53 protein-coding genes, 2 tRNA genes and 2 pseudogenes (1 of these 57 running past the window's edge) are annotated in these 57671 nt (G+C 43.2%); 37 read left to right on the forward strand and 20 right to left on the reverse strand.

Features of this window, described 5'->3' with window-relative positions; all coding sequences use genetic code 11:
- Positions 1–250: 250 nt before the first annotated feature.
- The 6 genes from dnaA (at position 251) to MINF_RS00030 (ending at position 5494) form a co-directional block, all read left to right on the forward strand.
- On the forward strand, positions 251–1615 hold the full coding sequence (gene dnaA, locus MINF_RS00005) for a chromosomal replication initiator protein DnaA (RefSeq protein ID WP_012462343.1): 1365 nt from the start codon (positions 251–253) through the stop codon (positions 1613–1615).
- Between the two features lie 206 nt (positions 1616–1821).
- Positions 1822–2937 carry a DNA polymerase III subunit beta gene (gene dnaN, locus MINF_RS00010; protein ID WP_012462344.1) on the forward strand — a complete coding sequence of 372 codons (1116 nt, stop codon included), beginning with the start codon at positions 1822–1824 and terminating at the stop codon, positions 2935–2937.
- 12 nt (positions 2938–2949) lie between these two features.
- Positions 2950–3336 (forward strand): hypothetical protein, encoded by a 387-nt coding sequence (locus MINF_RS00015; protein WP_012462345.1) that lies wholly within the window; start codon positions 2950–2952, stop codon positions 3334–3336.
- Between the two features lie 84 nt (positions 3337–3420).
- Positions 3421–3906, forward strand: coding sequence for a signal peptidase II (gene lspA / locus MINF_RS00020; protein ID WP_079200392.1), 486 nt, complete (start codon positions 3421–3423; stop codon positions 3904–3906).
- 2 nt (positions 3907–3908) lie between these two features.
- Positions 3909–4850: a quinolinate synthase NadA gene (gene nadA / locus MINF_RS00025; protein ID WP_012462348.1), complete on the forward strand. Its 942-nt coding sequence runs from the start codon at positions 3909–3911 to the stop codon at positions 4848–4850.
- Between the two features lie 35 nt (positions 4851–4885).
- Positions 4886–5494, forward strand: coding sequence for an RNA ligase partner protein (locus MINF_RS00030; protein WP_012462349.1), 609 nt, complete (start codon positions 4886–4888; stop codon positions 5492–5494).
- Here the strand turns inward: MINF_RS00030 and MINF_RS00035 are convergent.
- Positions 5456–6556, reverse strand: a complete 1101-nt coding sequence (locus MINF_RS00035; protein ID WP_012462350.1) for an RNA ligase — start codon at positions 6554–6556, stop codon at positions 5456–5458. The two genes, MINF_RS00030 and MINF_RS00035, sit on opposite strands and share 39 nt — an antisense overlap.
- 297 nt (positions 6557–6853) lie before the next feature.
- Between MINF_RS00035 and MINF_RS00040 the strand changes: the two genes are divergently transcribed.
- The 11 genes from MINF_RS00040 (at position 6854) to MINF_RS00090 (ending at position 20968) form a co-directional block, all read left to right on the forward strand.
- Entirely contained in the window at positions 6854–8143 is a 1290-nt protein-coding gene (locus MINF_RS00040; RefSeq protein ID WP_012462352.1) for a UDP-glucose dehydrogenase family protein, read from the forward strand.
- An 11-nt stretch (positions 8144–8154) separates the two neighbouring features.
- Entirely contained in the window at positions 8155–9423 is a 1269-nt protein-coding gene (locus MINF_RS00045) for an adenylosuccinate synthase (RefSeq protein ID WP_012462353.1), read from the forward strand.
- A 182-nt stretch (positions 9424–9605) separates the two neighbouring features.
- A complete protein-coding gene (locus MINF_RS00050) occupies positions 9606–10388 on the forward strand; it encodes an isoprenyl transferase (RefSeq protein WP_012462355.1) in 783 nt (260 codons plus the stop codon).
- 51 nt (positions 10389–10439) lie between these two features.
- Entirely contained in the window at positions 10440–11330 is an 891-nt protein-coding gene (locus MINF_RS00055; RefSeq protein ID WP_012462356.1) for a phosphatidate cytidylyltransferase, read from the forward strand.
- A 27-nt stretch (positions 11331–11357) separates the two neighbouring features.
- Positions 11358–12005 carry a phosphatidylserine decarboxylase family protein gene (locus tag MINF_RS00060; protein WP_012462357.1) on the forward strand — a complete coding sequence of 216 codons (648 nt, stop codon included), beginning with the start codon at positions 11358–11360 and terminating at the stop codon, positions 12003–12005.
- Positions 12002–12886 carry a CDP-diacylglycerol--serine O-phosphatidyltransferase gene (pssA, locus tag MINF_RS00065; RefSeq protein WP_148205265.1) on the forward strand — a complete coding sequence of 295 codons (885 nt, stop codon included), beginning with the start codon at positions 12002–12004 and terminating at the stop codon, positions 12884–12886. Before MINF_RS00060 ends, pssA begins: the two co-directional genes overlap by 4 nt.
- 94 nt (positions 12887–12980) lie before the next feature.
- Positions 12981–13063 (forward strand) — tRNA-Tyr (locus MINF_RS00070).
- 82 nt (positions 13064–13145) lie between these two features.
- A complete protein-coding gene (locus MINF_RS00075) occupies positions 13146–14339 on the forward strand; it encodes a KamA family radical SAM protein (protein WP_012462359.1) in 1194 nt (397 codons plus the stop codon).
- Between the two features lie 20 nt (positions 14340–14359).
- On the forward strand, positions 14360–15559 hold the full coding sequence (locus MINF_RS00080) for a class I SAM-dependent rRNA methyltransferase (protein ID WP_012462360.1): 1200 nt from the start codon (positions 14360–14362) through the stop codon (positions 15557–15559).
- Positions 15560–15772: 213 nt separating this feature from the next.
- A complete protein-coding gene (gene ppsA / locus MINF_RS00085) occupies positions 15773–18223 on the forward strand; it encodes a phosphoenolpyruvate synthase (RefSeq protein WP_012462362.1) in 2451 nt (816 codons plus the stop codon).
- A 24-nt stretch (positions 18224–18247) separates the two neighbouring features.
- On the forward strand, positions 18248–20968 hold the full coding sequence (locus tag MINF_RS00090; protein WP_048809970.1) for a bifunctional acetate--CoA ligase family protein/GNAT family N-acetyltransferase: 2721 nt from the start codon (positions 18248–18250) through the stop codon (positions 20966–20968).
- A gap of 31 nt (positions 20969–20999) precedes the next feature.
- On the opposite strand, the gene MINF_RS00095 is transcribed toward MINF_RS00090, so the two are convergent.
- Positions 21000–21071 (reverse strand) — tRNA-Val (locus MINF_RS00095).
- Positions 21072–21225: 154 nt separating this feature from the next.
- Here MINF_RS00095 and MINF_RS00100 point away from each other — a divergent pair.
- Entirely contained in the window at positions 21226–22098 is an 873-nt protein-coding gene (locus MINF_RS00100) for a ParB/RepB/Spo0J family partition protein (RefSeq protein ID WP_048810401.1), read from the forward strand.
- Here MINF_RS00100 and MINF_RS00105 read toward each other — a convergent pair.
- Entirely contained in the window at positions 22043–22648 is a 606-nt protein-coding gene (locus tag MINF_RS00105; RefSeq protein ID WP_187146948.1) for a CAP domain-containing protein, read from the reverse strand. The two genes, MINF_RS00100 and MINF_RS00105, sit on opposite strands and share 56 nt — an antisense overlap.
- Positions 22649–22731: 83 nt before the next feature.
- On the opposite strand from MINF_RS00105, the gene mutL reads away from it, so the two are divergent.
- Entirely contained in the window at positions 22732–24519 is a 1788-nt protein-coding gene (gene mutL / locus MINF_RS00110; protein ID WP_012462366.1) for a DNA mismatch repair endonuclease MutL, read from the forward strand.
- 7 nt (positions 24520–24526) lie between these two features.
- Here mutL and ychF read toward each other — a convergent pair whose 3' ends face one another.
- The gene (gene ychF / locus MINF_RS00115; protein WP_048809972.1) at positions 24527–25627 is read right to left on the reverse strand and encodes a redox-regulated ATPase YchF; all 1101 of its coding nucleotides are present in this window, start codon (positions 25625–25627) and stop codon (positions 24527–24529) included.
- Between the two features lie 123 nt (positions 25628–25750).
- On the opposite strand from ychF, the gene MINF_RS00120 reads away from it, so the two are divergent.
- The 4 genes from MINF_RS00120 (at position 25751) to MINF_RS00135 (ending at position 31362) form a co-directional block, all read left to right on the forward strand.
- The gene (locus tag MINF_RS00120; RefSeq protein WP_012462368.1) at positions 25751–26308 is read left to right on the forward strand and encodes a transcriptional activator RfaH; all 558 of its coding nucleotides are present in this window, start codon (positions 25751–25753) and stop codon (positions 26306–26308) included.
- Between the two features lie 295 nt (positions 26309–26603).
- On the forward strand, positions 26604–27494 hold the full coding sequence (locus tag MINF_RS00125) for a sugar nucleotide-binding protein (protein WP_048809973.1): 891 nt from the start codon (positions 26604–26606) through the stop codon (positions 27492–27494).
- 96 nt (positions 27495–27590) lie between these two features.
- The gene (locus MINF_RS00130) at positions 27591–28775 is read left to right on the forward strand and encodes a DegT/DnrJ/EryC1/StrS family aminotransferase (RefSeq protein WP_012462372.1); all 1185 of its coding nucleotides are present in this window, start codon (positions 27591–27593) and stop codon (positions 28773–28775) included.
- 85 nt (positions 28776–28860) lie between these two features.
- Positions 28861–31362 (forward strand): organic solvent tolerance protein, encoded by a 2502-nt coding sequence (locus MINF_RS00135; protein WP_012462373.1) that lies wholly within the window; start codon positions 28861–28863, stop codon positions 31360–31362.
- Here MINF_RS00135 and MINF_RS00140 read toward each other — a convergent pair.
- The 6 genes from MINF_RS00140 to priA all read right to left on the reverse strand — a co-directional run bounded on the left by MINF_RS00140 (position 31328) and on the right by priA (position 38881).
- Positions 31328–31915 carry a pyridoxamine 5'-phosphate oxidase family protein gene (locus MINF_RS00140; RefSeq protein ID WP_012462374.1) on the reverse strand — a complete coding sequence of 196 codons (588 nt, stop codon included), beginning with the start codon at positions 31913–31915 and terminating at the stop codon, positions 31328–31330. The two genes, MINF_RS00135 and MINF_RS00140, sit on opposite strands and share 35 nt — an antisense overlap.
- Before the next feature lie 3 nt (positions 31916–31918).
- The gene (kdpC, locus tag MINF_RS00145) at positions 31919–32512 is read right to left on the reverse strand and encodes a K(+)-transporting ATPase subunit C (RefSeq protein WP_012462375.1); all 594 of its coding nucleotides are present in this window, start codon (positions 32510–32512) and stop codon (positions 31919–31921) included.
- Between the two features lie 9 nt (positions 32513–32521).
- Positions 32522–34567: a potassium-transporting ATPase subunit KdpB gene (gene kdpB / locus MINF_RS00150; protein ID WP_012462376.1), complete on the reverse strand. Its 2046-nt coding sequence runs from the start codon at positions 34565–34567 to the stop codon at positions 32522–32524.
- Between the two features lie 3 nt (positions 34568–34570).
- Positions 34571–36295 (reverse strand): potassium-transporting ATPase subunit KdpA, encoded by a 1725-nt coding sequence (gene kdpA / locus MINF_RS00155; protein ID WP_012462377.1) that lies wholly within the window; start codon positions 36293–36295, stop codon positions 34571–34573.
- A gap of 13 nt (positions 36296–36308) precedes the next feature.
- Positions 36309–36389 (reverse strand): K(+)-transporting ATPase subunit F, encoded by an 81-nt coding sequence (gene kdpF, locus MINF_RS11910; protein ID WP_079200393.1) that lies wholly within the window; start codon positions 36387–36389, stop codon positions 36309–36311.
- 191 nt (positions 36390–36580) lie between these two features.
- Positions 36581–38881: a replication restart helicase PriA gene (priA, locus tag MINF_RS00160; RefSeq protein ID WP_238523496.1), complete on the reverse strand. Its 2301-nt coding sequence runs from the start codon at positions 38879–38881 to the stop codon at positions 36581–36583.
- Between the two features lie 114 nt (positions 38882–38995).
- Between priA and MINF_RS00165 the strand changes: the two genes are divergently transcribed.
- The gene (locus tag MINF_RS00165) at positions 38996–39205 is read left to right on the forward strand and encodes a dodecin (RefSeq protein WP_048809974.1); all 210 of its coding nucleotides are present in this window, start codon (positions 38996–38998) and stop codon (positions 39203–39205) included.
- 45 nt (positions 39206–39250) lie between these two features.
- Here MINF_RS00165 and MINF_RS00170 read toward each other — a convergent pair whose 3' ends face one another.
- Positions 39251–39757 carry a nucleoside deaminase gene (locus MINF_RS00170; RefSeq protein ID WP_012462382.1) on the reverse strand — a complete coding sequence of 169 codons (507 nt, stop codon included), beginning with the start codon at positions 39755–39757 and terminating at the stop codon, positions 39251–39253.
- Positions 39758–40038: 281 nt separating this feature from the next.
- On the opposite strand from MINF_RS00170, the gene MINF_RS00175 reads away from it, so the two are divergent.
- The 4 genes from MINF_RS00175 (at position 40039) to MINF_RS00190 (ending at position 43146) form a co-directional block, all read left to right on the forward strand.
- Positions 40039–40713, forward strand: a complete 675-nt coding sequence (locus tag MINF_RS00175) for a c-type cytochrome (RefSeq protein WP_012462383.1) — start codon at positions 40039–40041, stop codon at positions 40711–40713.
- A gap of 13 nt (positions 40714–40726) precedes the next feature.
- Complete coding sequence (locus MINF_RS00180) at positions 40727–42142, forward strand: cbb3-type cytochrome c oxidase subunit I (protein WP_048809975.1); 1416 nt, start codon at positions 40727–40729, stop codon at positions 42140–42142.
- Positions 42139–42447, forward strand: a complete 309-nt coding sequence (locus MINF_RS00185; protein ID WP_238523497.1) for a hypothetical protein — start codon at positions 42139–42141, stop codon at positions 42445–42447. Before MINF_RS00180 ends, MINF_RS00185 begins: the two co-directional genes overlap by 4 nt.
- Positions 42448–42636: 189 nt before the next feature.
- Positions 42637–43146: a general stress protein gene (locus MINF_RS00190; RefSeq protein ID WP_048809976.1), complete on the forward strand. Its 510-nt coding sequence runs from the start codon at positions 42637–42639 to the stop codon at positions 43144–43146.
- A gap of 198 nt (positions 43147–43344) precedes the next feature.
- Here the strand turns inward: MINF_RS00190 and MINF_RS00195 are convergent, their stop codons facing one another.
- The 5 genes from MINF_RS00195 to MINF_RS00215 form a co-directional block, all read right to left on the reverse strand.
- Positions 43345–44145 (reverse strand): class I SAM-dependent methyltransferase, encoded by an 801-nt coding sequence (locus MINF_RS00195; protein ID WP_148205062.1) that lies wholly within the window; start codon positions 44143–44145, stop codon positions 43345–43347.
- Between the two features lie 99 nt (positions 44146–44244).
- Complete coding sequence (locus MINF_RS00200) at positions 44245–44877, reverse strand: superoxide dismutase (RefSeq protein ID WP_012462390.1); 633 nt, start codon at positions 44875–44877, stop codon at positions 44245–44247.
- Between the two features lie 85 nt (positions 44878–44962).
- Positions 44963–46642 carry a DNA repair protein RecN gene (gene recN, locus MINF_RS00205; RefSeq protein WP_012462391.1) on the reverse strand — a complete coding sequence of 560 codons (1680 nt, stop codon included), beginning with the start codon at positions 46640–46642 and terminating at the stop codon, positions 44963–44965.
- A 33-nt stretch (positions 46643–46675) separates the two neighbouring features.
- Positions 46676–47810 (reverse strand): peptide chain release factor 2 gene (gene prfB / locus MINF_RS00210; protein ID WP_148205063.1). Its coding sequence is split into 2 segments (ribosomal slippage): positions 46676–47734 and positions 47736–47810, totalling 1134 coding nucleotides; the frame shifts between segments, so codons are not numbered across the junction.
- 79 nt (positions 47811–47889) lie between these two features.
- The gene (locus MINF_RS00215) at positions 47890–48495 is read right to left on the reverse strand and encodes a hypothetical protein (protein ID WP_012462393.1); all 606 of its coding nucleotides are present in this window, start codon (positions 48493–48495) and stop codon (positions 47890–47892) included.
- A 195-nt stretch (positions 48496–48690) separates the two neighbouring features.
- Here MINF_RS00215 and moaC point away from each other — a divergent pair, with 195 nt between their 5' ends.
- The 5 genes and pseudogenes from moaC (at position 48691) to hisI (ending at position 51557) form a co-directional block, all read left to right on the forward strand.
- Positions 48691–49164, forward strand: coding sequence for a cyclic pyranopterin monophosphate synthase MoaC (gene moaC / locus MINF_RS00220; RefSeq protein ID WP_012462394.1), 474 nt, complete (start codon positions 48691–48693; stop codon positions 49162–49164).
- On the forward strand, positions 49161–49664 hold the full coding sequence (gene mog / locus MINF_RS00225) for a molybdopterin adenylyltransferase (RefSeq protein ID WP_012462395.1): 504 nt from the start codon (positions 49161–49163) through the stop codon (positions 49662–49664). Before moaC ends, mog begins: the two co-directional genes overlap by 4 nt.
- Before the next feature lie 900 nt (positions 49665–50564).
- A pseudogene (locus MINF_RS11915) lies at positions 50565–50759 on the forward strand (MerR family DNA-binding transcriptional regulator); the annotation flags it as partial.
- Positions 50748–51074, forward strand: a pseudogene (locus MINF_RS11270) (zinc ribbon domain-containing protein); the annotation flags it as partial. The pseudogenes MINF_RS11915 and MINF_RS11270, both read left to right, overlap by 12 nt.
- Before the next feature lie 36 nt (positions 51075–51110).
- Positions 51111–51557 (forward strand): phosphoribosyl-AMP cyclohydrolase, encoded by a 447-nt coding sequence (gene hisI / locus MINF_RS00235; RefSeq protein ID WP_012462398.1) that lies wholly within the window; start codon positions 51111–51113, stop codon positions 51555–51557.
- A 17-nt stretch (positions 51558–51574) separates the two neighbouring features.
- Here hisI and MINF_RS00240 read toward each other — a convergent pair whose 3' ends face one another.
- Both MINF_RS00240 and MINF_RS00245 read right to left on the reverse strand, forming a co-directional pair.
- Positions 51575–52657 (reverse strand): acyl-CoA reductase, encoded by a 1083-nt coding sequence (locus tag MINF_RS00240; RefSeq protein ID WP_012462399.1) that lies wholly within the window; start codon positions 52655–52657, stop codon positions 51575–51577.
- A 33-nt stretch (positions 52658–52690) separates the two neighbouring features.
- Entirely contained in the window at positions 52691–53764 is a 1074-nt protein-coding gene (locus MINF_RS00245) for a LuxE/PaaK family acyltransferase (protein WP_012462400.1), read from the reverse strand.
- A gap of 77 nt (positions 53765–53841) precedes the next feature.
- Between MINF_RS00245 and MINF_RS00250 the strand changes: the two genes are divergently transcribed.
- The 3 genes from MINF_RS00250 to MINF_RS00260 all read left to right on the forward strand — a co-directional run bounded on the left by MINF_RS00250 (position 53842) and on the right by MINF_RS00260 (position 55071).
- A complete protein-coding gene (locus tag MINF_RS00250) occupies positions 53842–54084 on the forward strand; it encodes a bactofilin family protein (RefSeq protein WP_012462401.1) in 243 nt (80 codons plus the stop codon).
- Entirely contained in the window at positions 54084–54857 is a 774-nt protein-coding gene (locus MINF_RS00255; protein ID WP_012462402.1) for a polymer-forming cytoskeletal protein, read from the forward strand. The genes MINF_RS00250 and MINF_RS00255 overlap by 1 nt, the downstream gene beginning before the upstream one ends.
- Positions 54858–54918: 61 nt before the next feature.
- Complete coding sequence (locus MINF_RS00260) at positions 54919–55071, forward strand: small basic protein (RefSeq protein WP_012462403.1); 153 nt, start codon at positions 54919–54921, stop codon at positions 55069–55071.
- 76 nt (positions 55072–55147) lie between these two features.
- On the opposite strand, the gene MINF_RS00265 is transcribed toward MINF_RS00260, so the two are convergent.
- Positions 55148–56038, reverse strand: coding sequence for a ChaN family lipoprotein (locus MINF_RS00265; protein ID WP_148205065.1), 891 nt, complete (start codon positions 56036–56038; stop codon positions 55148–55150).
- A gap of 24 nt (positions 56039–56062) precedes the next feature.
- Positions 56063–56758: an HAD family hydrolase gene (locus MINF_RS00270; protein WP_012462405.1), complete on the reverse strand. Its 696-nt coding sequence runs from the start codon at positions 56756–56758 to the stop codon at positions 56063–56065.
- Positions 56759–56798: 40 nt separating this feature from the next.
- Between MINF_RS00270 and MINF_RS00275 the strand changes: the two genes are divergently transcribed.
- Positions 56799–57671 carry the 5' portion of an aspartyl protease family protein gene (locus MINF_RS00275; protein WP_012462406.1) on the forward strand. It continues 366 nt past the right edge of the window, so only the first 873 of its 1239 coding nucleotides appear in the window; its start codon is at positions 56799–56801; its stop codon lies off the right edge, out of view.

A 57671-nucleotide genomic window follows, 5' to 3' on the forward strand; every position in this document is an offset into this window, starting at 1 on the left:
AAATATTTATTTTTTAAGATCTTCATTTTGCTTGTTAGGAAAAATAGATTTTTAAAAGAATAAAGAATGGCCTTTCAAAAGGCAAAAAATCGCCGAGGTTGTGAATAACTTTGGCAATAAAATTCGACTTTCTTCATAAAATCAGTCCTTATCATGAGGATACATTTTTAGTTGTTCATAATTAACAACTTACAAGAGAGCTCTTATAGAAACAGATATAAAAATAAAATCACAATGATGTTAATAACTTGTGAATAAGTTGAAAACTGATCTGAATTTAATCTGGAACGATATCTGTTTAGAACTTCAAAAGGTAATCTCTAAAGAAGCGATAGAAAAGTGGTTTGTGCCCATTGAACTCCTGAGCATTGAAAATGATCAACTTCTGCTTAAGGCTCCCGATCCTATTTATCAGTACTGGATAGAAGAAAACTATTTATCCCAGCTCATCGGGGCATCTTTTCGAATTTTGGCTAAAAACCCTAAAATCATTTTTGCTCAAGAATCGCCTGGAAATGGAGAAAAGGCTACAGGAAAAAAGATCAAGTCCTTGCCCAGGGAAGACAAAAGCTCAATTTTTGAATCCAAAGGTTTAAACACGAAATTTTCTTTTGAAAATTTCGTCGTAGGACCGAATTCAGAATTTGCGGCCGCAGCTGCAAAAGCCGTCGCAGAATCTCCCGCAAAAGCCTATAACCCGCTTTTCCTGTACGGGAAAGTGGGTTTGGGGAAAACCCATCTTATGCAGGCGATCGGCAATCATATCGTGGAAAAAAATAAATGGATTCTTGTCCAGTATGTTACCTCCGAACAGTTTACCAATGAGTTTATCGAAGCCATTCAAAAGGGCAGCATTGGTCAATTCAGGAAAAAATACCGTCAAATAGACGTTCTTCTCATAGATGATATTCAGTTCTTGGCGGGTAAAGAACGTTCTCAAGAAGAATTCTTTCATACCTTTAACTGTCTTTTTGATGGAAGCAAGCAGATCGTTTTAAGTGGAGACGAGGCCCCAAGCTCGCTTCAGAACTTGGAAAAGAGGCTGATATCAAGATTTGAATGGGGATTGACGGCTGAAATACTTCCCCCAGGAATTGAGGTAAGGCTGGCTATTTTAAAGCATAAACTAAAAAATTATTCCCTCTCAATCGATGAAAAAATTTTGGAGTTCATAGCCGAAAGAATAAAAACCAATGTCAGGCAATTAGAAGGAGCTCTCAATAGACTGTGTGCTTATGCCTCCATCCATAAAGAAGGTAAGATTACACTTGAAGAAACACAATCACTCTTAAAAGACCTTATTTCCTTGCAACCTTCAAAGACGATTACCATAGAAATGATCCAAAAAAGGGTATGCGAAGCCTACGATATCCGGTTTTCAGATATGGTTTCCAAAAGGAGAATATCGGCTATAGCTTTGCCTCGCATGGTAGCCATGTATTTAGCAAGAAGGTTAACGAACCTTTCTCTTTCCCAAATCGGTGAAAATTTTGGAGGAAGAGATCATGGAACGGTTCTTCACGCCCAACGGACAATATCCGAAAAAATGTCCAAGGACCCGGATTTAGCCCAGTTGATAAAAAAAATAACTGAGCAATTAACTTCTTCTCAATAAGTTGTAAATAACAGTGAATAAAAAGAAAAAAATCTTTTAAATTAGGCTAAAGGAATAAAATTATTAACAGTCATCAATAATTTATTCAAAACGGGGAGGGAAAAATTATCTTTTTACCTATTAAAAAGTTAACCGGTTTTTCACCCTTTTATTCCCTATGAATTTTATTTTTAAGAAAAAAAAGGTTTTATTATAAAACAAAAGTTATGAAATTTTCTGTGGAAAAAAAGAGCTTCATCGACTCCTTAACCCTTATTCAAAGTATCATCAATCCTCGATCTACGTTGCCCATTCTCAGCCATGTGCTCCTTTCGGCAAAGGCTCCCGACCGGCTCCTATTTTTTGCCACCGATCTACAAACGGCGTTGAAGATCGAGCTTACTGCTAACGTAGAAGAAGAAGGAACCACCACTTTACCGGCCCGAAGGCTTTTAACAATAGTTAGAGAACTCGATTCCGATCAATTGTCCTGGAAAACAAACAGCAATCATCAGACCACTCTTTCTTCGGACAGGTCTTTTTTCCAGCTTAACGGTTTACCTGACGATGATTATCCAAAGTTTTTTCCTGAAAGAAGGGAAGAAGGACTGAGTATTTCTCAAGGTAAAATTCGAAAAATGTTAAGGATGGTGGAGTATGCCATGGCCGATGAAAGTAGACCTGCCCTAAACGGAGCTTGGTTCTCTATAAAATCAGGCCGTTTTGAAGTGGCGGTGACCGATGGAAAAAGATTGGCTTACACCTTTGAAGAAGTTGAAAACGAATCATTTGAAGCTGAAGGGATAGTTCCGGCTAAAGCCGTCTTGGAAATTTCAAGAATAATTGAAGATTCAGATAAAACCCTGAAGCTATTTTTAGATTCAAACAAAATATTCCTGGAACTAGACAACATTCTTTTCTTTTCTAAACTCACCGAGGGCAAATATCCAAATTTCAAACAAGTCATTCCCAAAACAACAACTCAAAAGGCTGTTATCGACCGAAACAGTTTCTTGCATGCGATACGTAGGGTTTCTTCCATTGCCATAAGCGGTTCCAACTCACTACCCGTAGTTCTAGATTTTTTAGGAACGAATGAATTGGTTCTAAGTTGCCAGGCTCCAGAGATTGGCCAAGCTCGAGAGACGATCAGCCTTAAGGCATTTCAAGGGGAAGCTTTTTCTATCCCTTTTAATCCCCTTTACTTAATCGAACCGTTAAGAGAAATGGAAAAGGAAGATGTTATCCTGGAATTCGTAAATCCTTCAACAAAAGGCAATCCTTGCTTAATCACCGAAGGAACTAACTTTGTTTACGTTTTAATGCCGATTAAAAATCAATAACCTTCTAGAGATATGATACAACGATCTGGATATATTGGCGTTTTTGTGGAGCCTTTTACAAAAGAGGAAGTAGAAAAATTGGTTTCCCATTGGCTCGAGCGCTTTGAAAGAGTTGAACAGGTTATTCCTGGACAATACAATTATACTTCTACCCTGGTTATAGAAAAAATCGAGGATCTCCTTTACGAAGAACATCCTCAATTTCGCATTGTTCAAGGAGACGATTTTGCCTGGGTTTACCTCTCTTATAATCGTCAAGTTCTTGAAACTTCGGGATTTTATTCCGACCAGATTCCTTTAAGCTTAGAGGTACTCCTCGAATTGCCCAATCTTGTGGAAATTGTTGAAGAGACGAACGAAAAAAGGTTAAAAGAACTCGAGGATGCAGGGTTCTTCTAATTTTTTTCTACATAAGCCTGGGTTTTCCTTTTATGTCTTTTTCTTCGATCCTTATCTCTAAAATTTCATTGCCCAAAGGTCGCCATGCAGGGGTTTCACATTTTTTTTTTTGTAATAGTCTTCGGCTTTCTCTTGCTGCTTGACTTGACAACCAAGTACTGGATTTCTTCATTCCTGGAGGTATCCTACGATAGAACAATCATTCCCGGATTTTTAGATTTGGTTTACGTCGAAAACACGGGCATAGCTTTCGGGCTTTTTGCAGGAAACAATAGATTTTGGGAGGTTTTTACCTTATTATTAATTTTAATAGGTTTTTTTTATTTTAGAAAAAAAATCTTCAAAACTATTCCTTATATGGTTATTGGAGCAATGATTTTTGCCGGAGCCCTGGGAAACGGGATAGATCGTATTATCCATGGGCATGTCACCGATTTTATTGATGTGCATTTCTTCAATTATCACTGGCCCGCTTTTAATCTTGCTGACACCTACTTAACCCTAGGGTTTAGTTGTATTTTTTTATATTTTTTAAAACTTAAGCATACTTCTAATCAAAAGAATATTTAAAAATGAGTTTAAAAAAGATGGGCATAGAAGAAAAAAAAGAAAGGGTGCTGAAGCTTAAAAAGGAGAAAAATGCTCTTATTTTAGCTCATAACTACCAGCTCGCCGAGATCCAAGACGTGGCTGATTTTGTTGGCGATTCTTTGGGGTTATCTTTTAAAGCTCGAGAAGCTACACAACAAAGGATTATTTTTTGCGGCGTTCATTTTATGGCCGAAACCGCAAAAATTCTAAACCCGAATAGAAAAGTCATTCTTCCCGATATCGAGGCGGGATGTTCCCTTTCTGATTCCTGTAGTTATGAAGATCTTTTAGAGTATAAAAAAGAAAATCCGACTACTTTTATTGTCGCTTACGTTAACACATCGGCTGCCGTTAAGTCACTGAGTGATTGTATCTGTACCTCTGCCAACGCCTTAAAAATCGTGCAAAAAGTTCCTCCGGACAGGAACATCCTTTTTGTACCTGATCAAAATTTGGGGGAGTGGGTACAGAACCAGACCGGAAGAAAAATGGATTTATGGCCTGGTGAATGCTATGTCCATGTTGAAATTACCCACCAATCCTTGTTGGAATTAAAAAAGAGATTTCCAGCCGCTCCCATTGTTTCCCATCCGGAATGTGAAAGAGCGGTAAGAATGCTTTCGGATTTCGTCTGTTCCACAGAGCAGATGATCGGTTATTGCAAGAATCATCCGGCTCGGTCCTTTATTATCGCCACAGAATCGGGAATGATAACCAGGCTCAAAAAAGAAATCCCAGAAAAGGAATTCATAGCTGCTTCTACTTCCCGTTGTGCTTGCGCCCATTGTAAATTCATGAAAAAAATTACGCTGGATAAGCTTATCACTGCCCTTGAATCTGATCGTTTCGAAATCGATGTCCCGATTGAAATCCGTAAAAAAGCTTTCCTTCCCATTCAACAAATGTTGGAGTGGAGCGTGTAAGTAGGCAGCTGTAGGATTTCTTTAAGTTTAGAAAGGTGAGAAAGTTTGTTTTAGACACCAGCATATTTACCAATCCGGATGTATCCCAGCAATTCGGAGATGATGACAGTTCCGTGTTTTCCGGCTTTCTATCTTTAGCCTCCAAGGCTGAAGCCCTTTTTTACATGCCCTTGTCCGCCTACAAGGAGCTCAAGCTCATCAAGGGTACGGCTTTTTTTTCTTCTGACTTTGAATTCATCGTCCATATTCGTTCTCCAAGAAAGTTCAATCTTCTTATACCCGGTTCCGTTCTTTATGATTTTATCGATGAAATAAGGAAAAGAATTGACCATGGGCTGAGAATTGCAGAAGAGCACTTAAAACTTGCCGGTCCAGACGGTGGAACTCCCATTCCCTTTGATCAACTGGTTAATCGATTAAGAAATCGATACCGCGAAGCCTTAAGGCAGGGTATTCTGGATAGCAGGGAAGACGTTGACGTTATCCTCCTTGCCTATGAACTAGAGGCAGTTCTCGTTACCGCCGATGAGGGTATGAAAAAATGGGCTGATAAAATGGGAATAGAAATTTTAAATGCAAGTTATTTGAAAGACTGCTTAAAAAACCTAATCAAACCTGAGGGCACCGGAGAGCCAGTTTCTTAAGGAATCCCCGGTTGCAGGAAATATTTTTTCAAATTCCAAATACCAGTAGTCTTTATCTTTATAAAATTTTTTTACTATAACATGTTCTTGATGTCCGGGAATATGCTTAAGATGATCGATAAGGTATTGGGCATTTTGAGGATTTCTAAATCGACACCGAAAGAGTCGGCTCGATTTTCCTCCTTCTTTAACACGCTTTAGCACCTCTTTAATGGAGGATATAAAAGCCTTTCCCAATTTCTCATCCCATCCGTTTTCTTCAATAATTCCCATATCGATTAAAAATAAAACGTACCGCAATATCCTATCGATAAAATAGTTAGGGCTAATATCCATTATCTTGTGAGACAAAACGGCAATATCATTTAAATCGGAATGGGCCGTAACGTACTTTGCATAACGGCCAAAAGGTTCTTCTTTAAATACCGCTCCTTCCCTGTATTCGTTATGGAGGCAAAGAAGGATTTTTTTTATTTCAACGAGGTCATTGCCGTTATTTTTAAAAAGACCAAAATTTTTAACCGAAGGGAGACCATAGCGGCAAATAAGCTCTTGTTTTTGTCGTTGAGGTAAAAACTCCAAGGTAGGAAGCTGGGCTATATCAAAAATAAAAAGTTTTATATCCTCTTGAACCAGGGGAGAAGGGCCTTCAATATAAGGGTTGTCTGGACCGGCGATTTCTCCACATAAAACAAGCGAGGGATGATCATTAAAAATACCCAAGGGCATCAGCTCCCCGATTCTATCGGTACTAAAAGGACAAAGAAAACCTCCGCGGGTAGCACAAAGTATCTTTCCTTTATACTGGAAAATTCGGACGTTGTAGCCATCCACTTTTTCTTCCATCCAGAACGAAGAGGGGAACTGTTCTCTGAGACCAGGCTCAAGACTGTTTATCCTACCGATCTTGGGGAATCCGGCTATGGCTAAGTCTTTAAGAAAAACCGTTCCTTCAGGCCAACCCTTGTAAGCATGAGTCAGCCTGACATAAGAATATTCCCAGAATCTTCCCAACTGACCCTTTTTGGACTGAAGAATTTCTTCGATTAGCTGTTCATACATACAAAATCATTTCTTCGCCGGCTTACAGCTGCCTGAATCTCATAGAGAGCCCGTTTTCTAAAAGGGAACTTGGAGGAAAAGCAAGTTTTAATTGTAAAAAAAAACAAAGAGCATTAAAAAAATTGAAAGATTAAAATTGCAAGATTTTTAAAAATTACTATATCGTTTTGTGATTTTGCCCTTTAAAAAGATCAGAAAGTTTATCAAAGACCAACAAAAAAGTATCCTCAAGGGGAACCCTAATAATTTATATATTTTAAGCAAATTGCCTAAAAATGCCATTGTTGATTTAAAAAAATGAAAATAGCCATTATCGGTTCAGGGTACGTGGGATTAACTACAGGAGCTTGTTTTGCAGATGTTGGGCACGAAGTCATTTGCGTGGATAATGATGAAAAAAAAATAAAGATGTTAAAGCAAGGAAAGGTACCGATTTATGAACCGGGACTTGAAGAGATAGTCAAAAAAAATTTATCCAAAGGTCTTCTTCACTTTACCGAGAGTATAGAAGAAGGAGTCGAAAGAAGCCTGGTCATTTTTATTGCCGTACCCACTCCCCCTTTGGAGGATGGCAGCGTGGACATGACCTACATCGAGAAAGTGGCCAGGCAAATCGCTGCCGTATTAAAAGATTACAGGGTGATTGTCGACAAGAGTACTGTTCCTGTTAAAACCGGAGAAAGGGTCTATCAAACCATTAAACGCTACAATAGTCATAATATCGACTTTGATGTCGTCAGCAATCCGGAATTTTTAAGAGAAGGGGTTGCCGTAAAGGATTTACTTCATCCCGATCGAGTGGTGATAGGGGCAATGAGCGAACGGGCCATAAAGATAATGAAGGAGATCTATTCCCCTTTTAACGCCCCCATCTTAATTACTGATCTCAACTCTGCCGAGCTCATCAAGCATGCTTCAAATAGTTTCTTGGCTTTGAAGATCTCTTACATTAATGCCTTATCGAGAATATGTGAAGCGGCGGGGGCTAACGTGCAAATGGTTGCTGAAGGAATGGGATTGGATCACAGGATTGGAAAACATTTCCTAAAGGCAGGAATAGGATGGGGAGGATCCTGTTTTCCTAAAGATGTTGCTGCTTTCATCAAGATCTCCCAGGAACTCGGCTACGATTTTAAGCTCCTAAAAGAAGTTTCTCAAATAAACCACGACCAAAAAGAGCATTTTTTGCGAAAAATAAGGGACGTTTTATGGGTTTTGAAAGACAAGAGAATAGGGTTATTGGGATTAGCTTTTAAAGATAATACCGATGATATTAGAAGCAGCGTGGCGATGGACCTGGCGATGACTTTTGTGAAAGAGGGAGCAATTGTCCAGGCTTTTGATCCTAAAGCCATGGAAAAAGCAAAAGAAAAACTTCCTTCGATTCATTATTGCTCATCGGCTCAAGAGGTAGCTGTGGATTCTGACTGTATCGTGATCGCTACGGAATGGGAAGAGTTTAGGAAGCTGGATTGGAAATCGATGAAATCGACGATGATCAGTCCTATTATTTTTGATGGAAGAAATCTCCTCGATAAAAAAGAGATGACCCGCATGGGGTTTCATTATATTGGAATTGGAAATTAAAGCAGAGGATTATGAATTCCGTTCTTGTCGGTGCTCAATGGGGAGATGAAGGAAAGGGAAAAATTGTTGATTTTCTAACTCAAGATGCAGATGTAGTTGTTCGCTGCCAGGGCGGTGATAACGCAGGTCATACGGTTGAAGTCAACAATGAAAAGTTCGTTCTCCATCTGATTCCCTCGGGCATTTTATGGCCTGAAAAGATCTGTTTGCTAGGCAGCGGCATGGTTATAGATCCCGTTTCTCTTGTTGAAGAAATCAAAAACATAGAAGGCAGGGGGATAGAAATTCGAAACCGGCTTTTTATTTCTGAAACTGCCCACATGGTATTCCCTTACCATAGGATCATTGATGAACTGCTTGAAAAAAACCGGGGCAAAAGCCGAATTGGAACAACGAGAAAAGGAATAGGTCCGGCTTATGCCGATAAAATAAGTCGGACTGGTCTTCGTATTCTTGATCTTCTTGATAAAAAAAGTTTCTTGGAAAAATTTCAAAGGCTGGTTGAGGAAAAAAATCGTTATATCCAGTTTTTAGGGGGAGAACCCTTGGATTGGAAGGAAATTGCAGAACCTTATTTAAAAGCCGCTGATGAGATTTCTACGATGGTCGTCAACACCGCCATCTGGCTTTACGAGGCTTCGGCTTTACAAAAAAACATCCTCTTTGAAAGCGCGCAAGGGACTTTTCTCGATATTGACTTTGGAACATATCCTTTTGTAACCTCCTCCAATACCACGGCAGGTGGAGCTATTACAGGGAGCGGATTACCTCCCCATAAAATTAGCCGTGTTATCGGGTGCATGAAAGCCTATACAACGCGGGTGGGAGAAGGTCCGTTTCCTGTGGAAAACAGGGAGCTTTCGGAAATGCTCCATGCCTCTGGCAGGGAATTTGGATCGACAACGGGTAGGGCGAGAAGATGTGGATGGTTTGACGGTGTTTTAGCCCGGTATGCTTCCCTGATCAACGGTTTTGACGAGGTGGCTGTAACCAACCTGGATGGACTTGATTCCATGGAGAAAATTCCCGTCTGTGTTTCTTACGAGTTCAAAGGCAAGATCCTCAAATATCCTCCCAACTCCGTGCGCCAGCTAGAAGAGTGTGTTCCCATATATGAAGAACTACCGGGATGGTTGGAGTCTACAGCAAAGGTACGTTCTTTTGAAAAACTTCCTCAAGCTGCTCAAAATTACTTGAATAAACTGGGCATGCTTGCCGGGGCACCCGTGCGCATTGTTTCTGTGGGAGCTTCTAGAGATCAAACTTTTTTTGTCGATTAATTTCCTAATAAAATGACGGGATCTTAACTCTATGTTATGTTTTTTTTTAATGAACCAAGAAGCTTTTCTGCCTTATAGCCCCGCTTTCTTATTTTTCATTTTTAAAAATTTTCAATACAAACAGAAAAGAGGGATAGTAAACAGAAAAGAGATCGTTAAGGGAAAAATTAAGATATTTTTAGATGAATAGTGCTAGAGGATACGAACAGCAAGGGAATAATGGTGGGGCTACTCATTCCTCTTTGCTTGACAGCCGAAATATCCCCGAACATGTGGCTATAATAATGGATGGGAATGGACGTTGGGCTGAAAAGAGAAATTTGGCTCGAATCGAAGGTCATAGGGAAGGGCTCAATGCTGCAAAAGAGGTTGTTCAAACAGCTTTGGAAGTAGGAATACATTACTTAACCCTCTATGTTTTCTCTGTTGATAATTGGAAAAGGCCATACTTCGAAATAAAAGCTCTTATGGAGATGTTTGAAGATTTTCTAAGCAAGAATGAAGAAGAGTTGATAGAAAAAGGAATAAAACTGGTCACTATTGGAAGGAGAACAGACTTGCCTAAAGGACTGCAAAAGCAACTGCTGTCTACCTGTAAAAAAACAGAATCTAATTTTAAACTCGTTCTAACCTTGGCTTTAAGTTACGGTTCGAGGTTGGATATCCTTGACGCCGTTAAAGAGATTGCAAAAAAAGCTCTCCATGGCCAAGTCAAGATTTCAGATATAAATGAAGAGCTTTTCAAATCCCATCTTTCAACCTCTTTTTGTCCTGATCCAGATTTATTAATAAGAACGAGCGGGGAGATGCGCTTAAGCAATTTTCTCCTTTGGGAATCTTCCTACACGGAGTTTTACTTTACCACCACCTATTGGCCGGATTTCAGGAGGCAAGAATTTTTGGAGGCCTTAGGAACGTTTGCGAAAAGGCAGAGAAGATTTGGACAAGTAGCCGTAAAAAATTGATAATTTTCTTTTCGATATTTTTATTCTTGGTGTTTTAGTCGATTATAGCCGATGACTGTTGAAATGGTAGAAAAAGAATCCAATTTTTACGCCCGCTTTTTTTCTTCCCTCGTTCTCTGGGGCGTTCTCCTTTTCGTGATCTTGTACGGCTTGAAAATCATCGAGATGATCATCTTTATTTTCTTCGGAGTCTTGGCCTTGGAAGAGTTTTATCGGATGCAAGAAGTCAAAGGCAACAGGGTATTTCGTTCTGCGGGGCTTTCTGCTGCGTTTTGCCTTTACGTTGGAATCTGGTTTTTTTGGAATTTTCTACCCAACGGGTCCTCTTTTTATTATTTTTTTGAACAGGCATTGTATTTTATTTTTATAGCCAGCCTTTTTTCCCTGGTCATTTATCGTTGGAACTTTCTGGACAATCCGGTATCGGCTATTGCATTGACTCTTTTAGGCTTTTTTTACGTTGCTTTTCTCTTTAGTTTTCTTGAGCGTATTTCTTTTTGCAAGGGACTTCCTTTTAATGCCGATGCTGCTCTTTTCTACGTTATAGCGGTGACGAAACTCAGCGATACGGGTGCATTTTTAATAGGTAAAAACTTTGGGCGCCGTTTTCTTATTCCCCAAATTAGTCCAAAAAAAACATGGGAAGGATTGGGGGGAGGAATTCTCTTTTCCTTTTTAGCCGGGATAATTCTCCCCTTTGGATTTTCTAAATTTTTTAAAGGCTTCCCCTATTCCGATTCCCTCTTTTTGAGCGTGGTTATAGGGATAGTGGCAGCGATTGGAGACCTGGCCAAAAGCACGGTTAAAAGGGACGCTCATGTCAAGGATTCAGGGCATATTATACCGGGTATAGGAGGGATATTGGACCTGATTGACAGCCTGCTGTTGAGCGGTCCTTTGTTTTATTTTTATTGCTTTTTTCGATACCACATAGGGCCGTAGCTTCTTTTAAAGAAAGCTGAGAAAAGTATGAAACTTCCCCTTGTTTTCCGTGAAGCCTTTTATTTCGTTTTAATCTTAGGTGGGCTTTCCCTTTTGTTTTTGTCCTTGCCCTTTAAACTGGCTAAGGTTGTAGGGTTTCTTTTTTTACTGGGATTTTTTTTTCTTTTTTATTTTTTTAGAGATCCTGAAAGAACTATCCCTGCGGACCCTCAAGCTATTTTAGCCCCTGCCGACGGCAAAATCGTAGAAGTAGACATCGAGGAAAAATCTCCCTTTTTTGAAGGCAGGGCACAAAAAATTTCCATATTTCTCTCTATTTTTGATGTTCATGTCAATCGATCTCCCGTCGAGGGCAAGATTATAAAGAAAAAGTACCACAGGGGGGCATTTTTGGATGCGCGAAATCCCCGCTCATCGGAAGTAAATGAAAGCCAAGATTGGTGGATAGAAACCCCAGGAGGTTATACTGTAGGAGTAAGACAAATTGCAGGTCTTATTGCTCGACGATTGGTGGGGTGGAAAGAAATGGGGCAAAAAATTTATGCTGGAGAAAGAATAGGAATGATTAAGTTTGGTTCAAGAACGGAACTCTATTTACCGGTTGTGTGTACCGTGGAAGTAAAACCCGGGGATAGGGTAGAGGCCGGAAAATCTATAGTAGCAAAATGGCCATGAACAATGGAAATGCTCAAAAAAATGAAAAAATTTATCTTTTGCCTAACCTTTTGACTGCAGGCAACTTGATTTGCGGTTTTCTTGCTATTCTTAAGATACTCGAAGGAAGCATTCTAAGAGATAGTGATACGGCCGGATGGATCCATACTTATGAAAACAGCCTGGATTTTATTTTAGCGGCTTTCGTCTTTGATGTATTAGATGGAAGACTGGCTCGTTTTGGAGGGAAAGAAAGCATGTTCGGCAGGGAATTTGATTCTTTAGCCGACCTGATCTCTTTTGGAGTTGCTCCAGCCTTGCTGGTATTCGAAATCGTTCTTTATCAGTTTCCTCATAAAATAGGTTGGATTGTCGCTTCAGTTTATCTCGTTTGCGGTGCCCTGAGACTGGCCCGGTTCAACGTGCTTTCCACCCAGTATAAAGGATCTAACCTGGAATTTACGGGATTTCCTATTCCTGCTGCTGCCGGTCTTGTCTGTTCAATTACTTTGCTCATGCTCTATTTTTATGAGACAGATAGAGAACTTGAAAAAGGATGGGGAAAATATATTCTGGTCATTTTGTTGCTTTTCCTTTCAATCATGATGTTCAGTAAAAACCTTTATCCAAGTTTTAAAGGCATTACTTGGAAGACAAAATGGACGGTTCCCAAGTTTCTTTTTGTCGTTTCCATTTTAGGGTTGACGATAGTGTATTATAAATGGATGTTAGCGGTTGATTTTTTAGGTTATCTTTTGTATGGCTTTTTTAGGCCCTTTATTTCCAAGCCGTTAAGAGTCGCTATAGAAGAAGAGGCGGAGGAAGACGAAGAAAAGGATGAAGAAAAGAAAGATGAAAAAAAATCATTTGAATTGGATTCGGAAAAAGAGAAGTTCCGATAAGGTTTTACCCTCTTTTTGTATTTATATATTTGCTGTTTGATCCAAGGAAAATAGAGGAATAGTGGAGTAAGCATTGAGGTTTTTTAAAGAAAAAGGGCAGATACCCAAGTGGCCAACGGGGGCAGACTGTAAATCTGCTGGCTTACGCCTTCGCTGGTTCGAATCCAGCTCTGCCCATTTTTTTCTTTTTTTTGCTCTCTCTTTATTGACATCTACGGACATTTTCTTAGGCTAATAACAAAAAAATAAGGTAATTGCTTTGAGTGTTTCCCATCGAGATTTTGCTTCTCCAGGGAAAGGTTGTTGGATGTCAGTACCCGACAAGGATTGGAATGATTGGCACTGGCAACTGAAAAATCGATTAAATTCCCTAGAACAAATTGAGCAGCGGCTGTTTTTAATTCCCGACGAACGCCGCGGATTGATGTTTGCCGCAAAAGAAAAACTTGCCTTTTCTCTTACTCCTTATTTTTTCAATCTCATCGATCCTTTCAATCCCGACTGTCCCCTCCGTCGGCAGGTTATTCCTAGAGCGGAAGAACTGGTTAGCATGCCTTATGAAATGATGGATCCCTGCGGGGAAGACAAGGACATGGTGGCTCCCGGGCTTGTGCACCGCTACCCGGACAGGGTTCTTTTTTTGGTTACCGATAGGTGTGCTACCTACTGTCGCTATTGCACAAGAAGTCGAATTGTCAGCGGGGTGGGGAGTCAAAAACTTGAAATAGATGACAAGTTGACCTTTGATTACTTAAAAAAACATACGGAGATAAGAGATGTCCTCATCTCGGGGGGGGATCCCCTTCTTCTTTCCGATGGGCGATTAGAAAAAATCCTTAGGCAGTTAAGAGAAATTGCCCACATCGAAATTATCCGAATAGGCACCCGGGTCCCTATTTTTCTTCCTCAAAGGATTACAGAGAGTTTGTGCAAGGTCTTGAAAGCCTATCATCCTCTATGGATCAATATTCATTCTAACCATCCCAAGGAATTGACCTTGGAAGCTAAAACTGCACTCGAGAAATTAGCCGATACGGGGATCCCTTTAGGGAATCAATCCGTTCTATTGAAGGGCATAAACGATGATCCGCAAACCATGTTGGAGCTGGTCAATAAACTTGTTCGATGTCGTGTAAGACCCTACTATCTCTATCAATGTGATCTTATCCAAGGAACTCATCATTTTCGCGTTCCCATTAGAAGAGGCTTGGAAATAATGCAAAAGCTCAGGGGTTTTACTACCGGATTTGCCGTTCCTCAATACGTCGTAGATGGACCCGGGGGTGGTGGGAAAATTCCGTTGAATCCCGATTATGTCATGGGATATTATGAAGACAAGGTCTTATTGCGTAATTATGAAGGCAAAATATATTCCTATCCAATGGTGCAACAGGCCAAGGGAGAGGAAAACGACGACAGGCAATCCGAAGCGGGGATGGGAAAGTATAAGTAATAGCGGAAACTAACTTCATCATGTCCTTGGTGCCGACACCTTTTGCGGGCAAAGTGCATTTATTGAAAGAGGGTAGGCATAGAATTTTAGAAGGTCATGTCTGGATATATCGAACGGAAGTTTCTCATTATGATCCGAATATAAAAGATGGGGATGTCGTCGAGGTCGTTGCTGCGGGTGGGCAAAGCTTGGGTGTTGGATTATGGAATAGTCAATCCCAGATTTCCGTCAGGATTTACTCCAGGGAAAAGGTTCCTCTCAATAAAGAAATTATCCACTGCTTTCTCTCCAAGGCCTTTAAATACAGAGAAAAGCTATTCTCGGGCAAAGACAGCAATGCTTATCGACTCTTTTGGTCTGAATCGGATGGATTGCCGGGTTTAATCATAGACAAGTATGCGGATTGGTATGTTGTGCAATTCTTGACTTCGGGAGCCGACCGGAAAAGGAATGAAATTCTAGAGGTCTTAAAAGGAATCACCCAGAGCACAAACATCATCCTGCGCAACGATGCTCCAGTAAGACTCTTGGAAGGGTTATCCTTGACAAAAGAAAGTTTGAAAGAAGATTTTCCCTGTCGTCATCTCGTTTGCATGGAGGGGATCCCTATTTTGGTCGATCTTTATAATGGGCAAAAAACCGGTCTTTATTTAGACCAAGCCGCAAACTACAAGTTCATTTCACAAATAGCGAAGGGGAAAAGGGTCCTTGATTGTTTTTCCTATCAGGGATTATTTTCTATCTTTTGTGCTCGAGGAGGAGCACAATGCTGTGTTGCCGTTGATCAGTCCGCAGCCGCTATTGATATAGGAAAAGAAAATGCTTCACAACTTGGACTGCAAATTGAGTGGGTTTGTGAAAATGCTTTTGATTGGCTAAGGAAAAAAGAAAGGGAGAAAGAAAAATTCGATTTGATCATTCTCGATCCTCCCTCTTTTACTAAAACAAAAGTTCAAAAAGAATCGGCTTTCCGCGGCTATCATGAAATTCATTTGCGCGCCTTAAGATTGCTTGATTCAGGAGGTTTCTTGGCCAGCTTCTGTTGTTCACATCATATTACGATGGAAGAATGGAAGGAATTAATTTCCAGAGCTTGCTGGGAAACAAGCTCAAGGCTCCGTTACTTGGGCTGTTTGCCACAAAGCCCTGATCATCCCATCTTGTTCAATATTCCTGAAACAGAGTATCTTAAAGGGGTTCTAGCCCAGAAAATGGATTAAACCTAGCCTTTGATGATAAGGGGTGAGGAGAAATCCCCTAGATCAAGTATTTTAAGATTCCCCCCGAGGATGAGCTTTAAAATAACCCTAACCCGATCCCTGTACAAAGCTGTAAAGAAAATAAATGGATTGTTTTTGAATGGATAAGGACTTAATTTTAAAAAAGATACCCGTTGTCCTTGGAACTTAAAAAAAATATCAAGGAGCTGCCTTATGAATCTTCCTTCTCAATCCACTGATAAAAACCAGGCCTTACTTTTATGGTTTGACGAGATCAATATCAAGGATGTCCCGCTGGTAGGGGGTAAAAATGCTTCCCTTGGTGAGATGTATTCTCATCTTTGTTCTAAAGGGATAAAAGTTCCCCATGGTTTTGCCACGACGGCTAAAGCTTACCGGTTGTTCTTGTCCGAGAACAAACTTGAAGAGGAGCTTTCCCGAATCCTCTCCGATCTCAATCCGCGTGACCTTGAGAACTTGAGGGAAAGAGGAAGAAAGATCCGCTCTCTCATTATCGATTGTCCTTTACCCAAGGAGCTGGAAAAGGAAATACTCATGGCTTATTCAAAGCTCAGCGAGGAAGCCAAGCTTGAAGCGGTGGATGTTGCCGTTCGTTCTAGCGCAACCGCAGAGGACCTTCCCGGTGCCAGTTTCGCCGGTCAACAAGAGACTTATTTAAACATAAGAGGCAGGGATAATCTTTTGTCTTCGATCAAAAAATGCTTTGCCTCTTTGTTTACGGATAGAGCGATTTCTTATAGGACGGATATGGGTTTTGAACATACAAAAGTAGCCCTGTCTGTGGGTGTACAGCGCATGGTTCGGTCGGATCTCGCTTGTTCTGGGGTGATGTTTTCCATAGACACCGAGTCGGGATTTAATAACGTCGTTTTGATCAATTCCTCTTATGGATTGGGAGAAAATATCGTTCAAGGAATTGTCAATCCTGATGAATACTATGTTTTTAAACCCACCTTGATGAAAGGCTACAAGCCTATTTTACAAAAGAGATTGGGTGGCAAGGAACTAAAACTCGTTTACGATATCGGTGGAGAAAAAATCGTCAAAAACGTCCCCGTTCCTCCAGAGGAGAGGAAGAAATTTTCGTTAACCGACGAGGAAATCCTTACCCTTGCCCGGTGGGCTTGCATCGTTGAAGAACACTATTCAGAACTCAATGGAAGATTTACCCCGATGGACATGGAATGGGCAAAAGATGGTATAACGGGGGAGCTTTTTATGCTTCAAGCAAGGCCGGAAACGGTCCACAGGGGTAAAACGCGTAATTATATAGAATTTTATCGATTGAAAAGCACCGGCCCTGTGCTGATCGAAGGCAGAAGCGTAGGAGAAAAGATTGTTCATGGGAAAATTAAGGTCATAAGAAACATCGGACAGATTGACCAGTTCAAGGAGGGGAAAATTCTCGTTACCGAAAAGACCGACCCCGACTGGGAACCGATCATGAAGAAGGCAAGAGCGATAGTGACAAACCGGGGGGGAAGAACATGTCATGCGGCTATTGTCAGCCGAGAATTAGGTGTGCCGGCTATTGTAGGGACGGAACGGGCAACAGAAGTTCTCAAGGATGGCATGACCGTAACGGTAAGCTGTGCGGAGGGAGATGTAGGTAAGGTCTACGAAGGGGAGATTCCTTTTGAGATAGAAAAGGTAAACCTGGAAGAAATTCCCCGGCCTCGGACCAAGATCATGATGAACGTGGGAAATCCTGAAGAGGCCTTCGATCTCTCCTTTCTTCCCAATGATGGGGTAGGATTGGCCCGAGAAGAATTTATTTTGACCAATTATGTTCGAATCCATCCCATGGCCTTGGTTCATTTCGAAAAACTGAGGGAAGGTCCAGACAAGGAAAAAATTAGGGTGCTGACGGAAAATTATCCCCGTAAAACCGATTTCTTTGTAGAAAAGCTGGCCGAAGGCATTGGTATGATTGCTGCGGCTTTTTATCCCAAAGAAGTGATAGTTCGGTTAAGCGATTTTAAGACCAACGAATACGCCAACTTGATTGGGGGAGTGGATTTTGAACCCCAGGAACGCAACCCGATGATCGGTTTTCGAGGGGCATCGCGGTATTATAACCCGAGATACCAGGCAGGCTTTGCCTTAGAGTGCCAGGCCATTAAAAAGGTCAGAGAGACATTTGGGCTTGTAAACCTCAAGGTAATGGTTCCCGTGGTGAGGACGGTGGAAGAAGGAAAAAGGGTTATCGAGGAAATGGAAAAAAACGGGCTTAAAAAAGGAGAAAATGGCCTTGAAATTTACATGATGTGCGAGATCCCCAGCAATGTTATTCTGGCTGAAGAGTTTTGTGAAGTCTTTGATGGTTTTTCCATCGGTTCTAACGACTTGACCCAATTAGTCCTTGGATTGGATAGAGATTCCGAAATAGTGGCTTATCTATATGACGAACGTAACGAGGCGGTAAAACGCATGATTTCTTCTGTAATTAAGACGGCTAAAAGAAAAAAAAGAAAAATAGGGATCTGTGGGGAGGCCCCGAGTAATTATCCAGAATTTGCCGAATTCCTCGTGAGGGAAGGTATCGATAGTTTATCCTTAAGTGCGGATGTCATCATTAAGACTACTTTAAATATTTTGCAGTTAGAAAAAACTCTTTTCGGAGAGCAGGTTCCTAATCGCTAATAAAAATGGAAAATAGATTTGCCGATGAGATTTAGCTCTAAGCTCATCCTGGGAACTTATGGATTAAGGAATTTTCTCCCTCCCCAACGCGTTGCCCTTGTTGGCGCATCGGAAAAACCGGCAACCGTAGGAAGGGCAATAATGGAGAATTTGATTCGGTGGGGCGGGATTTTTTATCCGGTAAACCCCTATCATGACGAAATTTTCGGCAGAAAATCTTATCCCAACATCGAGAGTTTGCCTGAACCCATTGATCTAGCCATTATTGCCACTCCTGCTCCAACGGTTCCAGAGATCATGGAAGGATGCGTCCGCGCCTCGGTTAAGGGGGCAATCATTATATCCGCAGGGTTCAAGGAAATTGGGAAATCCGGAAAGCTATTGGAAGAAAAAGTGATTGCCATAGCCAAGCGAGGTGGGGTAAGGGTAATTGGGCCAAATTGCGTAGGGGTTATTTTGCCCCATGCCCGTTTCAACGGGACATTTTTAGCCGGCCTACCCAAATCGGGGCACATTGCCTTTTTAAGCCAAAGTGGTGCCTTGGGAGCCGCCGTTTTAGACTGGAGTTTTAGCCAAAACATCGGCTTTAGCGCCTTCGTTTCTCTTGGATCCATGGCCGACGTGGATTGGGGAGATATCCTTTTTTTTCTGGCCGAGGATCCTCTAACCCGAGTCATCCTTATTTACATGGAATCCATTGGCGATCCTTCTTCTTTTCTTTCTGCAGCAAGACAAGTCAATTTTCAAAAGCCCATTTTGGTTTTAAAAGCCGGTAGGTCAAAAGAAGGTTCCCGGGCGGCCTTATCGCATACAGGTTCATTGACAGGAAGCGACGAAGTCTTGGATGCGGCATTTTTGAGGACGGGGGTGCTGCGAGTGGCTTCCTTTTCCGAGTTTTTTTCCCTGGCTTCTTTCTTTAGTCAAAGACCGCTTCCCACAGGGCCTCGGCTTGTCATCTTAACCAATGCCGGAGGTGCGGGTGTGCTGGCAACGGATAGGCTTGTCATTTCTGGTGGTGAACTAGCCACTCTGACCGATGCCGCCCTTCAAAGGTTAAATGCATTCCTTCCCCTGGCCTGGAGCCATGGAAATCCGGTGGACATTCTCGGGGATGCTGATGCTCAGCGGTACCGTAAAGCGTTGGATATTTTATCGGAAGAAGAGCATGTAGATGGAATTCTTGTTATCCTTACGAAGCAGGCGATGACCGATCCTGAAGAGGTAGCTAAGCAAGTTGTCCTTTTTGCCAGGGGTTATCATAAGCCGATTTTGAGTTGTTGGATGGGGGGAGAATCCGTTCATAAGGCAAGATTGTTCCTTGAACAAGAAGGAATACCCACCTTTGAGTTTCCAGAGGAAGCAGCCCAGGCTTTCTCTTATGGTTGGATGCACAGGAAAAGCCTTTCGGCCATATATGAAACTCCAATGCCGGTTGGGGCAACCGAGGAACTCATCAAGGCCAAGGAAAACACAGCATTTGTCATTTCCCAGGCAAAAGAAAAAAATCTAACCCTTTTGACGGAGTATCAATCCAAGAAGATTCTTAATTGTTATGGTATTGAGGTTAATGAAACTTATCTTGCTCAAAGCGCAGAAGAAGCTCTCTTGATAGCCGAAGAAATAGGCTATCCGGTGGTTGCCAAGTTAAATTCTTCCCGGGTCACCCACAAAAGCGACATTGGGGGAGTGATCCTTGGGATTTCAGACAGGGAATCCCTAAAAAGGGCATTTGAAAAGATTAGGGAGAATACCCTTAAACAGTCTACCGAAAACGCTTTTGAGGGGATAACGGTACAAAAAATGATATCTGAAAAAGGCCTTGAATTGATTTTAGGCGGGAGTGTAGATCCTCAATTTGGTCCGGTTCTTCTATTTGGATCTGGAGGGGTATTTGTAGAAATTTATCAAGATAGAGCCCTTGCTCTTCCTCCTCTTACGACAGTTCTTTCTTCGATTCTCGTCGAAAGAACTAAAATAGCCAAGGCCTTTGATGGTTTTCGAGGAATACCTCCGGTAGAGAAAAAAAGGCTCAACGAAACCTTGGTTCGTTTTAGTGAACTTTTAGTTAACGAACCGAGGATAAAAGAAATCGATGTCAATCCTCTTTTTGTTTATGGGAATAGGGTTATGGCCTTGGATGCCAGGGTCATTCTCCATCCCTTTTCCATTGATGAAAGTTCTATACCTGCTGCTTCGATCAGGCCTTATCCCCTGGAATATATCTGGAAAGATGTTCTTTTAGATGGAACAAGGGTCTTGATTCGACCCATAAAACCCGAAGATGAGCCGCTGATGAGAGAATTCCATAAGGGGCTTTCCCAGGAATCCGTTTATTACCGCTATTTTCAAAATCTCTCCCTGGAAGAGCGGATCGATCACTTGAGGCTTTCCCGGATCTGTTTTTCGGATTATAACATTGAAATCGTTCTTGTAGCCCAGGTTCTTTCCGAGGATCAGCCGGCTGAAATTATTGGGGTAGCTAGACTTGGAAAATATCATGGTTTTGATGGAGCTGAATTTGCTCTCATTATCCAAGACCGCTGGCAAAACAAGGGTCTTGGAACTCTTTTTGTCCGTAAACTTAAGGAGATCGGGAAAAAAGAAAAGTTGTCCTGGATTATAGAGAGGATGTTGCCTTTAAATGAATCGATGAAAAAGATCGCCAGTAAAGAAGGCTTTAATTTGTATTTTGAGGAATCTGCCCACGAATACATTGCAGAGCTAGACTTGAGAGAAGCATCTTGACCGTTAAGGAACCCTGGATAAAAGAACCTCGTGCGCGGTACAGGGATTGAACCTGTGACCTCTCGCGTGTGAAGCGAGCGCTCTACCACTAAGCTAACCGCGCTAGCTACACCCCCACCTTCTTTGCGAATTGTAGCAGATTAGCCTTTGTCTTTCAAAAGAATTGTCTTTTTTTCTCTTTTATTTAAAGAAAATTCTTTTTGATTTCTCTTTTGTTGGTGTTCAACATAGTAGAAAATAAAGGAACGAAAGAGAGTATGTCCAAAAGAAGCCTTGGGAAAGGGCTAAGTGATTTAATTAACACCAAGTCCCTTTTTTCATCCTCGCCTAGCGAAGAACGAGGAGAAAAAATCAGCATGATTAAACTCAGCCATATCACTCCTAATCCTTATCAACCCAGGAAAGAGATTCATGAAGAAGATCTAGAGGACATGGTTCAATCCATAAAGGAAAAAGGCATACTCCAACCTATCATTGTAAGGCAACTCAAAGAGGACCATTTCGAGCTCATCGCCGGAGAAAGAAGATGGAGATCGGCAACTAAAGCGGGACTTGAAGTGATCCCTGCCATTGTTCGCAACGTTTCTGACAGCGATCTTCTCGAACTCGCCTTAATAGAAAATCTCCAGCGCAGCGATCTTAATCCTATAGAGGAAGCAAGGGGCTATGCCCTCATGATCGAAAAATTTGGATTTACCCAGGAACTTGTAGCCCTCCGGCTTGGGAAAAACAGGGCGACGGTAGCCAACTCCTTAAGGCTGTTGAGTCTTTCAGAGCGTGTTCAAGAGCTGATCGAAAAGGGAAATTTGAGCCAAGGCCATGGAAAAGTTTTGGTCGGTATTTCCGATCGAAAGAAACAGGAAAAAGTAGCTTTAAAAATTATTCAAGAAGGTTGGTCAGTCAGAAAAACCGAAGAATTTGTAAGTGGTTTTGCCTCTTCAAGAAGGAAGCAGGATCAAGGCAAGCAAAAGGAGCCCGATTGCTTGAAGAATATCGAAACTGAACTCTGCTCGAAACTTGGATCCAAGGTAAAAATAAAGGGCAATAAAAATTCAGGGAAAATCGAAATTGCCTTCAATTCGTTCCAGGATCTTCAGCGTGTTCTTTCCTTCCTGGGAATATCTTTTTAAAAAAGAAAGGGAGCTGGTGGAGAGGCGCATGGCTACTCCTTATCGATGCCCCGTTGAAAACGACATAGCCGCTCCTTCCGTTTTGTGCAGCACCTATTCCCGCTATTTGAATAGCTGCCTCCAGGAGATTTTTCCTATGACCAGGGCTTTTTTCCCAGGCTAAGACTGTTTCTTGTGGATCGATCCCTTCTGTCGAATAATGGAGGTTTTCATTTATCACAGCCCATCCTTCGTCTTGCGTTATTTCTTTTAAAGAGCTTAGAGAGCGGTGGACAAGTTTTTTTTCCAAGGCAATATGTTCTGCCCACTGTTGGCTGATCTGATCCAGCCTGGGGTTAGCAACAAGGGGAGGGAGGTTGTTATCCTCACGAAATTGGTTAATCAAGGCAAGGGTTAGCTGTCTGAATTTTGCCAAAGAAAAGGAAGAAACATGGCCGCTGTCGGCAATCGCTATTTCAGAAAGATCGAAGGAAAAAACGAGATGAAAGATAAAAAAATACAAAAATATTCTATAGCTTGATGACGAGTTTGGTATTTTCTTATGTTTCATGGAAAAGAAAAGCATCTTGATAGAAAATCAAAATCATGACAAGACCGGAAGTGGCAGGAAAAGGAGAAAAAACCCGGTAAAATATGGGAAGAAAAATCCACATCTTAACTGAAGAGGTTGTCAATCAGATCGCCGCGGGTGAAGTGGTTGAAAGACCCGCTTCCATCTTAAAAGAGCTCTTGGAAAATGCCATAGATGCTGGGGCAACCCAGATCGATGTTGAAACCCGTTCTGGAGGCATATCATGGATTAAAGTTAAAGACGACGGCTGCGGTATGAGTAAAGAGGATGCATTGCTTTGTTTAGAAAGGCATGCCACCAGCAAACTCTTTAGCATGGATGACTTTTCTAGGCTTTCGACCTATGGATTTCGAGGAGAAGCCATCCCAGCCATCGCCTCGGTTACAAAGCTAATCTTAGCCACGCAAGAAAGAGATTGTCCGGAAGGGGTGATCATTGAAGTCCACGGAGGAACCATAATTCGCGTGGAGGAAACAGCGGGACTCGTGGGAACATCGGTTTCAACCAGTTCTCTTTTTTATAACTTACCTCCCCGGCTCAAGTTTTTAAAATCTCCCAGAACCGAGCTTTTACACCTCCAAAGGCAACTTATTTTTGCCGCACTCTCCCATCCTGAGATAGGTTTTAGATACAACCATAGTCCGGGCGGTAAGGGAGGGTGGGAAAAAGGAGAGGACCTTCGGCAAAGAATCATTTCCGTGTTGGGCGAGGAATGGGAAAAAGAACTTTGCTGGATTGAAAGAGAAGATGAAGGATTCAGGATTTATGGGGCGGTGAGTAAGCCCGGGGTAGGAAGGCCTTCTAAAGAGGACATGTTCTTTTTTGTTAACAAAAGACCCGTAGAATCAAAAAGTTTTTACCTGGGTGTCATCGATGCCTATAGAAATTCTCTCATGAAAGGGCTCTACCCTCTTTGTGTTCTTTTTGTAGAAGTCCATCCCGGGGAAATCGATGTTAATGTGCATCCGACGAAAAAAGAGGTCCGTTTTAAAAGGGAATATGCCTTTAGAGATTTCGTACACAAGGCTATTTTAGGAGAGCTTTCCTCCTATAAGCCCTTCTCGAGTGCTCTGATGGAAGAAAAAGGGTATGACCGGATGCTGCCGGATAGTTCAAAGGCCGTAGCCCAGAAATCCTCTTGTATTTCAGTCGAAGCTCAAATGGAAGAACTCTTTGATAAGCAACCTGTTTTCCATGCTAAGGCTCTCGAGGACAACGAACAAAAAGAAAAGATCAATCCCTATAAAATTGTCGGTCTTTTCTCTTCTCTTTACATCGCTATTGAAACGGCTGAAGGGATTATGCTCATTGACCAGCATGCGGCACATGAGAGAGTGTTGTTCGAAAAATTGCTTTTGCAGTTTGAATCCATGCAAAAACATTCGCAAAAGCTCATTACACCGCTACTAATCAGCCTGTCTTCCACTGAATCGGCCATTCTTTCCCATTCTCTTCCCTTTTTTGAACAACTGGGTTTTGAAGTTCGTCCTTTCGGTCTTTCCTCTTTTCTTTTAGAATCCATACCCAGCGGAGTCAAAAGAATGGACTACGAGCAGTTTTTTCGAGAAGTCCTTGCGGAGCTAGTTGAAACAGATCGGCAAAAAAAGACCGCTCGTTTTTACTGGCAAAGGGATATCGCCTTGGCCGTTTGTCGTCAAGCTATAAAATCCGGAGATCCATTGACAAAAGAAGAACAGGAAGAACTGGTTAAAAATCTTTTTGCCTGCAAATTGCCCAACACCTGTCCCCATGGAAGACCTACCTGGATAAGGATAAGTTTCCAGGAAATTGAAAAACGCTTTGGAAGATCCGGCCCCTTGGGTTGCACGATGAAGGGGAAACTATTCTAGGAATGAATCAAACATTAAAACGAAACTCGATAATTTCACCATCGCTCACGATGTAGTCTTTGCCTTCTATCCTGATCTTCCCCGCCTCCCTAGCCTTTCCGAAGGAGCCATATTGGATAAAGTCTTCGTAATACAGGCATTCGGCAGCAATGAATCCCCTTTCAAAATCAGAATGAATGACTCCGGCGGCCTTTGAGGCCGTGTCACCCGCCCGTATTGTCCATGCACGAGTCTCCTTGGGTCCAGTAGTAAAAAAGCTTCTTAGTCCAAGGAGCTTAAATACGCTCTGCACAAGCTTATCACAACCGGAATCCGCAAGGCCAAGAGAACGCAAGTATTCCTTTCTTTCTTCAGGATCAAGAACATTGAGATCGGCTTCGAGTTGAGCAGAAAGGATAACATATTCATAGAAAGGATGTTGTTTCACATAGGCGATGAGCTTCTCAACCCAAGGGTTTTTCTCTCCTAGAAGAAGTTCGGTTTCATGCACATTGCAGACAAGCAGGATGGGTTTGAGCGTCAACAAGGAAAGGCTTTTTATTTGTCTCAACTCTTCAGCCTTTAAACCTAGAGAAAAAATAGGGGTACCTTTCCCCAAAAAATGGAGTAATTTTTCCAGCAGTGAAGGGTCGCATCCGGCTTTTCCTTTGAGCAAGTTCCCTTTTCTGGCTTTTCCAAGATGTTTTTCTACGGTTGCATAATCGGCCAATGAAAGCTCCGTGAGGAGAATATCCAGGTCTGATACGGGGTCTACCCTTCCGGAAACATGATGGACTTCATCTCCTCCAAAACAGCGAAGCATTAAAAGGATTGCATCGACTTCCCGAATGTGGCTTAGAAATTGATTGCCTAAACCTTCTCCTTGGCTGGCTCCTTTTACAAGGCCTGCAATATCAACAAGCTCAAAGGCGGCTGGAATTGTTTTTGCTGACTTGGATAGTCGAGATAGTTCTTCAAGTCTTTTATCGCTGACAGTAACGATCCCCACGTTAGGATCGATCGTGCAAAAAGGGTAATTGGCCACTTCAGCCTTTTTGCTTTTAGTAAGGGCATTAAAGAGTGTGCTTTTACCTACGTTGGGTAGCCCTACAAGACCGGCTTGTAACATGCTCATAGATTTGTTATTAATGAATGAAATCTTTTGAAGTTGAAAAGCTCAATGGGACTTTTTGAATTCTTTTATCGAATAAAATGAACTCATTTCCTATTATAATTTAACTTAAAAAAAGTCATGGAGAAGAGATGGTCTGAGCAATCCTTTTGGTATTGTCTTTCCATTCAGCCTAAAAAAGAAAAGCTTGCAGTGGAAAATTTAAAAAAAGAAAATATAGAAGTCTTTTTTCCCCAGTTTCAATACCAAAAAATCAGGAGCAGAAAAACTTCCTTGGTTTTGGAGCCTCTTTTTCCTGGCTATCTTTTTGCCAAATTCAACCTCTACTCTAAACTTACCTTTGTTCGTTCCACAAAAGGGGTGAGAAAAGTGGTTCATTTTGGTTCCAGCTATCCCGTCATCCCGGATAGTTTTATAGAAGAGTTGAGGATACAATTTGGGGAAGAGGGGATTAAAACAATTCGAGAAAGGATTGACGTCGGTTCAACGATCAATATTGCTGAAGGGCCTTTTCAAGGTTATTCATGCATTGTGCTCGGTTTTATTCCGGCAAAAGAGCGAGTTAGAGTACTTCTCGAATGGTTAGGAAGAGCCGTCCAAATCGAGGTTAACCTCAAGGAAATAGCGGCAAATGGTTTAACCCTGTTTAAGAAGGACATGGAAATGACGGACCGCTGAATCGTTTCTCTTTAGAATCTCATGATCCTTTTCTCTCTATCCTGGGAAAGTGTACTATCCATGGGAAAGGGGTAGAGCTGTTGAAAAACTGCTTGCGCCTTTATGCTCTTCTGTGCATACTTGGCCAATATAGGCCTTGGGGGTCAGGGGATAGCTTGTGGAAAGGGAGGCCCGGGCCCAGGGTCTTAAGACCATGGCTGCCACATCGTCGCCGGCCAAACAGGAAGTGAGCTTTTTTCCTGCCCGAGTAGCAATGAATAAGCCTGGAAGAACGGAACAGGGAATGTTATAAAAAATGATCGTATTGTTCGGATCAACGGGATATGTCGGAGGTTTCTTTAAAAAACTTCTCCAATCAAAAAACAGGGATTTCATTGCCCCTTCCCACAAGGAAATAGACCTGCTTAATGAAAAACAGCTAAGCGATTTTTTTGATCGGATAGCCGTTGAATTTGTCATTAATGCCGCCGGTTATACAGGAAAACCCAACGTAGATGCTTGTGAAGAAAATAAAGTCGATTGCCTTTTAGGAAATGTCATCATTCCTGGGATCCTTGCGAAAGTTTGTGCAAAAAAAGGCATCGTGTTTGGTCACGTGTCATCGGGTTGTTTATACCAAGGGGACAAGGGGATGAACCCGGATGGTTCAAGGATTGGATTTCAGGAGGATGATCCTCCCAATTTTTCCTTCAGGACCTCAAGATGTAGTTTCTACAGCGGCTGTAAGGCGCTCGGCGAAGAACTCTTAGCGGACAGCCGCTGTTATATATGGAGACTGCGCATGCCTTTCCACTGGCAAGATCACCCTAAAAACTATATCTCGAAGCTCCTCTATTATCAACGGCTCATTGACATGCGCAACTCCCTGTCAGAAGTCGAGGAATTTGCAAGAGCCGCTTTCGAGTGTTGGGAAAAAAAGCTGCCTTTTGGTATTTATCACATCACCAACACGGGGTCGGTCACGACAAGGCAGATCGTGGAAAAAATACTCCGTTCTCCTCTTGGAACCAAGCTTAAAGAAAAGGGGAAGAAGTTTCTTTTTTTTGAAAACGAAAAAGAATTTTTAAAACAGGTTAAAGCCCCAAGATCAAACTGTGTTCTCGACAACTCGAAGATCTTGAACATGGGCATTTTTATCCGGCATGTCGAAGAAGCCTTGGAAGAAGATCTCGGCAAGTGGCAATAAGATCAAAAGACGTCCAAAAAAGCCAAGTTTGCTTTTGTTTGATTTGCCTGTTGGAGGATACAAGTGGAAAAGAAAAAGAACTTAGCAGTTCCTTTCATGGATCTGAAAAGGATTTCGGCTTTTGAAAAAAAAAGCTTGGAGGAAGCATTTTGCCGAGTGCTTGAAAGCGGCAGGTATATCCTTAGCGGGGAGGTAAAAAACTTTGAAGATTCGGTCAGCCGTTATCTCGATATTAAACATTGTATCGGGGTTTCCTCCGGAAGCGATGCTATCCTTCTTGCTTTGTTGGCATTGGGAATAGGACCCGGGGACAAAGTCCTATGTCCGACATTTACCTTTTTTGCTACGGCAGGTTCCATTGCACGCATTGGAGCTCAACCGGCCTTTGCCGATGTCTGTCCTCGGTGCTTTCAACTTTCTCCTTTTGAAGCCCAGTCAAGAATCGATTCGAATACCAGGGGAATCATCCCCGTTCATCTTTTTGGACAATGTGCGGAGATGGCCGGTTTTAAAACAATTAAAGAAAAAAATAATATTTTTATTATCGAAGACAGCGCTCAAGCTTTTGGGGCATCTCTGGGAAATAAAAAAGCGGGAGCAGTAGGGGATGTGGGCTGTTTTTCATTTTTCCCTACGAAAAATTTGGCTGCCCTTGGGGAAGCGGGGCTTGTAGTTACAGCCTCAGATGAAATAGCTCGGACGATCAGGGCCTTGAGAGTTCATGGTTCCTTTAAAGTGAAATATTCCCACGAATTAATTGGGGGTAACTTTCGCATGGACGAATTACAAGCGGCTTTTCTCGATGTTCGGTTGAATGCCGTGGATAAGCTGATCGAAGAAAGAACTAAAAATGCCCAATATTATGAACAGGCTTTCCTTTCGTCGGGCCTTGCTATTCCGTGTCCTGATCCTTGCCTTTGCCAGGCTGATCAACGCTGGGAAATGAACAACCTGGAAAAAGACGGCTGTTATCCTCTCTATCTGCCCCAAACCGTCCGGGGCAGACACAGCTTCAATCAGTACGTGATCAGGGTAAAGAAAGACAGGGATAAGCTGAGAGATTATCTTAAAGATCAGGGTATACAGACCGAAATCTATTATCCATTGCCCCTGCACCTTCAGCCTTGTTTTTCTTCCCTTGGTTATCAAAAGGGAGATTTCCCTATTGCCGAAAAACTTTCCCAGGAAGTTTTAGCCCTGCCCATTTTCCCGGGGATTCTAGAAGAAGAATTAGAAAGAGTAGTGAAGGGGGTTTGTCAATTTTTTGGCCGGTCTTGCTAATCTCGGTACCGAAAAAATAGCCTTATTGTCCTTTTAAAATATTTGATCTTGTCAACAACTTTCTTTTATCGTTATCCTTTATTTCGTGTCGGATACCCCTCTTGATCGCATGCTTTTCCAAAACACTCCTTTTGCAGCCGGTTGCGCAAAGAAAGCAGGGATTGTTCTAGTCCTGCTCTATGCTTTTATTACCTTTTCCTTGCAACTGTTCGCCCAAGAAGAGACAACCGAAGAGGAACAAAAAGTTCCCCCGGGACAGATTCCCGTGGAAATTACCGCAGAAGAAACGCATTTTGTCGGAAATATCGCAGTAGCAAGAGGTAATGCGGTTGCCCATTATGGAGAGACGGATATTTATGCCGACCAGATAAGCTACGATTCGCTAAAAAGAGAAGTCATAGCCGATGGTAATGCAAGAGTATACACCGAAAAGAGAGTCTTTCGAGCTTCCCACATCGTCTATAACCTGGATACTAAAGCGATCACGGCTCAAAACTGGTCGCTTTTCGATACTCCTCTTTTATCCTCCGGGCAGACATTAACCACTCCGGAAGAAGATCATTACCATGTTGAAAACGGTATGTTTACCGTGGAGAACAGGGAGCATCCTTATCTTCAAACTAAAGCTAAAACCATTGATATTTATGCCAACGATAAGATCGTCATGAAAAATGTGACGGTATACATGGGCAAAATTCCCGTTCTTTGGCTTCCCATTATCAGCCAGCCTTTAAACAGCGAGGAAAGTACTTATAACATCATTCCCGGAGAAAGGTCTTATTGGGGATGGTTTGTGACTTTTACTTACAACTACAAGTTTAGTGAAAAAGCAGCAGCTACCTTTCAACTGGATTATAGATCCTTGAGAGGCCCTGGAGTAGGGGCGATCCTTAAGTTTATTCCCAGTGAGGGAGGGACAGGTTTCCTAAGGACTTATTATGCCAACGATCTTGACTACCAGCTTAATCCCACCTCCCTTCCTCGATTTGACGTGGGTCCTAACCGAGGAATGTTTAATTTGGCCATGAAAATGCCTTTGACCCAGGAATTTACTCTTTCTACGGATATCAATTACTGGACGGATCCCTATATCATGGAGGACTTTCTTTGGAATACTTACATGTATAACCGGCAGCCTGACAACATGGCTTGGCTGAATTATTACAATCCTAATTTTAGTGCCGATCTTTTAGTAAGAGATAACTTGATGCCCTTTTTCAATTCTATAAACCGCCTCCCCGAGCTTTCCATCATGACCAACCGCACCCGGATTTTCAATACCCCTATTGCCTACCAATCCCGGTATAGCGTGGTGAATTTCGAAGAGCAATTTTCGAATCTTAACTTTACCCCGGGCAATATCTTCGGCCTTTTTTATCCATGGCAACCTCTCAACCGTTTTGTTTTTCCTTTGGCCAGGACCCAAACCCTGAGCCCTCAGCAGCTTCTTTCCTTGCCTGCACCCTACTACCTGAGCAATTATGGGGGATATCGGTGGGATACCTACCAAGAACTGAGCTATCCTAAAGAATATTTTCATTGGCTTTCGGTTACGCCCCGTATTGGATTTGAAGGGACATATTGGAGTGACCAGAATGTCTTAAGCATGGTTCCAACCGCCAGTCGGTTAGATTTTAGCAGGGCTCTTTTTGTAGCCGGTCTTGAAAGTTCATTCAAACTTTCTAAAGTTTGGGAAGACGTCGAGCTGTCTGCCTTGGGGATCCATGGAATAAGGCATGTCATTCAACCCTTTATGAATTTTCAGTATATCCCCAATCCCTATGATAATCCGTATCAAGTTTTAGGTTTCGATAACTTCATGCCCACGATTACTCCTCCCGTGATCAACCTTATGAATTATCCTTCGATCGACTCCCTTTTTGGAATGACTTACTTAAGGACGGGAATCCGGCAGAGGATTCAAACCAAGAGGGATGGGAGCACATATAACCTTGCGGATTTTACGGTGTTTGTGGATGCCAACTGGGATAGAAAATACAACCAGCTTTTAATTCCCATGAGCGACACCGTAGACGAGGTCTATGGGGTGGTCGATTTTAACCCGGTTCCTTGGATAAACTTGCATTCTGATATTGCGTTGCCGACATGTGATCTAGGATACACCAACTGGACTACCGCCATCACTTACCAGTTTCATCGAGCCAACGACCTTACTTTTGGTTATTCCTATTTGGATAACGTGCAGGTACCGGTTAGCTTTCTCCCCATTCCGTTGACGGGTACATTTCCTGCCCTTGTTAATGGGGTACCCAACTTGAATGGATCGATACTCACCGCTTATTCACAGGCCTTTATTGGATTGCAGAACACCGTTTTCGTTTCTGATTTTTGGAGGATAAACAAGGATTGGCAGGTCATGGGGATGATTACTTATCAAGGAACAGGAAGTTACATACCCTTTGAAAATTTTACCATTTATAGAGATCTCCAAGACTGGGTATTTTCTTTTAATTTCCAAAACATCATGTTTCCGGGTAGTCCATCGATGCAAATGTATTACATCGCTTTTACCTTAAAGGCATTCCCATCGCTCAAGGTTGACTATGGTTGGGGAAATGGCATGTGAGAGATTCTGGAGGTTGTGAAAATTCCGTGGGAAGGCCGTCAATACTCTTGGCGTTTTTTTCCAGCCAGTATTTTCGTATGCCCTTTTCTCCTTTCTTATTTGACCAGCGGATAAGCTCTTCTCTGTTTCCCATGAATTGAAATAAAGGAACGCCAAATCCACAGGAAGTGCTCACCAAATCGACGGACATTTCGATAATCTGCCTTGAACCGGGAAGCGAAGGGAAACGGCCGATCAATTCTTCCCACCTTTTTTCCCATGGATGGATCGCTTTGCCTTTTCCATAAAGCCTCAAAATCAGGGGAGCCCCTTCGAAAGAACAAAACATCAGAGTTATGCGCCCATCGACTTGAAGATGGGCAGCGGTCTCATTCCCACTTCCGGTCAGGTTGAGCCAGAGGAGCTTTTGAGGGCTCAAAATGCGCAGGGTATCCAGACCTTTTGGAGAAATATTAATTCGACTGGAAGAGGTAGCCGTGGCCACAAAAAAAATTTTTTGACCGAGTATAAAATCTTTCAGTTCAGGAGTAATTTCCTTGTAGCTTTTTCCCATGGTTTAATAACCTATCTTTTTTGGATAGCGTTTGTCGAGTTCAAGATTGAGCAGGAGCACATTCACCACCCGTTCACCCAGTATCCCCCAAGTGGGAGCCTCCGTATGTTTGCGCAGCAGCTCTTCGATGGACTTTGGATCTGCTTTCCTTTCGTGGGCGACTCGGGGAACTTGAAGAAGGCCGTTTTCAAAGCTGATATGAGGGTCTAAACCACTTGCCGATGCACAGACCGCATCGGAAGGAACAGGGGTTGTGGGAGAAAGGGCGTTTTCCTTTCTATATCTTAGCGTCCTTTCTCTTAGGGTATCGATCAAGGCTAAGGAAGAGGGAGCGAGATTTGAGCCTCCAGAACTCAAGCCATCATAGTCTGAAGCTGAAGGCCTGGAATGAAAATACCAGGGGGAGTCGAATTTCTGGCCTATCAAGGCCGAACCGATTACATTTCCCGTTGCATCTTTAATCAAGCTTCCTTCAGATTGGTAAGGGAAAAAAATTTTCCCAACGATAAAAACAGCAAGAGGATAGAGCCCGCCAAGGAGAAGGGTTAACAAGAAGGTGATTTTTAAAGAAAGGATCAACAAAGAAAATATTTTCATGGCAAGAAGCTAGGCAAGATGGAGAAAAAATAACAACTCGTCGATGATTTTTATCCCGATAAAGGGGGCGATGATCCCCCCAAGTCCATAAATTAAAATATTTTTGATCAAGAGTGCCTCGGATGAAATCGTTTTTAGTTTGACGCCTTTCAGGGCAATGGGGATGAGTGAAACAATGATAAGAGCATTAAATATAACGGCACTGAGAATGGCGCTTTCGGGAGTACGCAGGTGCATAATGTTAAGGGGAGAGATTTCAGGAAAGGTGGAGATGAGCATGGCAGGAATGATGGCAAAATATTTAGCCACGTCATTGGCGATGCTAAAAGTGGTTAATGCTCCCCGGGTGATGAGAAGTTGTTTGCCGATTTCAACAATTTCTATGAGTTTCGTCGGATTGCTATCGAGATCAACCATGTTTCCCGCCTCTCTTGCCGCTTGAGTTCCTGTGTTCATGGCCACTCCCACATCGGCTTGGGCTAAAGCGGGAGCATCATTTGTCCCATCCCCGGCCATGGCAACAAGATGGCCTTGGGCTTGTTCTTGCCTGATCCTTTTAAGCTTTTGTTCAGGAGTGACTTGGGCCATGAAATCGTCTACCCCCGCTTCTGCTGCTATAGCCGCTGCCGTCAGGGGGTTATCACCCGTGATCATGATGGTTTTAATGCCCATTTTCCTGAGCCTTGCAAAACGCTCCCGGATTCCTCCTTTGACGATGTCCTTAAGCTCAATGACCCCAAGTACCTCTTTGCCTTCAACGACGACTAGAGGAGTTCCCCCGGTTTTGGCTACTGTTGCGACAATTTCTTTTACCGGCTGGGGGAATGTGCCCCCTGTCTCCTGCAAATATTCTTCAATGGCATCCATTGCCCCTTTGCGTATTTTTCTTTCGCAACAGGAGCCGTCGGCAGAATAAAAATCGACACCACTCATACGGGTTTTGGCGGAGAAAGGAATGAACTTGGCGCGGTTGTCGAGCACTTCCCTGCCTCTTAATCCATGTTTTTCTTTCGCCAAGATAACAATCGATCTTCCTTCGGGAGTTTCATCGGCAAGGCTGGCCAGTTGTGCAGCATCGACAAGCCTAAAATGATCTATGCCCGGCGCAGGTATAAATTGGGTAGCCATGCGGTTGCCAAGGGTAATCGTGCCCGTTTTATCAAGCAGAAGCACATCGATATCGCCGGCGGCTTCCACCGCTCGGCCGCTGGTAGCTATGACGTTATGCTGGACCAGCCTATCGATCCCTGCAATACCGATAGCACTGAGCAATCCCCCGATAGTTGTAGGGATCAGGCAAACCATCAGGCTCGATAAGATGGGAATCGATACGGGAAGATGGGAATATTTTAAAAAGGGAACAAGAGTAAGGACAACCAATAAGAAGATAAAGGTTAGAGAAGCCAAGAGTATGGTCAAAGCAATTTCGTTAGGGGTTTTTTGTCTTTTTGCCCCTTCAACCATATCGATCATCCGGTCCAGGAAAGTGTTTCCCGGCTCAGAAGTAATTCTTATGACAATCCGATCGCTGATTACCCTTGTGCCCCCTGTAACCGCACTTCTATCTCCACCGCTTTCTCGGATTACAGGTGCAGACTCCCCGGTTATGGCTGATTCATCTACCGTTGCAGCCCCTTCTATCACTTCGCCATCCGAAGGGATCGTATCTCCGGCCACGCAAACGACGATGTCACCTTTTTTTAGCTCTTGGGCATTGACCATTTCTTCTTTTCCATTAACGAGCTTTTTGGCGACCGTGATCGTCCTACTCTTTTTTAAACTCTCTGCTTGGGCTTTCCCTCGACTTTCGGCTATCGCCTCGGCAAAATTGGCAAACAAAACGGTAAACCATAACCAGAGACAGATCTGGGAAGTAAAAAGGAGAGGTTCGGAGGAACGGGGAATTTCAATCGTGGTCACCAAGGCCCCGATTTCGGTTACGAAAATGACCGGGTTTTTCCAAAGGCTAAGAGGATTGAGTTTAAAAAAAGCATCTTTGATAGCCTCAAGAATAAGGGAATAATTCCAGAAAGAAGGAGACTTTAAAGTTTTCATCTTTTAAAAGGATTTCCCCATCCCGATCATAAAATGTTCCAGAATAGGACCAACGGTAAGGGCGGGAAAGAAGTTGAGGGCAGCCAGAAGAAAAATCGTTGCGCCAAGAACGAAAATAAACAGCCACCCTCCTGTAGGGAAAACCGTTTGACTGGCGTAGCGTTTCTGGTTGGCAAGGGAACCGGCTATAGCAAGAATGGGAATAAGAACAAAGTATCTTCCCAAAAACATGGCTACACCAAGGAGAAGGGCAAAGGGCTTTGAAGTCGCATTCAAACCTCCGAAAGCACTTCCGTTGTTTTCCGTGGTTGAGGTAAAGGCGTAAAGGACCTCGGTCAGGCCATGAGGCCCTTTATTGCCCAGTGCCGCAGTCCCCCACGAAGAATTCAAAGCCAAGGCGGATAACCCAAGGATGAGGACATACTGGATCATAAGAGCCAAAACCGCCATCTTGATCTCGTAGCTTCCGATCCTTTTCCCCAAGTACCCCGGTGTGCGGCCGATCATAAGGCCAAAGAGAAATACCGAGAGAATGACAAAAAGAAGAATGCCGTATAAACCGGAACCGACTCCTCCGAAGATCAGTTCTCCAAGCCCCATGTTGAATAAAGGGATCATCCCTGCAAGGGGTTGAAAGGAATCATGCAGGGAATTTACGGCCCCGCAGGAAGCCAGTGTGGTCACGGAGGCAAAAAAGCTCGAATCGAATATTCCAAAACGCATTTCTTTGCCTTCCATGTTGAGCTGGTTTTTAATACCGAGGCTGCTAAAAAGGGGGTTCCCCGCCTGTTCAAAGATAAAGCAACTTAGGGTCAGGATGAGAAAACAGAAGGTCATTGTCAGCCAGATAGACCACCCATGACCCAGTTTTTTGCAGCTCAGGCCAAAGTAGTAAGTGAGCGCACTGGGAATGAGGAAAATGGAAAGCATTTCTACAAAATTAGAAAGCGGGGTAGGATTTTCGTAAGGGTGAGCGGAATTGGCGTTTAAGAATCCTCCCCCGTTGGTTCCAAGGAGCTTAATGGCTTCTTGGGAAGCGATAGGTCCTTGTGGAAGTTTAACGGGTAAGTTTGCCAAAGAACTTTTTAGCTCAAGGGGAATATAGGAAACATAGGCATTGAAATTTTGAGGAACTCCTTGAGAAAGGAGAATGATCGCTATAAAAAGAGATAGGGGCAGGAGCAGATAATAGTGGATCCGGATAAGATCCACCCAGCAGTTCCCTACAGTTTTCATCTCGGTTCGTACAATGCCTCTTACCAATGCGGCTGCGGCGGCAATCCCGGTTGCAGCCGAAGTGAAGTTGGGCACGGCAAGGCCAAACATTTGGGCAAAGTAAGAAACTTGCTTTTCCGGGACGTAAGATTGCCAGTTGGTGTTAGTTGCAAAACTGATAGCGGTATTGAAGGCTATATGGGGAGCCATCGGTCCGATTTTTTCGGGGTTTAGGGGAAGTATAGACTGTAATCTAAGAATAAGATAGCTCACCAGAATGCCGACAAAATTAAAGCAGAGAAGGCCAACGGCATATTCAATCCAACTTTGCTCTTTTGATCTGTCGATGGAACAGAGCTTGTAAGTCAAGTTTTCCAAGGGTTTTAAGATTGGATCGAAAACCGTTTTGCCCTCTTTATCGAGAACTTTATAAAGGTGAGTTCCAAGAGGTATGTTTAATACCGCAAGCAAGGCGATGAACAATCCAAGTTCTATCCCTGGAGAAGTATTCATGTTGTAATGGGCTCTAAAATTTCTCAGGCCATAGGATTACGGCCAACAAGTAAATGAGAAGACAGATCGAAAGGCAAAGCAGAAAAACAAGCATAGGTGAAGAGCGAACCTTACAACATTCTTTATATTTTTTCGCATCCCATACAATAGAATAGGCTAATTAAAAAAAGCATAACAAAGAAACATAGCATAAGGAAATCGCTCATAAGCTAATAGTAGTTATTTTTGTCTTGTTGAGGAGTTAAAAGATTTGGAGAAGATATAAAAATTGTATAAAAATGAAAGTCATTTGAGAAGGTCTTGGGGATCGATGTCTATTCTAAGGGTAATACCTAATGTTTCCTTTCTGTCTAAAAGAATTTCCCTTAGTTTTTGACTGGCTTCCAAGACCTTCAAGGAGCGAATGAACAACTGGTAATGATATTGGCTTTTGACCTTGACGATCGGTGCTGGAGAGGGGGTTCCAACAAGGGTTGTATCATCTTCAATCTTTTCCTTGATTTCCCTGGTTAAAACCTGGGCTAAGTATTTTACTTTTTCTTCTGGATTACCGACAAAGCGGATCATGATCGCCCTATAGAAAGGAGGATAGGAAAGGCTTTTCCTAAATTCCAATTCTTGCTCGGCAAAGCCGAGATAATCATGATGTCTTGCAAATTGAATAGCGGGATGATAGGGAGTTCGTGTCTGTATATAAACCTCTCCCTCGATGCTTCCTCTTCCGGATCGACCTGAAACTTGAAGGAGTTGTTGAAAGCTTTTTTCCGAGGCTCGGAAATCAGGAAGGTGAAGGAGGCTGTCGATAGAAACAATGCCGACTAAGCTGACATGGGGAAAATCCAGGCCCTTGGCGACCATCTGGGTGCCTACAAGGATATCATAATCATGCTGGCTGAATGCTCTCAGGGCCTGCTCTAAATCTCCCTTTTTCCTTATTGTATCCGAATCCATCCTGAGAATTCTTGCCGCAGGGAACAATTTTCGTATGGATTCCTCGACTTTTTCAGTACCACTTCCAAGAAACTTAAATTTTCCGGCCTTGCAAACGGGACAAAACGAAGGAAAAGAAGAGCTGTAATTGCAGAGATGGCAGTTTAAAACCCCGGGAATTTTATGATAACTCAAGGAAATCGAACAGTTTGGACAAGGCAATACATATCCACAGCTAGAACATTGAAGGGAGGAAGAATATCCCCGATGATTAATGTAGAGAATAACTTGCTCTTTTTTGTCCAACCTTTTTTCAATCGCTTCCTTAAGTTCCCTGGAGATTAATTCTTCTGTATTCGATAAAGGTTTTTGGGTTTCGGTTTTAGAAGCCCGCTGTTTTTGTTTTCTTAGGTCGATGATACTCACCAGGGGCAGTTTTCTTTCTTCTACCCTCTTTTTAAGCTCGACCAAGTTATACTTGGCATTGAGGGCATTGTAATAAGATTCCAGCGAAGGGGTTGCTGAACCTAAAAGAACAAGACTTCCCTCTAGCCGACCACGCATGACGGCTACGTCTCTTCCGTGATACCTGGGACTCTCTTCTTGTTTGAAAGAACTTTCGTGTTCTTCATCAACGATAATTAAGCCAAGGGAGCGGAAGGGAGCGAAAATGGCCGATCTTGTTCCAATGAGAATATCGATTTGATTAGCAAGAACTTGATTCCAAAGGTGGGCCTTTTCTCCACGAGAAATTCGACTGTGCCAACAGCCAAGAGTATAGCTAGAGGCAAATCGGGCATGGATTCGTTCTAGAAGCTGGGGAGTCAGGGCGATTTCGGGAACGAGGAAAAGGACCTGTTTTTTTTGAGTCAAGCATCTTGCCATCGCATGCAGGTAAACTTCAGTCTTGCCGCTGCCGGTAACTCCGAAAAGAAGAATGGGCTTTGGCTTGGGATCCTCTAGTTGTTGCCCAATGAAATCAAGGGCTTTTCTTTGTTCTTCGGTCAGGTTTTGAGGTGGAGTATAACATGGGAAAATGGGAGGGGAGGAGGCCTTTTTTTTCTCCGTTAAAACCGCCCTGAGCAGTCCTTTTTCTAAAAGTTTATTCCAGGTTCTCCTGGGGATTCCTGTCTTTTGAGGGAGCTCCGAGAGTCGAACAGGATGGAATTTTTGAAGATAAGCTAAGGCTTCCTTTTCTTTCTTTGCCCTTTTATGCTTGTTTTGAAAAAGGAGGAGATCAAGGTCGGGGGCCAGGGATAGCAAAAGATCTTGCTTGGGTTTGACAGCCGATCTTACCGACTGGGGAAGTGCGGCTTGTAGAGCGGAGAGAAGTGGCGCGCAATAATAATTAGCTATCCACCGGCAGAGTTTAAGTATGTTTGGAGGAACCGTTAATTGCTGATTTTCAAGCCGCAGAATGGGTTTAAGGCGTTCGGATTTTTGTTTTTCAAGGATATCAACGACTATTCCTCGACTAAATCCCTTTTTTAAGGGGACGCGAACATAAGATCCAAGGACAATCTCTTTTTCCAGTTCTTCGGGGATACAATAATCGAGCAAAAAGTCCCTTTTGTTGTCCAATAAAACTCGAGCCACGTGGAGATCGGGCGAGGAGGGAGGAGGAAAAAAAAATCCCTGTTCCATGATAAAGGCCATTTAAAATAAACAAAAGAAAGAAAGGCATACAAAGAAATCTTTGGAAAAAAGGATAAAGGACAAAGAGAAATCTTCTTTTTTAATCCTTAATTTTATGGGATCATTAAAACAGATATGACAACAGATAAGATATACAAGATCGTCCATGTGGTCGGCATTTCCGATGAGAGTATTCAGCAAGCGGTGCGTAATGCTATTGAAAGGGCGGGGAAAACCCTCCGCAACCTGGATTGGTTTGAGGTGAATGAAATCAGGGGATCAATTAAAGAGGGCAAGCCCGTATTCCAAGTTGAAGTAAGAATTGGTTTTAGATTGGAAGACTGACGATAGATTCCCTTGCTTTAATATGGGGAAGCCAACCGGGTTCATTTAGTAAAGAATTTTCAAAGGGGATTTTTCCCAGTTTTGGAGGATAGCGATTCCTTCCTCTCTCAAAAGCTGGATAGCCTGGATTTTTCTTTGGCAAACGGGCTTGCCCAGTTCTTCGTAAAGGAAAGCGTCTCGAAAACCGATGCCTTGAACATCTTCCTTGCCGCAAGCGTAATAAACTTTGCTTATCCCCGCCCAGTATATTGCAGAAAGACACATCGGGCAAGGTTCGCAGCTTGTATAAATAATCGATCCCTCCAGATCAAAGTGGGAAATTTTTTTGGCTGCTCTTTGAATGGCAAGAATTTCTGCATGGGCTGTCGGGTCGAGACGGGATAACACTTCATTATGAGCAAGTCCTATGGCTTCCTCCTGCAAAACCACTACGGCTCCGAAAGGTCCTCCTTCTCCTTGTTCCGAGCCGTATTGGGCTAGTTTTAAAGCAAGTCTCAACCAGTAGTTATGTTTTTCATTGTCCTCCGGAATGGAAGCATCCAAGGTTGCCATACCAAGAATAGTTTAATTGTTTTAAGGACAAACCCCAAGGTATAATCCCTGTAGAAAGAGAATATTAAAGATCGATATTTTTTTCTTCTCAACCTTTTTCCGGATCGATAAGCCCGGTGGGCTGTTCTTGAGAATTAAAAAATAAGGTAAAGTCTGCCACCCATTACAGGGGATCGATTTTCTTTTCTCCAACCGCTTTCGGTGTTTTTTTTCCCCTTACCCAAACTACGGGAATATCCCGGATTTTTTTTTTAACCTTTTTCTTGTTAAACTCCTTTTAGATGCAATTGGGATGGCTAGAAATCACCCTTTTTTCCATTGTCCTGACCATTGTTGTTTCGGCTCTATTTGTCCGAGGGAAAAATTGGCTTGATCCCGGCTTTTGGGCTGTTTTTGCTCTTGTCGGCTCCCTGGTCATGTTCAGCGTCCTTTGGTTATTGACTTTTGACAGCTTGAAAAAAATGTCGTTTGGATCGAAAAGAGTGCCTTCGCCAACGGTGATTAACCACCGGGTTGGCTATAGCTATGATCCCGATAGGAAAATGTTTGTTCCTACCATAGGTGAAGAGGAGCTGTTTTTTGGTAAGAAATGGTCCGAAAAGGAAGCTTTTCAACTGATTACCAAGGGGAAATTGGCGATCCAGAGTCGAAATTGCATGGATTGCCATACTCTTTTGGGCAACGGGGCTTATTTTGCTCCTGATCTAACAAAATCCTGGCTCGATCCCAAGTGGGATACGATGATCAAACCAATGGTTGGTGCAGAAACAAAAGAAGAAGCGATATCCAAATGGCTTCAAAATCCGGAGTATTATGCGACCTGGCAAAGGAGGATGCCCAATTTGAAAATCGATGATCAAGAAGCAAGAGCGATTGTCGGATACCTCAAGTTCATGTCGGCTATAGATACAAACGGCTTCCCCGATCATTTTGGTCAATCCGCTTTAGCTTATTGATCTTTTGCTATCGATGAAAAATCCAGGCATTCTTTATGAATCTCAAAAATTAGCCCTTTGGTACTGGGCTTTGGCTGTCGTTCTTTTTGGCTTTCAGCTAATCTTTGGGCTCATCATCTCCTATCAATACCTTCAGCCTGAATTCCTGCACAAGATTTTCAATTTTTCTGTTGGCCGGCTCTTGCATCTCAATGCCATGATCCTTTGGCTCCTTTTCGGGTTTATCGGTGGAATCTACTGGTTTTTGCCCTTGGAAACGCAAAGGGAGATAGTGGGCCTATTTTTAGGAAAAATGGCGTTTGTTTTGATTGCCGTCGCCGTGGGGATTGTGGTCGGCGTTTTCCTCTTGGTACAAATAGGAAAAGCGGATTGGGTTACGCTTTGGTTTATTACCGAGGGAAGAGAATACATTGAAGCGCCGAGATGGGCTGATATAGGGATTGTGGCCGTTTTTTCGATAATCTTTTTCAATGTTTTAGCCACGATTTGGAAGGCTCAAAAACTCAAGGGGATTCTTTGGGTTTTAACCCTGGATTTGTTGGCCATCATTGGATTTTACATTGCAGGGATGTTTTTTACGCCCAACATCTCGGTGGATCAATTCTGGTGGTGGTGGGTAGTTCACCTATGGGTGGAAGCAACATGGGAGGTTCTTGTCGGTGTTCTTGTGGCCTGGGTGCTTATGGCGGTTTTAGATACGCCGAGGAAAATCCTGGAAGGATGGCTTTACTTAGAGGTATTCCTCGTTTTCGGAACGGGGATCTTGGGCCTTGGGCATCATTATTTTTGGATTGGAGCCCCCGAGTATTGGCTGGGTATCGGGGGATTTTTTTCCGCCTTGGAACCCCTACCCCTGGTAGCAATGGTTGTCCATGCCGTTTATGATGCAGGCATGCATAGGCTAACAACCACCAATAAGCCTGCTTTCTTTTGGATAGTCTTTCAGTCCTTTGGGAATTTCCTGGGCGCCGGGGTATGGGGCTTTATGCATACCCTGCCCCAAATTAACCTTTATAGTCATGGAACCCAAATTACGGCGGCTCACGGCCACCTAGCCTTTTTTGGAGCCTATGTGGCGACAAACATAGCTATGATTTATACGGCCCTTCAGAAAATCCGCTTGTCTAAAGGAGGTAATCTTGATGGACGGCTCTGGAGATGGACCTTTGTGGGATTCATTCTATCCATATTTGGGATCACAGCCCCTTTAACCGTAGCCGGGTTTGCTCAAACCTTTATAGAAAGAGCCGTTGGAGGGTCGACTTGGCAGGCCTATATTAACGGTCAGCTTCATCCCTGGGTCAAAGAAGCCATGGCTTGGCGCTTTGGCTTTGGAATTATGTTTTTTATTTGTTATTTAATGCTTGTCATCGATCTTTGTACCATTGGCAAACAGCCCGTAGATAAAGAGAATACCCATTGTTTATGATCAATCCCCAAGCTGTAGTTACGATGCTTATGGCTGGACTTTTGTTTACCCTTGCTGCGGGCTTATATGCTTTTTTTTATGCCCTAGGAAAATTTTGGAAGTCTTTTTTCTTGGAACTCCTTTCTTTTCTGTTTGCCTTTTTAATGGTGCTCAGTGGTTTTGTTTTAGTCGCTTGTCCCACTTTTACCCTATTTTGGAAGCTTCTTTTAGCGGTTTCTATCCTGGCCTATTTAATCATACCTAGGGGGATGATCTGGGTTGTACAGAAACTTCACCAAAAAGAGAAAAAAGAAGACTTGCCGTAAGCCTTGATTAGGCTCAATAAGCTTAGACAGAAGGGCTATTTGACCAACTAAACCAGGCAAAGACCTGGAAAAGGATACCTGCTGTTGCGATTCCTAAAAGGACGGCAAGCGATCGGGCTCCGGCCCAAGCAAAAGACAAAAATATAAAAAAAAGATTTTTTTTATTTATTAAAGTTTTAATATCTTTCCATGGCGGAAATTTCTTTGACGGCTGTATACATCTCCCTAGAGGAGGCTGAAGATGCAGTAAAACGACTTGAGCAAGCCCATTTTCCAATCGCCAATGTTTCTATCTTAGCACAGAATCTTTCGAGTGAAAAGAAAGTCCACGGCTACGTGACCGCTGGTGACATAGCTAAATCCGGGGCCTCGATTGGCGGATGGGTAGGAGGCCTTTTTGGGGTGCTTGTGGGAGCTGCCTTTGTTTGGGTTCCTGGGTTTGGTCCCCTCATTGTCGCAGGCCCTCTTTCCGCAGCTTTGCTTGGGGGTCTTGAAGGAATGGTGGCTGGAGGGATTGCCGGGGCTGCACTGGGTTTTTTGTCCGGATTGGGAATCGAGAAAAAACACATCTTGAAATTTGAAGAGCATCTCAAGGCCGGAAAATATCTTCTTGTGGTTCGGGGAAGTGCAGAAGAGATCGAAAGAGCAAAAAAAATTCTCGAGCAGGAAACGCATCCCGTAGAAATCCAGGCCCATTAGTCCCTATTTCTCGATAGAGCTCTTGGAATAAAGAGTCTTTTAAATTGGATGATGCCCAGCTAAGTGGACAGCTCCAAAAAAAATTCCAAAGCTAGGCCCGGTGAGAGGCTTGTAGCGGGGATGAAGAGGGATTTTTCTTGCGGAAGATTAGGCCATTTCCAAAAGATAGGAAGATAGGAAAGGAAACCGTATAAGGATTTAGAGTTTTTTGCAGATGACCGTAACTATCCTATGTTTTCTTTCTATCCCTCTTGGAGTTCTTAATTTTTCAAGTTCTTTTTTTATTTCTTCGACAACTTGGGGTTTACGTTCTTGGGGGATTTGAGAAAGAAAATTACCAAAGCTACTGGACTCAAAAAATTCCAAGATCTGTTCAGCTGTATCAGAATAAAAGGAATCTTCGTCTACTTGGAAGAGATCTATGGAAAAGCCACTCTTTTCAATGAGGCTTTGTATTTCTTGGATTCCCAGAGAAAAAGGGGAAAAAACCCCCTCTTCGGGTTTATAACCAAGGATTTTTATAACGGCTTTTTCAATAATGAGGCGGATAGGAGTATTCTGATTTTTATCTCCGGTCGTCAGACCGAGCTTTCCCTCCTTTTTGAGGATTCTTTTTATCTCCTTGAGGGTTTCTTCCTTTTTTTCAATCCAATGGAAAACACTATTGAGATAAACACAATCAAAAGAGTTATCGGCAAACCGGTAAAGATCGTCTGAACTGCCGACTTCAAAAAGGAGATTGGCTTTTGCCCTCTTTTTTGCGATTTCTACCCGGCAGACCAGGGGATCTATGCCTATAACCCTGCCTCTTGGACCTACAATTTCTGAAACGTGTAAAGCGAGCTTACCGGTACCGCAACCTATGTCTAATACCCGGTCTGCTGGCTTGATGCCCAATAGATTAATCATTTTTATACCATGGGCAAGTTGAGAGTAACTTAACTCATCGTATCTTTGGGCTAGCTCTTTTGTATCTTTATCCAGGTAAACTGCTTTCATTTTTTTGGCTAAAAAAATAAACAAATTTTATGCATGAACGGTTGCGTCAGGGCTTTTCCCATGGGTAAGCGGATCAGAAATTCGAAGGATTGGGCGGCCTTACATTAAGGGCAAATTCTTTTCTATTTCTTGCCAATCCAACGCGTTTAAAAATTCTTCGATGTACCCTTCTTTGTCTTGATTAAAGTCGGGTTCGTAAGCATGCTCGGCAAGATCTAAAGCAATCAGGGCATTCATGCCAGCAAACGGAAAAGCATCTTCCCTGTTGGAAGGAATGTTGAAAAGTTCTCCCGTAGAGTGATCCAAGACCGTCCAAACCCAACCGGAGGTATGCAATGCTTTCAGTTTCAGGTCTAACTTGAAATTTTCGATTGACTTGAAGTTGGATTCAAGAAGATCCTTGATTTTCCCTTCGCAACTGCCGTTTTTATTTAGGCCGCTAAAATAGAGTTCATGGCTCTTTATCCTTCCGTAGAGAGAATACCATTGTCCGATACCCGAGAAGGCAAGCTCATTTTTTGGAGATTCCTCTAGGGGTTGAGAAGAAAGCCAACGGCCAACGTACTCGTTACATTCTTTGGCCAAGTTGTTGGCTTCTTCCAATAGGTTCTTATACAAGTTGACGTGATTGGCCAGGGATTTCGAGGATATTTTGCCGATGCCGTTTTCAAACTTTTTTAAGAATAGCTCGGATTTATCGGGTAGAATTTTTAAGGAAAACAGGTCTGCCATTACTCAATTATATTGAGAAAATGGAATTTTGCCTAGCAAAAAACCTTTCCTCCCGTGGTGGGGCTATAAGCTAGCTTGGAATGCTTTAGTTTTCTTTTTTTTCCGTCGCGGAAAGAAGAAGTCTTTGGGCAAGCCTGACCGATTCTTCGTTGATTCCTCCAAGCATTCTGGCTATTTCCCTTAAACGATCTTCGGCGACAATTTCTTTGAGCAACACCCGTGTTGAATTTTCCGCAAGTTCTTTTACAACCTTGAAATGAGCATCACCTCCGGCTGCCATAGAAGGGAGGTGGGTGATGCAGAGAACTTGGTGTCGTGTTGACAGTTCCTTTAATAAAGAGCTGACTTTCCATGCTATTTCACCACCGATGTTGGCGTCTATTTCATCAAAGACCAGGATAGGAATAGGATCTGCAGCGGTAAGAACGGTTTTAAGGGCGAGCATAACCCGGGCTGCTTCACCGCTCGAAGCGATCTCTTTAAGAGGTTTCAAAGGCATTCCGGGATTGGGAGAAAAAAGAAATTCAATATCATCTTGACCGGTTGGGCTGATTGTATCTTTTTTCTCGACTCGGATCGAAAAGTCGGACTGGGCAAAGCCCAAAGATTTTAAAACCACCTGGATGGAGAGGGTCAGTTTTTCAGCTGTTTGTTTGCGCTTTGCGCTCAACAGGGAAGCTTCTTTGAGCAGCTCTTCTTTGAGTTGATTTTCTTTTAGGGAAAGACTAGCGATAAGATTTTCCTCTTCTTCGGCTTGCTCCAGTTCATGGATAAGCTGGTTTTTAAACTGGAGAATGCCATCAATATTTAAAGCAAATTTTCTTTTTAAATTTTCTAAGAAGTTTTTTCTCTGCTCGAGCTTTTCGAGCTCCTCGGGATTGATTTCGATCCGGGAAAAATAATCTTCAATTAACCTATCGAGCTCCAACAGGTCCCGGTTGGCTGACTGTTCCAAGGATACTGCTTGCGATCCTAAAGAAGGATCGAATTTCTCAACAGTACAGAGGAGCCTGTGCAAGGAAGATAGAGAAGAAAGAATCGAAGGATTGTTTTGGGAAAGGACCGATCGGATTTCAGCAATACAATCATAAATTTTCCAGCTGCTTCGAGCCAAATTTAACTTCTTTTCAATCTCCTCGTCTTCTCCGGGAACGAGATTTGCGGCTTCAATTTCCAACAGCTTGCGGTTGAGATGCTGCTTTTTTTTAAGAAGTTCTTCCGCGGAAAAAGATTCTTTTTTTCTTAAAAGGCCTTGATAATTTTCATAAAGATTTTTTAACCGCAAGAGCTCTTCTTCTAAATGGCCATAACTGTCGAGGAGTTTTTGCTGGTTTTTTTTATCGAATAGCGATTGATGATCATGAGGGCCAAGGACATCAATGAGGTTTTCTCCAACCTCTTTTAGAAGCGAAAGAGGAATGAGGTTGCCGTTTATAAATTGACGGCTCGTTCCGGTAGGGCGGATCTCTCTTCTGAGTATAAAAAAGGGGCTGTCCAGTTCTTCTATTCCTTTTTCTTGGAATAGGCTCACTACTCTTTTGCCGCATTCTCCAGATAGCTGGAACTCCCCCTCCACTATGCCCGTTTTATCTTTATTTTTCAGAAAGGAAGGGAGAGCTTTTTCTCCAGCCAAAAGCTTCAAGGAATCAATGACAATGGATTTTCCCGCCCCTGTTTCTCCGGTTAAAACATTTAGTCCAGGGACAAGTGACCATTCGAGCTCATCAATAAGGGCAAGGTTTTCAATCCTTAGCTTGAGCAACATGAGAATTTCATTTTAAAAAAAAAACCTCCGCGTTCAAGCTTCCTGTCGTTGCAGAGTTTCTTCTCCACTCTTTTTGCCGAGCAAATAAGCCCAAATGAAAGAATCCAGATCACCATCAAGAACCTCTTCGACCTGGGTTTTTGTTACTCCTGTTCTCAAGTCTTTAACCATCTTGTAAGGTTGGAGAACATAGGAACGAATTTGCCTACCCCAGCCTATTTCCCCTTTTTGACCATAGATTCTTTCCATTTCTGCTCTTTTTTTGTCTTTTTCCAGTTCGTAGAGCCGGGAACGTAGAATTTTCATTGCTGTGGCCTTATTTTGAATTTGACTCCGTTCGTTTTGGCAAACCACGACTATACCCGTAGGCAGATGGGTAATACGCACCGCGGAGTCGGTGGTGTTGACTCCCTGGCCCCCATGTCCCCCGGAACGAAAGACATCGATGCGCAGATCGCTTTCTTTAATTTCAATTTCGATGCTTTCGTCAACTTCAGCAACGACGTCAACAGAAGCAAAAGAAGTTTGTCTTTTCCCTTGAGCGTTGAAAGGGGAAATTCTTACCAAGCGATGGACACCACGCTCCGCTTTTAAATACCCATAGGCATAGCTTCCGGAGATAAGTAGGCTTGCCGATTTTATGCCTGCTTCTTCTCCGGGAAGAATATCTATAAGGCTTACTTTAAAGCCATGTCTTTCGGCATACCTTTGGTACATTCGTAAAAGCATGGCTGCCCAATCGCAGGCTTCGGTCCCTCCCGCTCCCGAATGAACAGATAGGATGGCGTTTTTCTGATCCATGGGATCAGAAAGAACGAGTTTGACTTCTATGCTGTCTAAAAGATCGGAATAAGCGTTGATTTCTTGCTCTAGTTCTTTCTCAAGAGAAGGATCTTCGCTTTCCTGTAAAAGATCATAGAGAGCCTCGATGTCTTTGAATCGATTGACAAGAGTTTTATAATCAGAAAATTTGGCTTTGAGTTCTTTGGACCTCGAAAGGGCTTTTTCAGCTTTTTCAGGCGTTTGCCAAAAACTCGGACTGGCCATTTCTTTTTCTAGGGATCGAAGTTCTCCTTCTATCTGGTTGGGATCAAAGAAACCCCCGTAAGACAGCTACCCTTTGTTTAAGTTCAGAAAGCCTGTCGGAAACAAGTTTCAAATCGATCATAGAGTAAAGCTATCTTAGGTGTTGCCAAAAAACAACTGCTTGTGATCCTTTGCCTTAAAAACCCTGGCCTATTGTTCAGTTATGTCGAAGGATGAGGATGTCTTTTTTCCCTTTCAAGTCTTTGAATGGCCTTGTGTATGCGATTTAAAGTTAAATCGACATTATCGAGATTTTTTTCTACTTCGTAGAGATTCCCCGACTTGTCGTAAATGAGTATCTGGGTTGAGTTTTTAGCCACTCCGAAATCTCGGGTGAGTGTGCCGTTATAGTCAATGACAGGAAAAGGCCTGGAGTGTTCATCAAAATGCTTTTTTATATGGGAAAGAGCCATGGCTTTAAAAAAGCCCGCATGCGAAATATCTTCAACTAAAATAAGAGCTACCTCGCTGGGAAGCTTGGTTTTAGGATCTTCCCCGAGAAGCTTTGCCCATTTTTCCTGTTTTCTGCCTTGGCTCATGTTGGGTACGGAAACAATGAAAACAGAAATTTTCCCGATGAACATCTCCCGGGGATGTTTTATCCCCAAGGGATCGATTAAAAAAGGAAAGGGAAGATGGTGGGCGTATCCCTCGTAAGGGATCCAGCCATGAGAAGAGGGTTTATCCGCGGCCATCAGGGCAGAAGAAGGAAAGATTGAAAAGAGCAAAAAAAGGGTGAGTGTTGGGCAACAACAACTTTTATTCATGAGAAGAAGAGGGCTTTTTAGGCGCCCGGTTTTGTTGACTTTTAAGAGCTAACGGCAACTGTAAGCTATTCGACAAAGCAAGGAACCACATGGAAGGGGGCAGACGTTTCTCTTTTTTAAAGAAAACATTTTTGGTTGTTTTGTTGTGAAATTACCTTAGTCTAATAAGTTTTAGAAAAAAGTCATCGCCTTTTTATGGAAGAAGAAGCTTCAAAAAATGCAAAAACTTTTTTTTCCCATCTTTCCGCTTCGGGTGAAGCGAGGATGGTCAGGGTGTCGGAAAAGCATGAACAAAAAAGAACTGCCGTTGCCGAAGGCTTTATCACTCTTTCCGGGAAAACTCTTGAGCTATTGAAAGCTCGTGCCATTCCTAAAGGAGATGTTTTAACCCTTGCCAAGGTTGCTTCTATTATGGCTGCAAAGAAAACGGCGGAATTGATCCCATTGGCTCATCCTATCGGGCTGAGCTTTGCTGACACTACTTTTGAGATTGAAGAGAAAGGGATAAGAGTGGTGTCAACGGCGGAGTCGGTTGCCAAGACAGGCGTGGAGATGGAAGCTCTTGTGATGGTTGCTATTGCGGTTTTGACCCTTTATGACATGTGTAAAGCCGTAGATCAATCCATGGTTATTGGTCCAATCAAGCTCCTCGAAAAGAAGAAAGCATGAAAATCGGTCGTGTGACGCTCAGTGACAGGGCAGCGGCAGGGATATATAAGGATGAAAGCGGTCCAGAAATAGAGAGGGTGATCAGCAATCTCTTTGAAGAGCCGGTGGAGTTTGTGTCGGTATTGATCCCCGATGATAAAGAGCTGCTCATATCCCAGTTTATTCGGCTTGTGGACGAGCTGGACTGTCCTCTTGTTTTGACTACGGGGGGTACAGGTCCAAGTGCAAGGGATATTACTCCTGAAGCGACCAAGGTTGTCCTGGATAAGGAGCTGCCCGGCTTTGGAGAAATCATGAGAATGGAGTCTTACAGGAAGGTAAAAACGGCCATTTTGTCCCGTGCGATAGCGGGCATACGCAAGCGATCGTTGATCGTCAACTTGCCGGGGAAACCTTCGGCAATTTCTGAATGCTTATCGTTATTGGGAGAAGCCATTGTCGAATGTTTAGATCATATTCGTGGCTATAGACCTACTTTATCCAACAAGCTGCATCCCTGAAGCCGGCCTGAAAAAATTTAAATCCACTTTGAGCTTACGTCGGTGATGAAGAAAGGTTGACATTTTTAAAAATTCTATAAACATAACGAGAAGAGCTGTTGAACTGTTGAAGGATGCATTGCAATTTTTTGAGCAGCGCTGGAAAAATGGCCCAAATGAACCATTAAAACCGATAGATGTAGAGATGGGGAAAAAAATCGAACCGAACTGGTTCCAACTTCGTTGCTTTGAGTTGATGGCGAGGGTTTGAACAGTTGATTAATGAGTTGATCTTTTTTATACTTTACCTCGAGTTGGCCGTCTTGAAGAGCCCTACGGCCAGTTCCGCCGGAAGGCAGGCCTGTGGAGAGGAAGGCTCTGGCCTGGTGCGAACGGGCCGGCCGCATCCAGCCTCGATGAGTAAGTCTGTCAGCTTTGCCCCTGTTTGAGCAGCAATGAATAAGTCTGACGGAACGGAAATTGCGTGGCAACCCCACAGTCAGGGTTGGTTTTTAAAGAAATTTTTAGATGTATAAATAAAGGCAATTTACGCTCTAGGTCTCCTTCCGCAAGGGAGGGGATACGGGGCGTCGCCCGCAAGGGTGGGGTAGACGGAGAGCCGGTTCTGCCTTGGATGATCGCATGGAACATCAGCTAGACAAAGGCAGCCGTTCCGTCTATATTGCGGGGAGGGCTCACCCCTATAGGGGTGGTAGGATCGGAGCGAGCCCAAGCTTGCGCCTGTGGTGAAGGCGCTTGTGCGGGGCACCCTCGGAAGAGGGTGTTCGCCGTTCCCCGCAGATGCAGGAAACCCTTGCGGTTCCTCCGGGTGGGAGTAATCCCTACCGGAAGCTCCGTCCGTGGGGAGGGGAGCTAAACTCTAGTATTGCAAATAGTGCGTAATGGTGTATTATGTAGGGCATGGAAAGCACTATGAGCACGGGCCGGGCGGCCAAGCTGCTGGGGGTCTTGGTCAAGACCATGCAGCGATGGGAGCGTGAAGGCCGACTAATTCCTGCGGTGCGGACCGACAGCAACCGAAGGCTTTACACCGAATCACAGCTTCGTGATTTTCTCGGCCTGCGCCATGCGGTGTCCGAGCCGACGCGGCTCATCATCGCCGATCGCTGGTATCCGAGCAGTCGCCTGTGTTCGGTTTGCGGGTGGAAGAACGAGGCGCTGACGCTCAAGGATCGGAGCTGGACGTGTCCCGAGTGCGGCACGCACCACGACCGCGACTTCAACGCGGCGCTCAACCTCAAACGGCTGGCAACCGCAACTGCCCTACCCGTGGCGAGTCCGTCTGGTAACAGCGGCACTGCGGCAGAGATGGTCTCTGCCGTAGTCGGGAAAGTTACGCCTGTCAGAGACGATTCCGTTGAGGAATCGGGGCAGGAAGAGAACAGTGCGCACCTTTGCGCATGTTTTTGATAGCAGGTTAACAGCCATTTCTAGAAAAAATTACTTATGAACGAAGGAAATAAAAAGACAGCACCAACGGTTTTTGAAATTGAAGAAGGAAACCAACTTCTAGCACGATTCGATCTTTACGAATTTCTTCCTTGTATAACCCTGGATGCGGAAACCGGGGAAGTGCTTATGCTTGGTTACATGAACCGGGAAGCCTTGGAAAAAACCATACAGAGCGGCCTTGCAACCTATTACAGCCGATCGAGAAAAAAAATTTGGGTCAAGGGTGAAGAATCCGGTTTTTTCCAGCACGTTCAAGATATTTTCATTGACGATGACCAAGATACCTTGCTTTTAAAAGTAAGAGTCGATGGAGGTGCTTCTTGCCATGTGGGTTACAGGAGTTGTTTTTATAGAAGGTTAAAAAAAGGGAGCAGCAAGGAACTGGAGTTTACTGAAACTCACAAGGTCTTTGATCCTAAAGTCGTTTACAAGCATGGCTGAGGCTCTCGTTTTTCTTTCTACTGTTCCCAATCGACCCATCTCACCATTTCTTCAAGCCTGTTTCTCCCGTCATGATGCCAGAATGCGGTGGGCTGTTGCATGAGCCCTACAGGACAAAATCTCGTTGCCCCCGCTTCTATGAAGATCGAAACAATGTTTTCGGGTGTTTTGTTGAAAACCCCGATCGTGCTGAGCATGCCTTTTATGGGATGGAGCCAATCTTTGAGTTTTGTTATTTCAACAAGATCGACATAGATCGTGCGATAGCCGCATGTGGGTTCGAAACGAGGGGTTTTCCTTAAAATGACCGTCCAGGGGTTTGGCTCAAGCAGACTGTTTCCCCATAACGGCCATCCCAACGCTTTGGCGCAATCCCTACGATTTTTGATTTCCGCCAAGGCTTCGATGTCCAGGGATGCGGGATGCCGGTCCCGATTTTCTCTCAAACTGTCAGAGAGAACCTGGCAAAAAGACTCTATTTTTTCCCTTGCAGAGTTTCCTTCAACAACGATTGTTTGAGGGGAAAGGCACCCCAACTGGCTATAGAGACTAATGTCATGGGCTGCTAGGGCGATTTTCTCTTTGTCGATCTCTTCGATTGCCCCTAGCCAAATTAGGCTTACTTTATGCCCATGACCGATAAATCTCTTGGTAGTCGGAGTAAGGCTTTTGAAATGTTCTATGGTCTTTTGTTGTCCAAAAACAACAATGCAATCGGACTGGTCAAAAGCTTGTCGATTAAACTCCTCGTAGAGTGCAACCTTGTCTCGGAGTTTTTGAGGAAGAGAAGAGATGAATTGGAGCATCGGTTTTTTGATGGGCTTTGGGCATTGTATCGCGTTGAAAGAACCAAGCAGTAGGCCGAGCATAAGGCTTTGAAACCCTGCTATGGGAGTGTTGGCGGCGAGCACATGATAGATTTGATAGGGAGCAATGGCTTTTGTCCGACCTTGACCATAAGGGAAAAAACCATCCAAAGCCGTTATGCTTTTTAGTTCAAGCTCTAAAAGGGTAGCAAGATCCTTTTTGCTTTTGAATCCCATTTCAGGGAAAAGTCTGCAAACGCCGTCAAGCAGTTCAATTCTTTCAAGCGTATCCATGGATTGCCTTATCCTTCGAGAAGTTTAAGGGCTTCAAATAGAAAGCATTTCTTCAACACTTAATGAACAACCTCGTGGGGAAGCGGCCCTCGATCTTCCGAGGAGGAAAAAACTTTCTTGGGTTTTTATCGCGACATCCCCTGTTTGAATGCATAAAATTGAATCAATATTGGCGAGATCTATCCAGCGAATTAACCCTTTTTGGCCTACTTGGCACTCTTTGTCGGTTCTTGGATCAATCACCAGAATTCTAGCCCAAGGAGGAGTATGAAATTCTCCATCATGTCCCCGGGAATAGGCCTGGCTGGATAATTCCGTCATCCCATATTCGCTGAATATCCGATCTTGAGGTAACCCAAAATAAGAAGAAAGTCTTTGATAGAATTCTTTTTTATCGATCTCTTTGGATTTCCCTTTCATTCCACCGGTTTCAAGGATAAACGAGCCTTGGGGTAAGGGGAGAGGATCGTCAGGTTGATTTTCCATAAGGTAAGCGAAGCTGAAAGCGGTTCCACAAATACCTAGTTTTTTGTTTTCAAGGATATCAGCCGTTAGTTTTTTCCTAAAGGGTTCGATTGAGAATGTTTTGTTTTCGATCCAAAAAGAGGAAGGAAAGGGATTTTTTTCCGCCCAAAATGAGAACATCGCAGATAAAGAGGACCGGGGCTCTTCTTTAGGAGAGGGAGCCAAGAAATGGAGGTGGACCGAATCGATAGGAACGGCTGCTTGGAGAGCTCCGAGCCATGAAACGGCCTTGTAAATCTCATTGTCCCAAAAGTAATGTTTGCCGCGAACTCCAGAAGTGGTTCCACTTGTAAGGTAAAAAACGGCTGCTTTTTCTATTTCATGGCAGAAGACGGTTGCTTTTTTGAAAAGTTCTTGGGGAAGGGCGGGAATATCCCTCCAGCATGGAATGTCTTGCGGAAAAGATTGGCAAAAGATTTTATAGGGAGGACAGTGGTTTTTTTGAAACTCAAATAAAAACAGGGCGAGAGAATTGAAACGTTGAGGATTTTCTACGAGGGAGATGATCTGATCCATCCACCATTGTCTGTTGACCGGGTCTTGGAAAAAACTTCTTTGCAGTTCTTGAGCTTTTTCTTTCATTTTTGCAATGGAGAAATAAACTAAATTAAAATATACGGATTTTTTAAGAAAATCTCTTTAAATGCCGAGCATGGCCAATGCAAAATAAAAATGACCAGACTTTTTTATCTCCCTCTATTACTCTTGAAGGGGAGTTGTGGGTTAAGGAAAAGGCGGTTGTCAATTGTCATTTTCATGGAAAAATAAGAGTGGATGGAAAATTAGAAATCCTTTCTGGAGCCGTGATTGAAGGCGAAGTTTACGCTCAAGCTATAGAAATTGATGCGGGAGCGATCATCAATGGGAAAATAGTCATCGGCAAAAGCAAACCCAACAATTAATGAAACCTTTGGATTTAATCAAAGAGCTAACCAGCAAAACAAAGGTCATCCATTGTCCCTTTTGTGGGCATACCCAAACAGAGTCCAAGTGGGCTCTTTCAACCCTTTGCAAAAGCTGTTGCCGCTACATCGGGTTGGCTTCGAGAAGAGAAGCAGACCACCGGATTGCTTCTCCTTCTTCTTTAGTTAAAACTCGAGTAGTGGTTTGTCCCTATTGCTCTCACTCTCAAAAAATTTATGCAGAGGCGATTTCCGTGGGTTGTCCCCATTGTGGAGCCTATCTTTACGTCGAAAATCTTTATGTAAAAGGGAAAATAAAGAGAAAACTTTCTACTCTCGGAGATATCCAATTTGGAGTGGGTTCAGAATATTCGGGACCTCCTGTCCAGGGAAGAAAAATAAAGATCAGAGGCATCATTCAAGCCTCGGTGAAAGCATTGGAAGAAGTGGAATTTTACTCCCAATGTTCGGTTAAAGGGGTAGTTTTTGCTCCAAGGGTGACAGTGAACCGGTTTGCTTCGGTCCAGGCCAGGGAAATTATCAGCGGACAGCTTGTTATTAAAGGAATAGTTCAAAGTGAAAAGGTTATAGCCAAGGATTTTTTAAAAATCGAATCTTTCGGTCGTTTAATCACAAAAAAAATGCTCACCAATCGATTGGTTGCCGAGCCTTTTTCTCACTTGGAGGCGGAATTTAAAACCTATTCTTGCCTTAGCCGCGAAACTCAAAAAAACTTTGTCGAGCTGGGAGAGGAAAGACTGTTGGAAATATGAAAAATATTTTGCCTTTCGTAGGGCATTGTGCTTGTATTTAGATTTTTTACTGGAGGATAAAATGTCTCAACACCGCAGTTATCGTACCGGTTCATTGTTAGTGGCTAAAAGAAATGTCCTTAAAAGATACGAAAGAATTAATATCCTAAAGAAACAGGGAAAATGGAAAGAGGGAGATAAAGTCCTTGGTTTACCCAAGACAAAACCGATCTGATTTTTGAATCGAGCCTTAAACTTTTTTGTTCTTGATGCCTCCCAACAAAAAAGGCTCTTTGAGGGGAGGGGTGCTCTTATTCTTGAATGACTTCAAAATAGTCGGCCACGGGAGATCGAATAAAAGAAAATTTTTGATGGCCTAGATCGATTTTCTGACTCACTTGGAGCTCCCTTGGGGTAAGTTTAATCGGCTCTTTAGAGCCAAAAAGAATCAAGCGTTGGGGATAACGGCGGCTGAATTGAGGAATGCCCAAGCCATAGCGAACGTGGATTTCTCCTGTGACCACGCAGACCGTCCTGCGTGTTCCTAGGGGCGATTCAAGAAAGTTCATAATTTGCTTGGCCATGAAGGCTTCCCTAACTCTTTGGGCCTCTATTGCATGGGCGATCCTTTTATCGTCCATGAAGGAATGGACGGCAAGGAAGGGGGTTAAAAAATTTTTATAGAGTGGGCTTAGGGAAGGCAGGGGATAAAGCTCCTTTTCTTTTTCAGTTAAAGAACTGTAACCCCCTCGCGCAATTTTGGAAGGGATCGAGGGCCGAATATCTATGCCGATAATAGGGATACGATGTTTTTGAGCAAAAAGGCAAAGCGGACGGTAGTCGAGGTAATTGGGCCATTTTTTTTGCCATTGGATAAGTTTAGCAAATTGCTCGAAGCTTAGATGGCCTTCTGCAAACTGGTTAATCAATTTTTGATCTTGGGCGTCGAGAGATTCAAGGGCCAAAGCCAGAGGAACTTCCCTGCGGTAAAGAAGCCGTAGAATATCCAACTGGGCTTTGTGGTGAGTTTTTAGGGTGTGAACCTCACCCAGGTAAATGATCCGCGATTGAGAGAGATCCTTGAGTAGTTCTTGCTGGTTGACAACGGTCCCGTGCAAGATATCTATCCAGGTGTTTTCAATGGACCATCCAGTGGTGAGAACACTGAAAAGTAAAAAAAAGGTCAGCAAAGGATTGTTCACAGGAAGGCTCAATAGCAAAGAAACTTAACAAGGATGGGAGTTGCAGCCGAGAGCGAAGAGGGCATCAATTTTCTCTATCGAGAGCTCCTGCCAGCTTTGAACGACTATATCGGCTTTTTCCAAGCTTTCTTTTGATCGGGTTGTTGTCAAAGCCACTACGTGCATTCCTGCAGCTATGGCTGATTCGACGCCGGCAGGGGCATCTTCAAAGACGACGCAATGGGTTGGAGGATAACCCAGTTTTTGGGCGGTGAGCAGATAGGGCATTGGACTGGGCTTGCCTTCCTTAACGTCTTCTGCACAGACCAAGACGCTGAAATAAGGGCTAAGGCCAAGTTGTTCCAATACGAAGCTGATGTTGGTTTTTGTTGTCGAAGAACATACGGCCATGGGAATGTGCTTTTTTTTAAGAGCGTTGAGAAAGCCTATTATTCCCTCGACCAACTGAAGCCCTTCTTCCCGGACTATGTTTTTGTAAAGTTCTTCTTTTCTTTTTGAAAGCTTGTAAATCTCCTCTAAGTTTTGTGTCCATCCAAGGTATTGAGAAATGATGGTTTCGTTTTTCATTCCAAAAGTTTTTTCCATAAAATGCGGGTCGATCTCTTTTCCTTGTTCTAAAGCAAGGAGTCGCCAACTTTTTTCATGTTGTTTGAGTGAATCGACGATGACTCCGTCCCAATCAAAAAGAGCAGCCCATGGATAAAGAGGAGGTTTGTTCATAAATAAGCCAATAGGTTAGCGGACCGGCTCAAATCCAGATATGAATCCAAGAAAAAAACACTATTTCTTGAGCAATCGGTCAGCCGAAAAGCTAACGATAGGGTTATATTTGTTCAAGTTTTTTAGGGAAATCATCGCTTTTTCTTTATCCGCAACATTCCCTGTCTTTTCTTTTTGCCCTGATTTTTGTACAATTCAAGCAAAAAGTACTTCGGCAATAACCGAACAAAAAAGGGCGAAAGACTATAAAGACAAAGCCCTCCATGCCATTTATAATAATCGCAATGCTATCGCCATAAGGTACTTAAAGAAAAGTTTATCCTTATTTGCCGAAGATCCACAGATCAGCGAACTTCTTGCTTTAGCCTATCTTAGGGAAGACAAGGTTAAGGAGGCTGTCTTATGGCTGGACAGGTCGAAACAGGGCGATGTGGCTTCTTTTTATAGGGAAATTGGGCCCCCTTTCCAGGTGGCTGCCTTTAAAAGCGTTCGGTTGGCCTTCGTGGATTCTCCCTATCCTTTTTATCCACTTGTAGAGGTTAATATTAAAGGGAGGAGTTTTTTATTTTTGGTTGACACGGGTTCCTCAACCAGTCTTGTGGATAAGCAGCTGGCCCAAGAGATAGGGATGAAGGGAAGATCCCCTTTAAAGCTGGTTTTGAGTAGCGGCAACAAGACCGAAGGCTTGCTGTGTGCCATTGAGAGTATCAGTTTGGGCCCGTTGTTCGTGAAAAACGTTCCGGCACTCATCGTCGGTCAACTCCATCAAAAACCGTATGCCCGGGGATATAATTTTCAGGGAGTCTTGGGAATGGATTTTTTATCTCGGTTCAATCTTCTCATCGATTATCCCAATAGGGTTATTAACCTTTTGAAAAAGAATATTGCCGGTGAAGATGTTGTCGCTACAGGT

The sequence above is a fragment of the Methylacidiphilum infernorum V4 genome (genome assembly GCF_000019665.1).
Lineage (GTDB): Bacteria > Verrucomicrobiota > Verrucomicrobiia > Methylacidiphilales > Methylacidiphilaceae > Methylacidiphilum > Methylacidiphilum infernorum.

Coding starts and splice junctions, on each gene's coding strand:
- MINF_RS00100 (WP_048810401.1), top strand. CDS start 21,226: ATGTCCAAAAGAAGCCTTGGGAAAGGGCTAAGTGATTTAATTAACACC.
- hisI (WP_012462398.1), top strand. CDS start 51,111: ATGAACGAAGGAAATAAAAAGACAGCACCAACGGTTTTTGAAATTGAA.
- MINF_RS00190 (WP_048809976.1), top strand. CDS start 42,637: ATGGCGGAAATTTCTTTGACGGCTGTATACATCTCCCTAGAGGAGGCT.
- MINF_RS00270 (WP_012462405.1), bottom strand. CDS start 56,758: ATGAACAAACCTCCTCTTTATCCATGGGCTGCTCTTTTTGATTGGGAC.
- MINF_RS00130 (WP_012462372.1), top strand. CDS start 27,591: ATGGATCTGAAAAGGATTTCGGCTTTTGAAAAAAAAAGCTTGGAGGAA.
- MINF_RS00090 (WP_048809970.1), top strand. CDS start 18,248: ATGAGATTTAGCTCTAAGCTCATCCTGGGAACTTATGGATTAAGGAAT.
- ychF (WP_048809972.1), bottom strand. CDS start 25,627: ATGTTACAAGCCGGTCTTGTAGGGCTACCCAACGTAGGTAAAAGCACA.
- MINF_RS00245 (WP_012462400.1), bottom strand. CDS start 53,764: ATGAAAGAAAAAGCTCAAGAACTGCAAAGAAGTTTTTTCCAAGACCCG.
- pssA (WP_148205265.1), top strand. CDS start 12,002: ATGAACAATGGAAATGCTCAAAAAAATGAAAAAATTTATCTTTTGCCT.
- mutL (WP_012462366.1), top strand. CDS start 22,732: ATGGGAAGAAAAATCCACATCTTAACTGAAGAGGTTGTCAATCAGATC.
- MINF_RS00050 (WP_012462355.1), top strand. CDS start 9,606: ATGAATAGTGCTAGAGGATACGAACAGCAAGGGAATAATGGTGGGGCT.
- MINF_RS00180 (WP_048809975.1), top strand. CDS start 40,727: ATGAAAAATCCAGGCATTCTTTATGAATCTCAAAAATTAGCCCTTTGG.
- MINF_RS00250 (WP_012462401.1), top strand. CDS start 53,842: ATGCAAAATAAAAATGACCAGACTTTTTTATCTCCCTCTATTACTCTT.
- MINF_RS00255 (WP_012462402.1), top strand. CDS start 54,084: ATGAAACCTTTGGATTTAATCAAAGAGCTAACCAGCAAAACAAAGGTC.
- MINF_RS00080 (WP_012462360.1), top strand. CDS start 14,360: ATGTCCTTGGTGCCGACACCTTTTGCGGGCAAAGTGCATTTATTGAAA.
- MINF_RS00035 (WP_012462350.1), bottom strand. CDS start 6,556: ATGTATGAACAGCTAATCGAAGAAATTCTTCAGTCCAAAAAGGGTCAG.
- MINF_RS00170 (WP_012462382.1), bottom strand. CDS start 39,757: ATGGCAACCTTGGATGCTTCCATTCCGGAGGACAATGAAAAACATAAC.
- MINF_RS00015 (WP_012462345.1), top strand. CDS start 2,950: ATGATACAACGATCTGGATATATTGGCGTTTTTGTGGAGCCTTTTACA.
- priA (WP_238523496.1), bottom strand. CDS start 38,881: ATGGCCTTTATCATGGAACAGGGATTTTTTTTTCCTCCTCCCTCCTCG.
- MINF_RS00040 (WP_012462352.1), top strand. CDS start 6,854: ATGAAAATAGCCATTATCGGTTCAGGGTACGTGGGATTAACTACAGGA.
- MINF_RS00240 (WP_012462399.1), bottom strand. CDS start 52,657: ATGGATACGCTTGAAAGAATTGAACTGCTTGACGGCGTTTGCAGACTT.
- MINF_RS00105 (WP_187146948.1), bottom strand. CDS start 22,648: ATGAAACATAAGAAAATACCAAACTCGTCATCAAGCTATAGAATATTT.
- kdpC (WP_012462375.1), bottom strand. CDS start 32,512: ATGAAAATATTTTCTTTGTTGATCCTTTCTTTAAAAATCACCTTCTTG.
- recN (WP_012462391.1), bottom strand. CDS start 46,642: ATGTTGCTCAAGCTAAGGATTGAAAACCTTGCCCTTATTGATGAGCTC.
- MINF_RS00045 (WP_012462353.1), top strand. CDS start 8,155: ATGAATTCCGTTCTTGTCGGTGCTCAATGGGGAGATGAAGGAAAGGGA.
- MINF_RS00185 (WP_238523497.1), top strand. CDS start 42,139: ATGATCAATCCCCAAGCTGTAGTTACGATGCTTATGGCTGGACTTTTG.
- kdpA (WP_012462377.1), bottom strand. CDS start 36,295: ATGAATACTTCTCCAGGGATAGAACTTGGATTGTTCATCGCCTTGCTT.
- MINF_RS00200 (WP_012462390.1), bottom strand. CDS start 44,877: ATGGCAGACCTGTTTTCCTTAAAAATTCTACCCGATAAATCCGAGCTA.
- moaC (WP_012462394.1), top strand. CDS start 48,691: ATGGAAGAAGAAGCTTCAAAAAATGCAAAAACTTTTTTTTCCCATCTT.
- MINF_RS00215 (WP_012462393.1), bottom strand. CDS start 48,495: ATGAATAAAAGTTGTTGTTGCCCAACACTCACCCTTTTTTTGCTCTTT.
- MINF_RS00125 (WP_048809973.1), top strand. CDS start 26,604: ATGATCGTATTGTTCGGATCAACGGGATATGTCGGAGGTTTCTTTAAA.
- MINF_RS00175 (WP_012462383.1), top strand. CDS start 40,039: ATGCAATTGGGATGGCTAGAAATCACCCTTTTTTCCATTGTCCTGACC.
- ppsA (WP_012462362.1), top strand. CDS start 15,773: ATGAATCTTCCTTCTCAATCCACTGATAAAAACCAGGCCTTACTTTTA.
- kdpB (WP_012462376.1), bottom strand. CDS start 34,567: ATGAAAACTTTAAAGTCTCCTTCTTTCTGGAATTATTCCCTTATTCTT.
- kdpF (WP_079200393.1), bottom strand. CDS start 36,389: ATGCTTGTTTTTCTGCTTTGCCTTTCGATCTGTCTTCTCATTTACTTG.
- mog (WP_012462395.1), top strand. CDS start 49,161: ATGAAAATCGGTCGTGTGACGCTCAGTGACAGGGCAGCGGCAGGGATA.
- lspA (WP_079200392.1), top strand. CDS start 3,421: ATGCAGGGGTTTCACATTTTTTTTTTTGTAATAGTCTTCGGCTTTCTC.
- MINF_RS00260 (WP_012462403.1), top strand. CDS start 54,919: ATGTCTCAACACCGCAGTTATCGTACCGGTTCATTGTTAGTGGCTAAA.
- MINF_RS00120 (WP_012462368.1), top strand. CDS start 25,751: ATGGAGAAGAGATGGTCTGAGCAATCCTTTTGGTATTGTCTTTCCATT.
- MINF_RS00195 (WP_148205062.1), bottom strand. CDS start 44,145: ATGAAAGCAGTTTACCTGGATAAAGATACAAAAGAGCTAGCCCAAAGA.
- dnaN (WP_012462344.1), top strand. CDS start 1,822: ATGAAATTTTCTGTGGAAAAAAAGAGCTTCATCGACTCCTTAACCCTT.
- MINF_RS00055 (WP_012462356.1), top strand. CDS start 10,440: ATGACTGTTGAAATGGTAGAAAAAGAATCCAATTTTTACGCCCGCTTT.
- MINF_RS00165 (WP_048809974.1), top strand. CDS start 38,996: ATGACAACAGATAAGATATACAAGATCGTCCATGTGGTCGGCATTTCC.
- MINF_RS00060 (WP_012462357.1), top strand. CDS start 11,358: ATGAAACTTCCCCTTGTTTTCCGTGAAGCCTTTTATTTCGTTTTAATC.
- MINF_RS00140 (WP_012462374.1), bottom strand. CDS start 31,915: ATGGGAAAAAGCTACAAGGAAATTACTCCTGAACTGAAAGATTTTATA.
- nadA (WP_012462348.1), top strand. CDS start 3,909: ATGAGTTTAAAAAAGATGGGCATAGAAGAAAAAAAAGAAAGGGTGCTG.